Below are 57,671 nucleotides of genomic sequence, written 5' to 3' on the forward strand. Positions count from 1 at the left end.
CGAATGATCGCCACGGCGGTAAGTCGACGGGCCGGGGTACCCGTCGGCGCCACCGACGAGATCAAGCTGGCGGTCACGGAGGCATGTGCCCGAGCAGTGCGGGTCAATCGCCGGCATGCGCCACAGGCGCCGGTGCACGTGGCACTCACCGAGACGCCCGACACGTTCACCGTCACCGTCGCCGACCGTGGCCAGGCCGGGGACGAGGTCGCACCAGGTCCGGACGGCGGGCTGGTCACCGCCTCCACCCTGCTCGACCTCGAACCGGAGTCGACGGCTCCGCCGTGGTGGTCCGAGCCGGCCGACGACGACCCGGCCGCCGACAGCGCCGGCTTCCCACCCGGTCTTGGGCTCGCCCTGATCGAGGGCCTGGTCGACGAGGTGCAGATCAGCCGAGGCGCTGACGGGATAGGCACCGTGGTCGCCATGACCTGGCACACCGGCGCCGTCGTCCCGCCGTCCGTGCCCGCGCTCTGAGCGTCTGAGACCTAGCCTCGCCCGGCGGCTCGGCGGAGGTCTTGCTGCGCAGCCCCCGGCGGCTCCGTACGACGGCCGACTCGGGATGTGGAAGTTCCGCACAGACGTTGGAGCTCCGGACGACGTGGGAGCTCCAGACGACGTGGCAGCTCCAGACGACGTGGCAGCTCCAGACGACGTGGGAGTCCTCGACAGAAGTGGGAGTTCCGGGCAGGGCTGAGCTCCGCTCGCACGACGCTCCAGGCCAACCCGCCCCGCCGATCCGGCAAGCCCACCCCGAATCCATGATCGCTACACCTCGCGGCCGGTCGCCCGACAAGATCCGGCCAAACAGGTCGTCGTGGGGGGCAAATCGGACACGAAAGCCCCCACAGCGACCTATTTGGATCTTCCCGCCGGGAACCACATCACGGAGGGTGAATTTCACCCTCGGGAGTGCGGAAAGTTAGCCGCGGGAGTGCGTACGGGGTATAGGGGTTTATTTCAGCTGATTTACCCATCGGGGCCGGCCCTGCTTTCACCCGACAAGAGGGCCGTATCGATCGACCCGAAGCCGGATCGCCAAAAATGCAGCGCACTTCACACCACCGTAGATAGACTCCCCGCATCTCGCGGCCGGTTGAGCAAACCGGCGGAGATCCTGACGTGCTCCCCGACCGACCCGCCGGAATTTCCAGAAATTGGAACAAAGCCGGCGGATCTCCGACCCGGGCATCGCCGGATGCGATGTCAGGCCGCCGACGTCCTTGTACCGCCGGGACCATCCGTACTGGCACCGACGGGCTTTCCGAGGCCGGTGGGGGGCGCACCGAGCAGACCCGGGAGGAGCCATGTCCCCGATCCACGACCTGACGGCCGAGGGCACCGGAATCGACTTCAGCGGCGAGTCGATCGGTCTGGTCGCCGGTGTGGCGGCCATCGCAGTCTGCGCGTTGTTCGTGGCCGGTTTCCTGGCCCGCGAGGTGCTGGCCGCGGATCCCGGCACCGCGCGGATGATCGAGGTCAGCCGTGCGGTCCAAGAGGGTGCTGCCGCCTATCTGAGGCGCCAGTTCCGGACCATCGCCGGATTTGTCGTCGTCATCCCGTTCGTTCTGCTCGCGCTTCCGGCGGATGACACCGGTGCCCGTATCGGCCGTTCAGTGTTCTTTGTGCTCGGCGCGTTGTTCTCCGGCCTGGTGGGGTTCGTCGGAATGTCGCTGGCCACCCGGTCTAACACCCGCACGGCCGCGGCGGCGATGACCCACGGCGAACGGGCCGCCGTACGCATCGCGTTCCGGACCGGCGGAGTGGTCGGCATGTTCACGGTGGGACTCGGGCTACTCGGGGCGGCCGTGGTCGTGCTCGTCTTCCGGGACACCGCACCCGAGGTCCTGGAGGGCTTTGGGTTCGGCGCCGCACTGCTGGCGATGTTCATGCGGGTCGGCGGCGGAATCTTCACCAAGGCGGCCGATGTCGGCGCCGATCTGGTCGGCAAGGTCGAGCAGGGAATTCCCGAGGACGACCCGCGCAATGCCGCGACCATCGCGGACAACGTCGGCGACAACGTGGGCGACTGCGCGGGCATGGCAGCGGACCTGTTCGAGTCGTACGCGGTGACCCTGGTCGCGGCGTTGATCCTCGGGGTGAGCGCCTTCGGCGAGCGGGGTCTGGTGTTCCCGTTGCTGATTCCCGCGGTCGGCGTCGTCACCGCGGTCATCGGCATCTTCGCGGTCTCACCGCGAGCGCGCGACCGCAGCGGCATGGCCGCGATCAACCGGGGATTCTTCGTCTCTGCCGTCGTCTCGGCGATCGGTGCCGTCGCCGTGTCCGTGGCCTACCTGCCGGGCAGTTTCGCCGAGCTGCCCGCGATGGCGGGCAACACCCAGTCGGGTGATCCGCGAGTGATCGCCGCCAGCGCCGTGCTTATCGGCATCGTCCTCGCCGCCGCCATCCAGGTGCTGACCGGGTACTTCACGGAGACGAGCCGGCGGCCGGTACGCGACATCGCCCGCGCATCCACCACCGGCCCGGCCACGACCGTCCTCGCGGGCATCGGCGTGGGACTCGAGTCCGCCGTCTACTCAGCGCTGCTCATCGGCGCGGCCGTGTTCGGCGCCTATCTGCTGGGGTCGGGCAGCGTCTCGATCGCGCTGTTCGCGGTGGCTCTGGCCGGCACCGGACTGCTCACCACAGTTGGCGTGATCGTCTCGATGGACACGTTCGGCCCGGTCAGCGACAACGCCCAGGGCATCGCGGAGATGTCCGGAGACCTCGACGAGGCGGGCGCGGCGATCCTCACCTCGCTGGACGCGGTCGGTAACACCACGAAGGCCATCACCAAGGGCATCGCGATCGCGACGGCGGTGCTGGCCGCGACCGCCCTGTTCGGCTCGTTCACCGACACGGTGACCTCGGCCCTGGCCGACGCGGGTGCCCGGGCCGAGGACGGCCGCGGGCTCGTCGGCGGGCTGAACATCGCCTATCCCGACGCGCTGGTAGGACTGATCGTCGGCGCCGGGGTGGTCTTCCTGTTCTCCGGGCTCGCGATCAACGCGGTCGGACGGGCCGCCGGACGGGTGGTCCTGGAGGTGCGCAACCAGTTCCGGACCCGACCCGGGATCATGACCGGTACCGAACGCCCGGACTACGGCGCTGTGGTCGACATCTGCACCCGCGACTCGCTACGGGAACTGATCACGCCCGGCACCCTGGCGGTGCTCGCGCCGATCGCGGTCGGATTCGGGCTCGGATACCCCCCGCTGGGGGCGTTCCTCGGCGGGGCGATCGCCAGCGGTGTCCTGATGGCGGTGTTCCTGGCCAACTCCGGCGGGGCCTGGGACAACGCGAAAAAGCTTGTCGAGGACGGTGCTTACGGCGGAAAAGGTTCGGAGGTGCATGCGGCAACTGTGATCGGAGACACAGTTGGTGATCCCTTTAAGGACACCGCGGGCCCAGCGATCAATCCACTGCTCAAGGTCATGAACCTGGTCAGCCTGCTGGTCGCCCCCACGGTGGTGAAGTACTCGGTGGGCACGGAACGTAACACTGTGCTACGGGTGACGGTGGCGCTCGCGGCGGTCGCCGTGATCGCCGCAGCGATCATCATGTCCCGGCGACGCGGCGGGACGATTACGGACGACCCCCCGGTCCCGCAGCCCACGCCACGTAACCCGGAGACGATCAGCGCCTGACCACGGGCTCGGCCCATCCCGTCCCGTGACCTGCGGCTACCCTCGGACCGGGACGGGTCGCCTCCGGGCATCCCCCGGCACGCGCCACGCCGCCGGATCCCCGAGGTCGACCTCTCCATTCGACTACCAAACGTAATCGAGATGCCCCGCCTCCCCGTCGGCCCGCATCGACGTGTTACACCGTCGTGCAGCCCCTGACGGGCCGTCGAGGCATGAGCGTGAATGCGATGGGTAGGCGTCGGGCCACGGGACCCATACCTGGACAGGAAGCGCCGCGGACCGCGACGGCGGCGTACGGTGCTGCGTGGCACCGCTCCCACTCCGGCGGAGTCCCGCTCGACCAGCATCCGCCGGACGCCGGTCCGCGGCCCATGCCCGACCCAGCACCACACGTCGTCCGAGCAACATCCGCAATATCCGGGACCTACAGTCCACTGGGGCCCATGTTCCGCCCAGCGGTCACCGAACCAAGCCCGGCCGCACCTGAGCACGTCCGCACCGAGCACGCCTGTACCGAGCCCGTCCGCACCGAACGCACGCCGCATGCCCACACCGGTCACGAGTCCGCCTGACGAGAACGAGCACCGGCACGCCGCATACGCAACGCCGCACCGAGGAGAGAAGTGCCACCGCGCACGAACACGACGACACGGACGTCCCGGACGACCGCCCGGTCCTCCGCACCCGTCCCCGAGCCCAGCGAGCCCGCGGGAGACAACCGACCCGCGACCGGGACGAGCGGCGCCGGCGGCGCGGGTGCCGGCGCGCCCGCATCCGGCACCGGCACCCGGCTGGTGATCGTGGAGTCGCCGGCGAAGGCGAAGACCATCGCCGGGTACCTCGGGCCGGGCTGGCTGGTGGAATCGAGCATCGGGCACATCCGTGACCTGCCGCGCAGCGCCGCCGATGTCCCGGCCGCGCACCGAGGCAAGCCCTGGGCCCGCCTCGGCGTGGACGTCGACAACGACTTCGAGCCGTTGTACGTGGTGACCCCGGACAAGAAGGTCCAGGTCAGCAGGCTCAAGGCGCTGGTCAAGGACGCAAGCGAGCTCTACCTCGCGACAGACGAGGACCGCGAGGGCGAGGCGATCGCCTGGCACCTGCTACAGACCCTCAAGCCAACCGTGCCGGTCAAGCGGATGGTGTTCCACGAGATCACCCCGCAGGCGATCCGCCGCGCGGTGGAGAACCCACGCGAGATCAACGAGAACCTGGTCAACGCGCAGGAGACCCGGCGCATCCTGGACCGGCTCTACGGCTACGAGGTCTCCCCCGTGCTGTGGAAGAAGGTCATGCCGAAGCTCTCGGCCGGCCGGGTGCAGAGCGTTGCCACTCGCGTGCTGGTGGAGCGTGAGCGCGCCCGGATGCGCTTCCGCTCCGCGGAGTACTGGAACATCGAAGGTGTCTTTGGCGCCACCGTCGCCCGGGGCTCGGCGGACAACGGGTCAGGCGCCGGCGCGGGTGGTTCCGGCGCGGTGGAGCGCACACCGCTGCCGGCGACCCTGGTCGCGCTGGATGGCGCCCGCATCGCGACCGGCCGCGATTTCGCGCCCACCGGCGAGCTGACCACGGCCGGCGTCACCCGGCTGGACGAACCAGGTGCCCAGGCACTCGCGCAGCGGCTCGCGGATGCCGCGTTCGCGGTGCGCTCGGTGGAGACCAAGCCATACCGTCGCTCGCCGTACCCCCCGTTCATGACCTCCACGCTGCAACAGGAGGCCGGACGCAAGTTGCGTTACTCCAGCCAGCGCACCATGCAGATCGCGCAGCGGCTGTACGAGAACGGCTACATCACCTACATGCGCACCGACTCGACGAACCTGTCCGAGACGGCACTGACCGCGGCCCGCGCCCAGGCCGAGACGCTCTACGGCCCCGAGTACGTCCCGTCGCGACCGCGGACCTACACCAAGAAGGTCAAGAACGCCCAGGAGGCGCACGAGGCGATCCGGCCCGCCGGCGACCAGTTCCGTACCCCGGGCGATGTCCGCGGCGAGCTGGACGGCGACTCCTACCGTCTCTACGAGCTGATCTGGCAGCGCACGGTGGCCAGCCAAATGGCCGATGCCCGGGGCACATCCGCCACGATCCGGCTCGGCGCGACCTCCTCGGCCGGCGAGAACGCGGAGTTCTCCGCCTCCGGCAAGGTCATCACGTTCCCCGGCTTCCTGCGTGCCTACGTCGAGGGCGCTGACGACCCCGAGGCCGAGCTCGAGGACCGCGAGCGGCGTCTGCCCGACGTCCGCGAGGGCGACCCGCTCACCATCCGTTCGCTCACCCCCCGCGGGCACGCCACCAGCCCGCCGGCCCGGTTCACCGAAGCCAGCCTGGTCAAGACGCTCGAGGAGCTCGGCATCGGCCGACCGTCCACCTACGCCTCGATCATCGGCACGATCCAGGACCGCGGCTACGTGTGGAAGAAGGGGTCGGCGCTCGTCCCGAGCTTCATCGCCTTCGCCGTAGTGGGCCTGCTTGAGGATCACTTCGGCCGGCTCGTCGACTACCGGTTCACCGCGACGATGGAGGACGATCTCGACGAGATCGCCGCCGGCACCGCCGGGTCCACCGACTGGCTCACCCGGTTCTACTTCGGCACCGGCAGCGGCCCCGATCCGGTCACCGATGCCGGTCTGAAGACGCTGGTCAGCGAGCGGCTCGGTGAGATCGACGCCCGCGAGGTGAACTCGATCCCGCTCGGCGTCGCCGACGACGACATGCCTGTGGTCGTCCGCGTCGGCCGGTACGGGCCGTACGTCCAGCACGGCGACGGCCGCGCGAGCGTCCCCGACGATCTGGCGCCCGACGAGCTCACCGTCGCGCATGCTCTCGAGCTGCTGGCCGCGCCCAGCGGCGACCGGGCGCTCGGAACCGACCCGGCCACCGGTGCCACCATCACGGCGAAGGCCGGACGGTTCGGCCCCTACGTCACCACCGACACCGACCCGCCCCGCACCTCCAGCCTGCTGAGCACCATGTCGCTGGAGACGCTGACCCTTGACGACGCCATCCGGCTGCTCTCGCTGCCGCGCAGTCTCGGCACCGCCGACGACGGCGAGGAGATCACCGCCCAGAACGGGCGGTACGGGCCATACGTCAAGAAGGGCACGGAGAGCCGCTCGCTCGAGTCCGAGGAGCAGTTGTTCACCGTCACGCTGCCGGAGGCGCTGGCGCTGCTCGCACAGCCCAAGGCCCGCGGACGGCGCCAGGCCGCGGCGGCCCCGCCGCTGCGCGAGCTGGGCAACGACCCGGCCAGCGGCAAGCCGATGGTCGTCCGCGAGGGCCGCTTCGGTCCGTACGTGACCGACGGGGAGACCAACGCGAGTCTGCGCAAGGGCGACGCAGTCGAGTCGATCACCGACGAGCGGGCGGCCGAGCTGCTCGCCGACCGGCGAGCCCGCGGCCCCGCCACCGGTCGGCGCAGTACCCGTACCACGGCGAAGACCAGTACCACCAAGACCGGCACGGCGAAGACCAGCACAGTGAAGGCCGCGAGTGCAAAGGCCGGCACGGCGAAAACCGGTACCGCGAAGGCAGGCACGTCCAAGGCTGCCGGCACGAAGTCGACCGCCGCGAAATCCGGCACCTCGAAGTCGGCCGCGGCCAAGGGGGACACTGCCAAGGGGGACACTGCCGACGGTACCGACGCCGAGCCGGCGAAGGGCGAGTCGGCGAAGGGCGAGGGTACGGAGCCGCGCACGGCGAGGACGGCAAGCGCACGGACCACTGCGGCGAAGACCGGAACCGCGAAGGCCGGGGCCAGGACCAGTACCGCTAAGTCAGCTGCGGCGAAGACGGGAACGTCGCGGTCCCGCGGTACCAAGACCGCCGGTGTGGGGGACGACGCGGCCGCACCCCCGGAGTCCGCGGTCAGCGGTGGTGCGGCCGGTGGTGGAGGAGGAGGCGGTGCGGCCGGCGGCGGTGGCTCCGGCACGCCGGATGCGTCCGCCGGTGACGCCCGTCAGGTCGGCTGATGGTCCCGCCGATCGGCCGGTTCCAGGAGTCGTGGGAATCGGCCGAGCCGGCGGGGCCTGAGTCCGCGGAGCCCGGACGGTCGGACCCGGTGGACGACACCACCGCGGTGACCCCAACCCCGAGCGCACCCGGCGCACCGGGCCCCGACCCGGCTCCCGCGGACACCGCACCGCAGCCCAGCGGCGCCGCCGGGCCGATCGCGGGCCGGCGCGGACGATTCCGGCTACGGACGGCGCGGTTGCCCAACCGGCATCCCGTCACCACGGTGCCAAACCCGCCCCCGCGGGAGGGGGATGGCGGTGACATCCTCGCCGTGTTGCGCATCCCGGCGTTTCGCCGGATGTGGATCCAGCTCAGCCTGTCCAGCCTCGGCGACTGGATGGGTCTGCTCGCCACGACCGCACTCGTCACCCAACTGCAGGACAGCTTCTCCGGGCAGGCATACGCGATCGGCTCACTGCTGATCGTCCGGCTGATGCCGGCGGTGATCCTTGGGCCGCTCGCCGGCGCGCTCGCTGACCGGTTGGACCGTCGGCTGACCATGGTCGTCACCGACGTGATCCGCTTCGCCCTGTTCGCCTCGATCCCCGTTGTCGGCACCCTGGAATGGCTGCTCGTCGCATCCTTCCTGGTGGAGGCCGTGACGCTGGTCTGGGCGCCGGCGAAGGACGCGAGTGTTCCGCATCTGGTTCCGCGGGAGCGGCTCGCCGCCGCGAACACGCTCAGCCTGATCATGACGTACGGAACGGCTCCGCTGGCCGCCGCGATCTTCACACTGCTAGCGACGATCTCGCGGGCGCTTGGCCCCAGCGTGTCCTTCTTCCGCGACTCGTCCGTGGACCTCGCGCTGTACTTCAACGCGGCGACCTTCCTCGGTTCGGCAATCGTGATCTGGGGCCTGCGCGGGATCGGCCGCGCGGAGCGCCCGGAAACCGGCTCCGGCCCCGGGTTCCTCGCCTCGATCACGGAGGGCTGGCGCTACGTCGGCCACGACCGGCTGGTCCGCGGCCTGGTCATCGGCATCCTCGGCGGATTCGCCGGCGCCGGCTGTGTGATCGCGCTCGGCCGCCTTTACGTGGAGATCCTCGGCGGCGGCGACTCGGCGTACGGCGTGCTGTTCGGCGCGGTGTTCGTCGGGCTTGCCGCCGGGATGGGGGCTGGCCCGAAGCTGCTCGGCGACTACAGCCGGACCAGGCTGTTCGGCGTCTGTGTGACCGCTGCCGGCGTCACCCTCGTCGTGGTCGCGATCATCCCGAACCTGGTCATCGCCTGCATCCTGGTCGTCGCCGTGGGCGCGTTCGCCGGCGTTGCCTGGGTCACCGGGCTCACCTTGCTGCAGGCGGAGGTCTCCGACGAGCTGCGCGGGCGGACCTTCGCCCTGGTGCAGTCACTGGTGCGCATCGACCTGCTGCTGGTGCTCGCCGCCGCGCCCGGCCTGGTGGGGCTGATCGGGTCGCATGGGGTCCACCTCTGGGGCGACATCACCATCCGTGCGGACGGTGTGACCGTCGTCGTGCTGTGCGGGGGCCTGCTCGCGGTCGCCGCCGGCCTGTTCGCCTACCGGCAGATGGACGAGCGGGCCGGTGTCGCCGTTTGGCCGGAGCTGTGGAACGCGCTGCGCGGACGCCGGCACACGACCGTCCGTCCCCGCCACAGCGGGCTGTTCATCGCGGTGGAAGGCATCGAGGGTGCCGGGAGGACCACCCAGATCGGGCTGCTACGTTCCTGGTTGGCCGAGCACGGCCGCGAGGTCGTCGCGACCACCGGCACCAGCGGCATCGGCGGCACCGACACCGGCGCCGGCCTGCGTGTGCTGCTGTTCGACCCGGCCCGGCGCCTGCACACCCGCACCGAGGCGCTGCTCGCCGCCGCGGATCGCGCCGAACAGGTGGCCAGGGTCATCGAACCGGCGCTGGCCCGCGGCGCCGTGGTTCTCGCCGACCAGTACGTCGACGCGTCGATCGCGTTCGCCGACGATGCTCGCGGCGTCCAGGCCGACGAGTTGGTCCGGCTCGCCGAGTGGGCGACCCAGGCACTCGTCCCCGATCTGACGGTCCTGCTGGACCTGCCGGCCGATGTCGCCCGCACCCGAGATCCCGCCTCCGCCACACCGGTCGCCCTCTCCCCGGCTGGTGCTCGCCCCCTCGTCCCCCATCAGGATGTTCACGGTCAGGACGGTTCCGCCCCGGCCGACTCCGGTGCGGACGCACCGGGCCCGCACGACGCATCGCAGACCATGGATGCGGATGTTCTGGCCTATCACGGCCGGGTACGCGACAACCTGCGCGGGCGGGCTCGGCAGGCTTCCTCTCGGTACCTGGTCGTCGACGCGAGACGGCCGGCAGAGGACATCCACGCCGAGATCCGGGCCGCGGTGTCGCGCCGGCTCGCCCTGCGGACCGTGTCCGTTTCGGTCTGAGTTCGCCCCGCGCCCAGGTCCGTCCCCCGGACCGGCTCGCTTCTCGGCCAGCATCTTCTGGGCCGGCCTGTTCTGGGCCGGTTTGTTCTGGGCCGGTCCGAATCCGCGGGCCCGGCGCGGGCGGTCGGGGGCCGCGGGAACAGACGGAGCGGTCAGGGGGTTCAAACCGGTGCGGACAGCGGGGGGATGATGGTCCGGTGAGCGTCTGGGACGCCCTCGTGGGCCAGGAATCGGTTGTCGCGACCCTGCGCGCCGCCGTGAACGCCGCGACCGTCGCGCCGCGCTCGGCGTCTTCTACCGATGACGGCGCCGGTCAGGCGAGCGCGGTGCCGGACCCCACTAGTCCGGGGCCTGGCACCGTGTCTCCTTCAGGCGCACCGTCCCCTTCAGGCGCACCGTCCCAGCCGGGGGCATCGGTGCGTCCGGGCGGGCGGCAGCGGTCGGGGATGACGCACTCGTGGTTGTTCACCGGTCCGCCGGGGGTCGGGCGGGAGGACGCGGCGCGGGCGTTCGCCGCGAGCCTGACCTGCGAACGGCTTCCGCCCGGCTGCGGTGAGTGCTCCGGTTGCCACACAGTGCTTACCGACACTGCCACCGATCTGCGCACCGTCACCCCGGAGGGACTGTCGCTCGGGGTGAAGGACATCCGGGCCCTGGTCCGGGACGCCGCCAGCGCACCGACCGCCGGGCGGTGGCGCATCCTGCTGCTCACCGATGCTGACCGCCTTACCGAGGCCGCGGCGAACGCGCTGCTCAAGGCGCTGGAGGAGCCGGCCGAACGGGCGGTGTTCCTGCTGTGCGCGCCGTCGGTCGAGGACGTCCTGCCCACCATCCGATCCCGCTGTCGAACGGTCGCGCTGCGACTGCCCACGGCCACGGACGTGCGCGCCATGCTGATCCGCGAAGGGGTCGACGAACGGACCGCGGACATCGCCGCCCGGGCGTCGCAGGGCCATCTCGGGCTGGCCAGGCGGCTCGCCGGCGACGAGATTGCCCGCGCCCATCGCGACGCCGTGCTGCGCATCCCCACCCGGTTGGGCCGCGTCGGAGCCTGTCTGGCCGCGGCCGCGGACCTGGTCGACGCCGCGAACGCCGATGCGGAGGCGGCCAACACCGAGCGGGACGTGGGCGAGACAGAGGCGCTCAAGACCGCGCTGGGGGTCGGCGCGACGGCGGTCGGCGGGAAGTCGCGGTCGGCGAAGGCGCCGAAGGCCGGTGCCAAGAGCCGCACGATGGTCGTGCGTGGCGCCGCGGGGGCGCTCAAGGAACTCGAACGCAATCAGAAGAGCCGTGGCCGCCGTACCGTGCTCGACACCCTCGACCGAGCCCTTGTCGACCTTGCCGGGCTGTACCGCGATGTGCTCGCCGAACAGCTCGGGGCGCCGGTCGACCCGATCCATCCCGACTACGCCGTCGAGGCGTCGAGCCTCGCCGCCACCGCCACCCCCGAGCAGACCCTGCGCCGACTCGAGGTGGTCCTCGCCACCCGCACGGCCCTCGCCGACAATCCCGGGCTGGTTCCGCTGCTCGCCGTCGAGTCCCTCGCCCTCGCCCTGCGCGACGCCTAGGCCGCCATCCGGTTGACGTCTACCGGTGCGAACCGGCAGCCGGCGGAAAGTTCGGGGCATATTCTGATCCGGCGGCCCGTCCCCGCGAACCATCCGCGAGGAGGTGACGGCGGATGCCGATGATGTGCGCGGTGGCTTTCTCCCCGCGTGGCAGGCTCTACTATGCCGATCCGGGCGAGCTCACCCCCAGCGTGGGCGACGAGGTGCTGGTGCCGACCGACGACGGTCCCGAGGTTGCCACCTGTGTCTGGGCGGCTCAGTGGGTGTCGGAGGATGTCGGTGAGCTACCGGTGCTCGTGGGGTTGGCCAGCGCGGATGACCTGCGCCGCGCGGAGCTGTCCCGTAAGCGTCGGGCGCGGGCCCGGGTGGCCGCTCGTCGCCTCGCCCGCGACCACGACCTGCGCATGAAGATCGTCGGTGTCGATCACGTGCCGGAGACCGGTGCTTACACGATCTACTTCACCGCGGAGGGCCGCGTCGACTTCCGCGAGCTCGTCCGCGACCTGAACCGGACGCTCATGGCCCGGGTGCGGCTGCGTCAGCTCTCCGCCCGCGACAGCGCCCGCATCCAGGGCGGGATCGGCTCGTGCGGGCGTGATCTGTGTTGCGCGACATTCCTCACCGACTTCGAGCCGGTGAGCCTGCGGATGGCCCGCGACCAGAATCTGGCGCTGAACCCGATGCGCATCACCGGCGCGTGCGGCCGGCTGATGTGCTGCCTTCGCTACGAGCATCCACTGTACGAGGAGTTCACCCGGGCCGCGCCCGCGCCCGGCGCCCACGCCTGCACTCCGGCCGGCGAGGGCCGGGTCCTGCGTCACGACGTGCCCCGTCAGCAGGTGGTGGTCGCGCTGGATGAAGGCGGCCAGGTCGCCTGCGACCGGGCGGCGGTCTGCCCGTCCCGGCAGGCCCATGACGCCGCCTATCCTCCGTCGGCGACGCCGGGGCCCGACCCGGCGGAGCAGCCCCGCCAGCCGCGGTAGGCCGGGATAACCGGATCACGGGTCGAAGCGGTAGCCCATTCCACGCAGGGTGGTGACGAGCCGGCGCTGCGGTGGCCGTCCCTCGACCTTGGTGCGAACCCGTCGGACATGCTCGGTCACGGTCGCCGGATCCTGGAACCTGGTTCCCCAGACCTGTTCCAGTAGCTCCTCGCGGCTGAACACCCGCCGCGGATGGCGGGCAAGGAACGCCAACAGCTCGTACTCTCGCGCCGTCAGGTCGATGCGCTCGCCGGCGACCGCGACCTCACGTGCCCGCAGGTCGATCGACACGTCGCCGTAGACGAGCGGGTCATTGCCGTCGCCCGCCCGCTGAGGCGGTGGCTCGGCCGGGCGGCGGCGCAGCCGGGCCCGGACCCGGGCGACCAACTCCCGCAGCGAGTACGGCTTCACCACGTAGTCGTCTGCGCCAAGCTCCAGGCCGACCACCCGGTCGACTTCCTCGGCCCGTCCGGTGAGCATGATCACCGGGACCTCGCTGGTCTGGCGCAGCCGGCTGAGCACCGCGAACCCGTCCATCCGCGGCATCGCGACGTCCAGCACGACCAGGTCGATCTCCGTGGTCTGGAACAGACGGAGCGCGGCCTCGCCGTCCGCCGCCTCCAACACGCGATAGCCGAACCTCTCCAGGCTGCGCGCAAGCGCGACCCGCGATGCCTCATCATCCTCGGCGACGAGGAGGGAAGCTCCTCGCGTGGTCGCTGCAGGCGCAGCGTCTCCGGCCCCGGTCATGAAGCGAAACCCTACGCATCCTCTCCAGAACCACTGCGACCGGGGTGGCAATTTGCACCGTTCGCCGACGTGCAAGCACAGGTTTATAACGAATGGCAGATCACACCAGTACGGATGGTCACACATGCACCGCCATTGGCTGCCACCAGTGACACACGGACGAGCAAGCACTGCCCACCGCTCGCTCATCCCGCCAGCCGCACCCCCACCTTGGTGGGGCCCATCCCCTCGATCCCGTCCGGATCGCCGCGCGACCCGCGCCTTCGCCGGGCGGCGCCGGAGCGTCAGCCGCCACCGTCGGCGCCGGTTCCGCGCGCCTTCTGGCATACTCGACCACGGTCAGCGCGATCCTGGCCGATCGCCGGAGTAGCTCAGTGGCAGAGCAATCGCCTCGTAAGCGATAGGTCGCGGGTTCAATCCCCGCCTCCGGCTCCCTCCCCGTCGCAGCAGCGGTTTTCCGCGGCGGTGACTGGCCGCGCCGACAGCGCTCTGGGCTGGGTCCGGTCAGCAGTCCGCACAGGGCGCCCATGCGCCACCGGCGCGATGGACGCCCCCTCAGGTGGCTGGCCACCGGCCAGTGTGAGGAGGCGTCGCCGCGCCGCTATGGGTCCGGCGAGGTCCGCGTCAGGCGGACTTCGGCTCGGCCCCGTGGCCGTGCGTTCCGACTGCTTCGGACTCGCGCAGTCGGGTGATCGAGAGAAGGATCTCCTTCTCGGCCTCCGCGCGGTCCACCCAGGAGGCGCCCTCCACCGACTTGCCGGGCTCCAGGTCCTTGTAGACCTCGAAGAAGTGCTGGATCTCCAGCCGGTCAAACTCCGGCAGGTCGCGCAGGTCGCGCAGGTGCTCCTGGCGGATGTCCCCGACCGGGACGCACAGCACCTTGTCGTCCGGACCCTTCTCGTCGGTCATCTCGAACATGCCGATCGTCCGGCACCGCACCAGGCAGCCTGGGAAGGTCGGCTCCTCCAGCAGAACGAGCGCGTCCAACGGGTCGCCGTCCCGCCCGAGCGTCCCCTCGATGAAGCCGTAGTCCGAGGGGTAGTGGGTGGAGGTGAACAGCATCCGGTCCAGCCGGATGCGCCCGGTGTGGTGATCCATCTCGTACTTGTTGCGCTGCCCCTTGGGGATCTCGATGGTCACATCGAACTCGAGGTCCACTCCGCTCCCTGTCTCCTTCATGATCGGGCCCGCCCGGACCGTTCCGGACGGCTGCCGCACGTGCACTGCTCCTGTGTCCAAACTGCCTTGCGTCCTGCGCCCGGACTGCCTTGCGCAGGTCCGCGGTGGCCTGCCGGACGCCGGTCGGGCATCGCGGACGATGACCGCAGCCCACCCAGTGTCCCGGAAGCCACCTCCAACCCGAGCCGTGCGGTAGGCATCGCCACAGTCGGGGCGCAGGTTCACCGGTTCACCGGCCTGATCCCGGCGCGGCGCACAGCCACCAGCGGTGGACGGGCGGGGCACGCGAACCGCGCAGGGCGCGCCCGGCACCCGTGGACGGCCGGTCCGCGGGGCGGGCCGCTACCTCACCCCATCCGGTCTCACCTCATCCGGCGACCTCGCGCCATACGGTGACACAGCGACCTGGCATCCGCCACCTGGGGCGCCACGGAGCACTCCGGGCACACCCGGGCGAGCCGGCGCCCCACTCGGGAATGCCCCACCAGGGAATGCTGTGGCACACCCGGATGGGGCGACAGGACGCTCGAGCGAGGCGGCAGCGCGCCCGCACAGGCAGTGGGGTCGGCGTGGCCGGCGGCGGGTGCGTACTGTCCGACTGTGACGTCAGCCGCGTCCGCCGCCCGCCTCGGGGGGCTCACCGCAATCGCCGGAGCCCTGCTCGCCGGTTCACTGGGCGCCGGCCCCACCACCGGCTCCACCGCGCCGCCGGGCGCGGCGCCCGCCCGGCCCGGCGTCGCCGCTCTCGCGGGCCTCGACCCGGCCGCGCCCACCGCGAGTCCCCCGACGGTCGCCGCCCGTCTCGGCCCAGCGCTGAACGACCCGATCCTCGGCGGGCCGGCGGCGTACGTCGTCGACGCGCTCAGTGGTCAGGTGCTCGTCGACATCCGGGGTCATGTGCCGACCATGCCGGCGTCGACGCTCAAGACGGCGGTGGCCACCGCGGCACTCGCCACCTTCCCCGACACGCGGCTGCGGACGTCGGTGCTCCACAGCCCTCCGCCCGGTGGGGGTCCGACCACACCCGGTGGCACACTGTGGCTCGTGGGCGGCGGTGACCCGACGCTCACCGCGGCGCCGACCGTGAACACCGACGTCTACCCCGCTCCGGCTCGGCTTGCGGACCTCGTCGCCAAGGTCAAAGCAGCGGGCATCACCGCCGTCGCCCGCGTGGTCGGTGACGCGTCGCTGTTCACCGGCCCGGACCGGGCACCCGGTTGGCGCGACAACTACGTCACCGACGGGGACGTCTCGCCGGTGACGGCGCTCACCCTGGACGCGGGCCGCGCGGCGCCCGGCGCGACCGGGCCACGCAATCCCACGCCAGCGCTCGCGGCAACGTCGGCCTTTGCCAGCGCCTTGGCCGGCGCCGGTATCCAGGTGGGCTCGGTCGGCCTGGGCACCGCCGCCCCCTCGGCCCGCCGGATCGCCGCGGTGGACAGCCCGCCGGTGCGGGTGCTGGTCGAAAAGATGCTCTCCGAGTCCGACAACGACCTGGCCGAGAGCCTCGGCCGGCTCCTCGCCCGCCACCGGGGCCTGCCGGCGTCGTTCACCGGAGCCACCCGGGCTGTCTCCGACACGCTGGCGGAGATCGGCACGCCCACGGCCGGCATCGTCCTGTCAGATGTCAGCGGCCTGTCGACCAATGATCGGATTCCGCCCGCTGCCCTCGTCTCGCTGCTGCGCACCGCCGCGGTGACCTCCGACCGTCCTGAGCTGCGCTCGCTGCTGACCGGCCTGCCCGTCGCCGGGTTCTCCGGCACCCTCGCCGACCGGTACGACACCCCGGACACCGCCGCCGGCGCGGGCGAGGTGCGGGCCAAGACCGGCACCCTGCGCAACGTGACCAGCATCGCCGGTCAGGTCGTCGACACCGACGGCCGGATGTTGCTGTTCGCCTTCCTGTCCCCGGCGGAGGAGGCCACCTCGACCAAGGCCGCCCTGGACCGGCTCACCTCGGCGCTGGCGGGCTGTGGCTGCCGGCCAGACTCGTCGACGGCGGCCGCCATCGACGGCGGTGAACCAGCACGGTAGGAGCCAACCAGCTCGCCCAGCCTCGCCCGACGCGGGGGCAGACCACGGGCAGGCCCGGTACGCTCGGATTCGTGGACGCCGAGCTGGTCGACTGGGAACTCGCCGTAACGACGGCGAAGAAGCTGGTCCGCCCCGGCCCGCCGACCACCCGGGAGCAGGCCACCGAGGTCGTCGCCGAGCTGCGGCGCCTGGCCGTCGAGGCCGAGCGCCATGTGGAGGATTACACCCATCTGACGCCGGTGGGTGCGCCCACTCCGATCAACGTGGTCGACCGGCCCGAATGGGTCCGTTCCAACGTCGCGGGCCTGCGGGTGCTCACCACACCGCTGATCACCAAGCTCTCCGAGCAGCAGCGCGGTCGGTTCTCCGCCGCCGTCGGCCGCCGCGTCACCGGTATTCAGCTCGGCACGGCGCTGGCCTATCTTGCCGGCAAGGTGCTCGGCCAGTTCGAGGTCTTCCTTCCACCCGAGGAGTTCCTGACCGGGGCGGCGGACGGGCCCGACGGCTCCGGGCAGGCAACCGGTCGGCTGAGCCTGGTCGCACCGAACATCGCCCACGCCGAGGCAACGATGGGCGTCATCCCGCGGGACTTCCGCATGTGGGTCTGCCTGCACGAACAGACCCATCGCAGCCAGTTCACCGCGGTCCCCTGGCTCCGTGGCCATCTGGAGTCCGAGATCGGGGCGTTCATCGAGGCCACCGACCTCGATCCGGACGTCCTCGCCGACCGGTTGCGCTCGGCGGTGACGGCCGTGCGCGGTGCCGTGTTCGACCGCGGGGCGCAGAGCCCGAGCGTGGTCGAGGCGCTGCAGACGCCGGCGCAGCGTGCCGTGCTCGACCGGCTCCAGGCGCTGATGACCCTGCTCGAAGGGCACGCCGACCAGGTGATGGATGCGGTGGGCCCTCGGGTCGTGCCGACCGTCGCCGACATCCGTTCGAAGTTCGAAGGCCGGCGCGACGGCGGCTCCCCGATCGATCGGTTCGTCCGCCGGCTCCTCGGTCTTGATCTCAAGCTTCAGCAGTACCGCCAGGGCGGTGCCTTCGTCCGCGCCGTTGTCTCCGAGGCTGGGGTGGGTGGGTTCAACACGGTCTGGGAGTCACCGGCGACCCTGCCGACCCGCCCCGAACTCACCGACCCGACGGCGTGGATGCAGCGCGTCCTGGGCAGCCGACCGTCGATCTCGGCGTGACCTGCGTGGTGCGGGAGGTCCAGGTGATCCGCACGAAGTCCGCTGGCCGTGCCGGCCGAGTCCAGCCGTGGTGCCCGTGACCTCAGCGTTCTCCGGCGGCGACCAGCACGGGCCGGTTCCCTGCGGGGCGGGCGCCGCTGCGCGGGTACCAGCCACAGCGGAGATACCAGGCAGGGTGAGCCGGTCGCCCGACCCGGCGCTCGCCGCGGTCCGGCTCGCCGTGCGCACCGCGATCGCCGATCTCGAGCCCGGCGCGCTGGTGCTGACCGCCTGTTCCGGCGGTCCCGACTCACTCGCGTTGGCGGCCGCGCTCGCCTTCGTGGCACCCCGGCGAGCCCTACGCGGCGGTCTGCTCGTCGTCGACCATGGTTGGGACGCCGCATCGTCCGCCCGGGCCGAACAGGTCGCCGCGCGCGGGCGCGGTCTGGGCCTGCGTCCGGTCGAGGTGCTGGTCGCGCACACCGGGCGCTCCGAGGGCCTCGCCCGTGACGCCCGGCGCGCCGCGCTGTTCGCCGCCGCCGAGCGACTCGGCGCCCAGGCCATCCTGCTCGGGCACACGTTGGACGACCAGGCTGAGACGGTCCTGCTGCGCCTGGCTCGCGGCGCGGGCGCCCGTTCCCTCGGTGGCATGCGGCCCCGGGACGGGCTGCTGCGCCGTCCGTTGCTCGGCCTGCGCCGAGCCGACACTCATGCTGCCTGTCACGCTCTGGGCCTTGTGCCATGGGACGACCCAAGCAACACCGAGCGGGCCTTCGCCCGGGCCCGAGTACGCCACAGCGTGCTGCCCCTGCTGGAGGCCGAGCTCGGACCCGGTATCGCCGAGTCACTAGCCCGCGGCGCCGAACTGCTGCGCGCCGACGCCGATGCGCTGGACGCCACCGCGGCGGCGCGCTACGCCGCCGTCGCCCGCCACGGCCTCGAGACGGCCACCACCCCAGCCGCTGGGCCGGCCAGCGAGCCAGGCACCGGGCACACCACCGGGTCACAGCGCGGCGAGGTTCGGTTCGAGGTCGCGGCGCTGGCCGACCTTCCCGCGGCGATCCGCGGCCGGGTGCTGCGGCGGGCCGCCCTGGCCGTCGGGGCGTCGGCGTCCGCACTGCGGGCCGAGCACATCTGGGCGGTGGAGGAGCTTGTCACCCGTTGGCGTGGGCAGAAGCCAGTGCCGCTGCCCACGGGTGTCCTCGCCCGACGCTGGACCGATCGGATCACACTGACCGGCCCCGCGGTTCCGCCCGGGCCGCCCGACCGTCCGGGCAGCCATCTCACCGGCGTCATCCCGTCGGCGGACCCGTTCGGGTCGGCGGCGGACCCGGAGCCGGCGTTCCCGGAGGAGGACGATGCTGTGAGTCAGACCGTGATGACGACGCCCGACAGCACGACGCCCGACAGCACGACGCCCGGCGCCCCCGGCCAGGGGCTCGGCACCCGGCCGGGGGATGCCCGCCCACCGGAGCATCCGGACATCGACGAGGTCCTCGTCACCTCCGAGGAGATCGCCGCGAAGATCGCAGAACTCGCGGCCCGCGTCGACGCCGACTACGCCGGCCGGGAGATCCTTCTCGTCGGGGTGCTCAAGGGCGCGGTCATGGTGATGGCCGATCTTTCCCGGGCCTTGCGCGTCCCGCTGACCATGGAGTTCATGGCGGTGTCGTCGTACGGCTCGTCGACCTCGTCCTCCGGCGTGGTGCGCATCCTCAAAGACCTTGACCGCACGATCGAGGGCCGCGACGTGCTCGTCGTGGAGGACATCATCGACTCGGGGCTGACTCTGTCCTGGCTCCTGAAGAACCTGCGCTCACGTGGTCCCGCCTCGCTGGAGGTGCTGGCGCTGTTCCGCAAGCCCGAAGCGATCACCGTCGACGTGGATGTGCGGTACGTCGGCTTCGACATCCCCAGCGCGTTCGTCGTCGGCTACGGCCTCGACTACTCGGAGTACTACCGCACGCTGCCGTTCGTGGGAACGCTGACGCCCGCGGCCATCGAGCGCGGCGCCCCAACCTGACCTGACCGCCGCAGTTGCCCCCGGCAGGGCCGGCTCGGACGAAAGGGGCCACCTGGGATGCCGGGGCCGCCCCGTCGCTGGTGCGATGGCGGCCGGAAACCCCCGCGAGGTCACCCAGAACGACACGGCGGTCACTCGGAACAGCGCCGCCCGCCGATCCGTTGGTCGGATGTGCGCGCGGTGAGACACGCGCACCGGCGGTACCCTCGGCACAAGGGAATCCCGATCGAGGGCAGTACACACGTCAGGAGGGCGGAGCGCTCGTGTCCGGTGCTCCAGACAGATGACTCCAAGAAGAATCTTCCGCGGCTGGGTGCCACTGCTGCTCCTGGTCCTGTTCGTGATCATCCTCACGACAGGTGTCCTCTCGGGTCCCAGTGAGTACGGCAAGCGCGATCTGAACTTCGTCCAACAGCAGATAGATGACGGCAAGGTCACGCAGGCCAAGCTCCAGGACTCCAAACAGCTCATCCAGATCACGACGAAGGATGGCAAGTACGAGTCGTCCTACGTCAACGACCAGGGCGTCAACCTCGCCAACGAGCTGCGCAACAAGCGGGTCAAGTACGAGGTCTCGGTCGACCGCGGGAACATCCTCGTCTCCCTCCTGCTCAATCTGCTGCCCGTCCTGCTAGTCGTGCTGCTGCTGTTCTTCTTCATGAACCAGATGCAGGGTGGCGGCAATCGGGTCATGAACTTCGGCAAGTCCAAGGCCAAACTCGTGAGCAAGGACACACCGAAGACGACCTTCACCGATGTAGCCGGGGCGGACGAGGCCATCGAGGAACTCCAGGAGATCAAGGAGTTTCTGGAGAACCCGGCCAAGTTCCAGGCGATCGGCGCGAAGATCCCGAAGGGCGTCCTTCTGTACGGGCCGCCGGGTACCGGCAAGACGCTGCTGGCTCGGGCCGTCGCCGGCGAGGCCGGTGTGCCGTTCTACTCGATCTCCGGCTCCGACTTCGTGGAGATGTTCGTCGGCGTTGGCGCGAGCCGGGTCCGCGACCTGTTCGAACAGGCCAAGGCCAACGCGCCCGCGATCATCTTCGTCGACGAGATCGACGCGGTGGGCCGCCACCGCGGCGCGGGCCTCGGGGGCGGGCACGACGAGCGCGAGCAGACGCTCAACCAGCTGCTCGTCGAGATGGACGGCTTCGACGTCAAGGGCGGGGTCATCCTCATCGCCGCGACGAACCGGCCGGACATTCTCGACCCGGCGCTGCTGCGGCCCGGCCGTTTCGACCGGCAGATCGTCGTCGACCGGCCCGACCTGCTCGGACGCGCGGCGATCCTGCGGGTGCACGCCAAGGGCAAGCCGATCGGCCCGGACGCCGACATGATGGTCATCGCTCGGCGCACTCCTGGGTTCACCGGCGCGGACCTGGCGAACGTGCTGAACGAGGCTGCGCTGCTCGCTGCCCGGTCGAACCTGAAGTTCATCTCCTCGGCGCTGCTGGAGGAGTCGATCGACCGGGTCCTGGCCGGGCCCGAGCGCAAGACCCGGGCGATGAGCGACAAGGAGAAGAAGCGCATCGCCTATCACGAGGGCGGGCACGCTCTCGTCGCGCACGCGCTGCCGAACTCCGACCCGGTGCACAAGGTCACGATCCTGCCCCGCGGTCGCGCGCTCGGCTACACCATGCAGCTGCCGCTGGAGGACAAGTACCTCTCGACCCGCTCGGAGATGCTGGACCGGCTCGCCGTCCTCCTCGGCGGGCGAACCGCCGAGGAGCTGGTGTTCCACGACCCGACCACCGGGGCCAGCGACGACATCGAGAAGGCCACCCAGATATCCCGTTCCATGATCACCCAGTATGGGATGAGTGACAAGCTCGGCGCCATCAAGTTCGGCACTGAGAGCAGCGAGGTCTTCCTCGGCAAGGACGTCGGTCACCAGCGCGACTACTCCGAGGAGGTCGCCAGCGAGATCGACGTCGAGGTGCGCCGGCTCATCGAGGCCGCGCACGACGAGGCCTGGGAGGTCCTGGTCACCTACCGCGACGTGCTGGACAACCTCGTCCTGCGGCTGATGGACACCGAGACTCTGAGCAAGGATCAGGTCGAGGAGGTCTTCGCCACGGTGCAGAAGCGCCCGGTGCGTGGCACCTACACCGGCGTCGGTCGGCGAATCCCGTCGGACCGGCCGCCCGTGCAGACGCCGACGGAGCTCGGGCTCGTCCCCACCGGTGTGGCCGATCTCGTCAAGGACTCGGGCCACGGCAACGGAGCCGCCGGGCACGGTGCCGGCAACGGCGCCGCCGGCGGCCCCGGGGTCGAGCCGGGTGGCGCTCCGCACGGCGTGCCCGGCGGTTTCGGCCCCGGAGGGCCTGGCGGGCACAGCGGCCCCGGTGGCATAGGTCAGGGCGCGTCTGCCCCCGGCGGTCCCGGTTACGGCGGGAATGGCGGGAATGGCGGGCCGGGCGTTCACGGTTATCCCCAGGGCCCGGTCGCCCCTGCGCCGGGAGGCGGCGAGGGGGCGCCGGACGGGCCACCGCGGATCGCGAACCCCTGGGCTCCGCCGAGCTGGCCGAACGATGACGAGAGGAGACGCCGTTGACCTCCGACTCCCCTAACGGGTTCGCCTCGGTCGACGAGGGGGTGCGCGAGGTGGGCACCGTGGGGACGGAGGGCGTCCGCCTCCCCGACGTCGATCTCGCGGCGGGCAGCACCACCCCTCAGAACGGCACGGCTCCTCAGAGCAGTACAGACGATGCGGCGGCGGCTGGCGTGGCGGTGCGGGATCGGGGCCGTCCCCGGCAGATCCGCCCCTTCGACCACGACCGGGTGGCCCGCGCTGTGCGTGAGCTGCTCATCGGTATCGGCGAGGACCCTGACCGGGAGGGCCTGCGCAAGACACCGGATCGGGTCGCCCGGGCCTACCGGGAGGCGGTGGAAGGCCTCGGCCGCGAACCGACCGAGGTGCTCACCACCGTGTTCGACGAGGGGCACGACGAGATGGTGCTTGTGCGCGATATCGACTTCTCGTCGCTGTGCGAGCATCACCTGGTTGTGTTCTCCGGCAAGGCGCACGTCGCCTACATCCCCAACAACCGAGGGCAGATCACCGGCCTGTCGAAGCTGGCCCGCCTGGTGGACCTCTACGCCCGCCGCCCGCAGGTCCAGGAGCGGCTCACCTCACAGGTCGCCGATGCGCTGGTCGACGTCCTGGAACCGCGCGGGGTGATGGTGGTCGTTGAGGCGGAGCACCTGTGCATGTCGATGCGCGGGGTGCGCAAGCCAGGCGCGACGACGGTGACCTCCGCCGTGCGCGGTCAGTTCCTCAGCACCGCCACCCGCAGCGAGGGAATGTCCCTGATCCTGCGCGGCGGCCGGCACTAACGGCGCGGCCGGGCCGTGGTTGGCGGCCCGGCCGGTCAGCCGGTCAGAGCCGGCAGGCCTGGATTCCCGAGACGAGGATGCCGCGGGCGCCGAGATCCCACAGGTCGTCCATCGTCCGGTTTACGTCGGCCCGCAGCACCATCGCCCGCACAGCAACCCACTCCTCCCGCGCCAGCGGCGAGATCGTCGGCGACTCGTAGCCAGGCGTGATCTCGCAGGCCTTCTCCAGCACGGCGGTCGGCACGTCGTAGTCCATCATCACGTATCTGCGGGCGACCAGGACTCCCTGCACGCGACGCAGTAGCCGCTCGTGGGCCGCGGACAACGACGCGCCCCGCTTGGCAATAATGATCGCCTCCGAGCGGAGCACCGCCTCGCCGATCAGCTCAAGCCCGGCGGCGCGCAGAGTGCGGCCGGTCTCCACCACGTCGGCGACCGCGTCCGCGACGCCGAGCCGAACAGCGGTTTCCACCGCGCCATCCAGCGTGACGACGGCCGCCGGAGTGATCCCCCGACCGGCGAGATCGGCCCGGACCAACGCCGGGAACGACGTGGCGATCCGGCGACCCTGCAGGTGGGTCACATCCGGATACGCACCCTCGGGAGCCGCGTAGCGGAACGTGGCATGTGCGTAACCGAGCGGCAGTAGCTCCTCCGCGGCCGCGTTGCTGTCGAGCAGCAGATCACGACCGGTGATACCGAGGTCGAGCCGCCCGGACCCGACGTACACCGCGATGTCGCGGGGACGCAGGAAGAAGAACTCGATGTCATTCTCGGCGTCGAGGACCACGAGCTCCGCGGCCTCCCGCCTGGCCTCGTAGCCGGCATCCGCGAGGAGCTGGCTGGAGGCTGCGGACAGCGACCCCTTGTTGGGCACCGCGATACGAAGCATGGTCACTACTCAGCGTCGGGACGAACGCACCGGGGCATGTTCACAGGTGGGAGTATACGTCGTCGAGAGAAAGACCCAGGGAAATCATCATCAGCTGGCTCCAGTAGAGCAGCTGGGAGATCTCCTGCGCGGCCCGCTCCCGGCCTTCGTGCTCGGCCGCCATCCAGGCCTCCGCAGCCTCTTCGACGAGTTTCTTGCCAAGATGGTGAACGCCCCGGTCAAGTGCCGCGACCGTGCCCGAGCCGGGCTCACGCCGCCGCCATTTGTCGGCAACCTCGGCAAACAGTTCGTCAAATGTTTTTATCGCAGCTACGTGTGCTGTTCCGGACGTCGTCTCGGCGACGGAGACGGTGCCGCCGGGCACCGCGCCCGCGGCGTTCGGCCGCGGCCCGGCGGCGCCGCCCTCGGGCACCGCCGCCACGCCGCCTTCTTCCGACACTGCGGCCACGCCGCCTCCAGGCACCGCGGCAGGCGCGGACGGCGATGAGCCGGGCCGATCGGCAGGAACCATGTCCGGCATGCTACCCAGCCGCCGCGTCCCGGATGTGCAGGCTGTCGGACCGGCATTGCTCCTGGGGCGAATGCTGGTTCACTGGATGACTGTGTCCCCGCCCGCCCTCGTCGCCACGGATCTCGACGGGACGCTGATCCGCAGTGACGGCTCCGTCTCTGCCCGTACCCGGGCCGCCCTGCTGCGCGTACGGCGCTGCGGCGGCACCGTGGTGTTCGTGACCGGACGCCCCAGCCGGGTGATGGCGGGCGTCGCCGCGCAGGCGGCGGTCGGGGGCCTCGCGATCTGTGCCAACGGCGCCCTGGTGTTCGACCTGGACACCGGCGTCGCGGTCAGCCAGCGTCATCTGTCGGCGGTGACGGCCCTGCGGCTCGCACACGGCATCCGGGCCGCGGTGCCGGACACGTCGTTCGCGGTCGAGAGTGGCGCGCGGTTCGGCCGGGAGCCGGCCTTCGAGACCATGTGGCCGGACCCGGGGGAACTGGTTCGTGCCTACCCCGAGCTGCTCGCGGCCCTGCCGGCGACGAAGCTGCTGGTGCGCAGGGCGGGCGGGCTGCCGTTCACCGAGGTGTACGAGGCGATCATGGCCCTGGCCGGGACGGAGGCGGTGGTCACCACCTCCTGCGCGGACCTGCTCGAGATCGCCGGGCCCGGGGTGTCGAAGGCGGTCGCGCTCGCGGAACTCGCCGCCCGACGGGGGTTGTCCGCGCAGGATGTGATCGCCTTTGGCGACATGCCCAACGACCTGCCGATGTTCGCCTGGGCCGGGCACGCGGTGGCGGTCGCCAACGCGCATCCAGATGTGTTGGCCGCCGCTGACGAGATCACCGCGTCCAACGACGACGACGGCGTGGCCCTCATCCTGGAGCGGCTGTTCCCCGCGGCCGGGTCCCCATAGTAGGCAGGAATCTGCCGCGGATCGGGCGCGCTGATCGCCGCATCCTCGTCGAGGACCTTCTGGTATATCCGAATCTGGTCCGGGCGGCTGTAGCCGGTGGCCTCCAGTGTCTCCACGACGACGAGGCGCTCGTCCAGGATGGTGAATCCCTGGAGAAGCGGATATTCCAGCCGGGCACCGCTCGGGGCGATCCGGACGGTCACGTTCTCGAGCTCGGCTACGGCCGAAATCCTTTTGATCTGGGCAATCCTGTACTCGGGCGGAGCGAAACAGTTACCCGGCACCGGCTCCAGCAGAATGAACTCGCACCGTCGGTCTGAATCGTAGGGCGGCTGCTGCCGCGGGATCCGAGATCCGCCCCGGGCCGTGCGCCCCCGTCACGCCCGGCGACGCGGGCCCCGACCGCCCACTGTGCTGACGCCCGGCTGCCGACGGCACGCCGACGGGTGGCGGCACGCCGCCCGTCGGGACGGGCCAGGATAGGCACATGGCGATACCCGTCCGTCCCGATCCGCGTTCGTCCGCGGGGCCACCGGCGCACGCGATCGACGCCGAGTTTCTCGCGCTGCCGCACGCCGCCCTCACCGACGCGGCCCTGCAGACCGCCCGCGACCTTGGCGTCGCCCATGCCGATATCCGCGTCGAACGGCTGCGGGAATCGGCCCTGTCCTTCCGGGACGCGTCCCTGGAGAGCCGGCACGAGGGCGCCACCGTCGGGCTCGCCGTGCGGGTGGTCCACGAGGGCGCGTGGGGCTTCGCCGCCGGCGTCGATCTCACGGTCGACGAGGCGGTACGGCTGGCCCGCGAGGCCGTCGACATGGCGAAGGTCGCCGCTCCGCTGAACTCGGAGCCCGTGGAGCTCGCCGGTGAGCCGGCGCATCCGGAGGCGACGTGGGTCTCGGCGTACACGTCGGACCCGTTCGCCGTCGATCCGCGCGAGCGGGTGGAGCGGGTTGGTGGGCTGTGCCGCACACTGCTCGCGGCGCCCGACGTGGACCACGTCGAGGGCCGGTTCGAGGGCGTGCTGGAGAACAAGTACTACGCCGACCTCGCCGGCACGTCGACCACCCAGCAGCGGGTGCGGGTGCTCTGCCAGATCGAGGCGACCCGGGTCGATCCGGGCGGCGGCTTCGAGTCGATGCGCACGATCGCCCCGCCGGTCGGACGGGGCTGGGAGTGGCTGGTCGCGGGGCCGGCGGCCGGCTGCTGGGACTGGGACGGCGAGATCGAGGTCATCCCGGGGCTGCTCGCCGAGAAGGCGAAGGCGTCCTCGGTGGAACCGGGCCGCTACGACCTGGTGATCGACCCATCGAACCTGTGGCTGACGATCCACGAATCCGTCGGCCACGCCACCGAACTCGACCGGGCGCTCGGCTACGAGGCGGCCTACGCCGGCACCTCGTTCGCGACACTCGACCAGCTCGGCACCCTGCGTTACGGCTCGCCGGCCATGACGGTCACCGGTGACCGCACCACCCCACACGGCCTGGCCACCATCGGCTATGACGACGACGGCGTGGCGACCCGACGCTTCGACATCGTCCGGGACGGCACGCTGGTCGGCTACCAGCTCGACCGGGCGATGGCGGCCCGCAACGCGGCCGTGCTGGGTGCGGCGGCCTCCAACGGCTGTGCCTTCGCGGACTCCGCCGGCCACGTACCGATCCAGCGGATGGCGAACGTGTCACTGCTGGCGGCGCCCGGCGGCCCGTCGACCGAGGAGCTGATCAGCCGGGTCAACCGCGGCATCTACATCGTCGGCGACAAGAGCTGGTCGATCGACATGCAGCGGTACAACTTCCAGTTCACCGGCCAGCGGTTCTACGAGATCCGCTCCGGGCGGATCGTCGGCCAGCTGCGCGACGTGGCCTACCAGGCGACGACCACGGACTTCTGGGGTTCGCTCGAGGCCGTCGGCGGCCCGCAGACCTACCTGCTCGGCGGCGCGTTCAACTGCGGCAAGGGTCAGCCCGGCCAGGTCGCGGCGGTCAGCCACGGCTGCCCGTCGGCCCTGTTTCGCGGAGTCAACGTCCTCAACACCCGGCGGGAGGCCGGCCGATGAGCCAGTCGACGGCGAGCCAGGCAACAGCAGGCCAGACGGCACCAGGCCGAGTGACGGCCGCGAACCGGGCGACGCCGGCCCACGAGATCGTCGAGCGCGCCCTCACGCTGTCCCGGGGCGACGCGTGCGTGGTGATCGCCACCGAGTCCAGCACGGTCAATCTGCGCTGGGCGAACAACACGCTGACCACGAACGGATCCAGCCGCGACCGGTCGGTCACGGTGATCAGCGTCGTCGGACGCTCGTTCGGGGTCCGCTCGGCCTCGACGATCGACCGATTCGGCACCGGCGCCGGCGCCGACACCGGCTCGCCGGACGCGGCGCATCCCACCGACCTCGACGGGCTGGTCGAGCTGGTGCGGGCCGCCGAGGAGGCCGCCCGCGAGGCCGCGGACGCCACGGACTACGGCGACCTGCTCTCCCCGACCACCGCCGGCACGGGCACGGCCACGGGCGACTTCACCGAGCCTGCCGCCCGCACCAGCACGGCGGTGTTCGCCTCGTTCGCCCGCGAGCTGGCCGAGGCGTTCGGCCGTACCCGCGCGGTCGGACAGCGGCTGTTCGGCTTCGCCGAGCATCGGACGACGACCACCTGGCTCGGCACCTCCACCGGCCTGCGCCTGCGGCACAGCGAGCCGGTCGGCAGCGTCGAGTGGAACGCGAAGAGTTCCGCCCCCGGCGGCTCGGTGTGGCACGGCCAGTCGACCCGCGACTTCACCGACGTGGACGTCGCCGCCACCCACACCCTGCTCACCTCGCGCCTCGCCTGGTGTGAGCGCCCGGTGGAGCTGCCGGCCGGCCGGTACGAGACGCTGCTGCCGCCCTCGGCCGTCGGTGACATGATGGTCGGCCTGTACTGGGCGGCGGCCGGACGGGACGCGGCCGAGGGCCGGACGGTGTTCAGCCGGGCGGGTGGCGGGACGCGGCTCGGGGAGGCGATCGGGCCGCCCGGGTTGCGCCTGTCCAGCGATCCGGCCGACCCGGAGCTCGCCACCACCCCGTTCGTGACCGCCACCTCGTCGTCGGCGGTCTCGAGCGTGTTCGACAACGGTCTGGCGCTCGGCGCCACCGACTGGATCCACGACGGCGCGCTCGCCGCGCTGGTGCAGACCCGCGCGTCCGCCCGCCAGACCGAGAGCCCGGTGACTCCGCTCGTCGGGAACCTGATTCTCGACGGCGGGGGAACTGCCTCGCTCGACGAGATGATCGCCTCGACCCGCCGGGGCCTGTTGCTGACCAGCCTGTGGTACATCCGAGAGGTTGATCCGGAGGTGCTGCTGCTGACCGGCCTCACCCGCGACGGCGTCTACCTGGTCGAGGACGGCGAGGTCACCGGGGCGGTGAACAACTTCCGGTTCAACGAGTCCCCGGTGGACCTGCTGGGCCGCTCCGCCGAGATCGGCGCGTCCGTTCGGACCCTGCCCCGGGAGTGGGCGGACTGGTTCACCCTGACCCGGATGCCGCCGGTTCGCATCCCGGACTTCAACATGAGCTCGGTGAGCCCCGCCAACTGACCCCGCCGGGCCGGGCCGGCGGGGTCAGTTGGCGGGTGGGTGACGTCACAGGTAGGCGCCGCGGCCGAACGTCTCACCACCCGGCTGCTGTCCGGGTGGCTCCGGCGACCCGGACCCGCTGGGCAGGGCCCGCCGCCGCAGCGCCGCGAGCTGGGCCCGGTCGGCCATCTGCTGGACGACGAGCATGCCCTGGAAGAGTCCCTCCAGCCAGCCGACGAGCTGCGCCTGGGCGATGCGCAGCTCGGCGTCCGAGGGGACGGTGCTGTCGTCGAAGGGCTGCAGAAGCCGTTCAAGCTCGGCCCGCGGCTCCGGGGCCAGCGCGCCGGCGAGCTCGCGGATCGAGCTGCGCTGGATGTCGCGCAGCCGGATCCGGCTGGCATCGTCGAGCGGCGCGGCGCGCACCTCCTCGAGCAGCTGCTTGACCATGGTCCCGATCCGCATCACCTTGTCGGGCTGTACCACGAGCTCGGCGGCGGGGCTCCCGCTCTCCCCCGCCTCGTCCGCCTCGCCGGTCGGGGCCAGTTTCCCGCCGGGATGGCCGGACACCGACGGCACAGCCTCGTGCAGTGATCCATCGGGCCCGACGACGACGACGCGGGGTTCCGGTTGATCCGTCATGGCCCCTATCCTGCCCCGTCCGCGCCCGCCTACGGCAGTGGTCCGCGTGGTGGGGCCAGGCGGACGTCCCGGTTGGCCGCACGGGATGACCTTGCCGACGCGCCCGCGGTCGGCGAGGTCGTCGCCATCAGGTCGCAACTGTGAGGATGACCTTGCCGACATGCCCCAGGTCGGCAACGTGCCGGTGCGCCTGCGCCACCTCGGTGATCGGCAGAATCCGGTCGATGACCGGCCGGATGGCGCCGCTCCCGACCGCCGGCCAGACCTCGGCCCGGACCCCGGCGATGATCGCCGCCTTTTCGGTGTCCGGTCGCGCCCGCAGCGACGCGGCGTGCACCGCGGCCCGTTTACCCAGCAGCACGGACAGGTTCAGCTCACCCTTCACGCCGCCCTGCATGCCGATGACGACAAGCCGCCCGCCGGTGGCCAGCAGCTCCACGTTGCGCGCCAGGTACACCGCGCCCATGTTGTCGAGGATCACATCCGCGCCATGCCCGTCGGTGGCCGCACGGATGATCTCGACGAAGTCCTCGTCCCGGTAGGACACGGCGACGTGCGCGCCGAGTTCCCGGACCCGGGCGAGCTTGGCCGGTGACCCGGCGGTGGTGGCGACGAGGGATTCCGGGCGCAGCGCCCGCACGGCCTGGATGGCGAACGTGCCGATGCCGGACGCGCCGCCGTGCACGCAGAATGTCTCGCCGTCGCGCAGCCCGGCGATGCCGAAAACGGTCGAGTACACGGTCGCGGCGACCTCGGGCAGTCCCGCAGCCTCGACAAGACCAACCCCCGCGGGCACCGGTAGCACCTGCCCGGCCGGCACGACCACCCGGGTGGCGTACCCGCCGCCACTGAGCAGCGCGCAGACCTCGGCACCGGCCTCGAGCCCGGCGACCCCCGGACCGAGCGCCGCGATCCGGCCCGAGCATTCAAGTCCGAGGATCTCGGAGGCCCCTGGCGGCGGCGAGTAGAAACCCTGCCGCTGCAGGAGATCAGCCCGGTTGACCGCGGTGGCGGCGACCTCGATGGCGACCTCCCCCGGCCCCGGCGGCGGCGGGTCCGCCACCGTGGCGACGGACATGACCTCAGGACCGCCGAAGGCGGACATCGTCACCGCGAGCATAGGCCCAGGCTACGGCGCTACCAGCGATCCCAGTGCAGAACGGTCTCGAGCGGCTCACGCGCGGCGGGACGGAAGTCGGTGCCAAGGGTGTAGGCGACCGGCAGCAGGACCCCCTGGCTGACGCCCGGCGGGATGCCGAGCAGCTGGGCGACCTCGTCGGCGTACGAGAGGTGCAGTGTCGTCCAGGCGCTGCCGAGGCCGCGGGCGCGCAGAGCCAGCATGAAGCTCCACGCGGCCGGCAGCAGCGATCCCCAGAACCCGGCCTGCCCGTCCGCGGGGACCTTCGCCACGTCGCCGACCAGGCAGCCGAGGACGAGGACAGGCACCCGGTGCATGTTCTCGGCGAGATAGCGCGCGGAGCCGTGCACCCGCGTCTGCACCGCCTGCCGCTCGGGGCTGTACTCGGCGTTGTTCGCGGTCGCGCCGCCCGTCTCGAAGTACGCCGAGGCCACGCGCAGGTAGTACTCGGCGATCCGCGCGCGCACCTCCGGGTCGGTGATGACGATCCAGTGCCAGCCCTGGGCATTGGATCCGGACGGTGCCTGTAGGGCGATCCGCAGGCACTCCCTGATGATCTCCGGTTCCACCGGACGGTCGAGGTCGAGCCGCCTGCGCACGCTGCGCGTGGTGGTCAGCAGCTCGTCCGGGGTGAGCTCAGGCGCCATGGCCGCATTGCCTCTTTCAACTCGGAGCTTCCTTCGGCCCGGGTCCGGTGGCCCGGGCCGAAGGACCCGGGCCGCGGCTCAGACGGGTTCGGGCTCCGGCTCCGCCGGGACGTCCGGTGCCGGCTCGGTGTAGGGCGAGGGCTCGTGGGGAGCGGGAGGCAGGTCGGGGGTGTCGGGCAGCAGCGGCCCGGGGTCGTCCGGGATCGGCATGTCCGGGTCGAGCGGCGGCGGCGGGGAATCCGGCCGGTGTGGACGCACACCGGCCGCCGCCGATCGGCGCGGGGTCAGCGGGCAGGTCGACAGGGACGGGCTGGACATAGCACCCGCCCTACCCGGTGGGCACGGCCGCGGAAACATCGTCCCAGCATCGCACGGCCGCCGGCGCGGACCGTCACCGCCCGGCGCCGCGCAGCGGTGTCCCATGCTCCCACCCCCAGCACAACCAATGACAAACTTTGATACCACCAACCAGGCCACCCCCGGCCAATGACAACCATGCATGCACAACGGACGGGAATGTTTCCGTCAGACTTCCGCCGGGTGCCGGCGCCCGCACCCCCATCCGGCGGTACCCATGCAGCCCCGTCAGACGCCCGACCTGCGGCTACGCATCCGGCCTCCCGGAGGACGGCACGACACATCCCGGTTGCATCTTCGGCGAGGATTCTCGGCCGTATCACCGTATTAACCAGGAAGCCGACGAACCACCCCGGAGTACCACACCCATGAGCGGGTCCGACCGCTAGCGTCATACCCGCATCACCCTCTATGCATGTCCTTCTGCAACCAGCAACGGACGACCACAGCATCGGCTGTCTGACCGGCTTGGGGATGCGCCGGCCAGGATGGGCCTCGGGGAGCATGCCAGTGGAAGCGGTCGCGACCGACGACGAGCACGAGCATCCCCAGGGGCAGGCGGAGTTCCGTGCCTTCTTCGAGAGCCACCACCGCGAGCTGAGCCGGTTCGCCTACCTGCTGACCGGCGATCACGACGCGGCGGACGACATCACCGCCGACGCCCTCACCGCCGCATGGACCCGCTGGGACCGGGTGCGCGCGGCCGAGCTTCCACTGGCCTACGTGCGGCGCATCGTCGCGAATCTGGCAGCGGACCGGGTCCGCCGAGTCGTGCGCGAACGACGGGGATTGCTCGCACTTGGCGGTCGGGCCGAGGGTTCCACCCCCGAGCCCGACGTACCGGCAGTCGTGGACCTGCGCAGCGCACTGATGTCGTTACCGCCCGGCAAGCGGGCGTGCGTGGTATTGCGGTACGCCTTCGACCTGTCGGAGGCAGAGACCGCACGCACGTTGGGGATCTCGGTCGGAACGGTGAAGAGTCAGACCGCGCGCGGGGCCGCTGACCTCGAACGACTGCTTGTGGGCAGCCCGGCGGAACCCACCACGTCAACCTCCCGACACGCGCCTACCCCAGGCGTGGCCTCGCCAGACGCGGCCGCCCGCAGGACCGCCCCCCAAGGCGGCGCGGCCGGTCGAAGCACCGATGACGGCGCGGCGCCGCGTGATGCCGGCGGCGGCCCGGTCCCGCCGCACGCGGACGGCGCCCGGACGGGTTCGCTGCGGCCCGGCCGCCGACGACGGCCCGGTTCGTCCGGCGCCCACGCCGGCCCCGGCCCGTCGGCCTTCGCCGGGGTGCCGGCCGGTGCGGCCCCGCCGTCCGCCACCGAGCCGACCCTGCGTGCCATCCCACTGCGCGGACCGGACCAGGACCGCCGTCTCGACCACGAATGCCAGGTCAACACCGGTCAGCCGCCTCGCCCTGGACCGACCGCTCACCTCGATTCGTCAGCCCACCCCAACTCGTCAGCCCACACCGCCTGCGCGATCTGCCTCGACCCGTCACTGCGCCAGGGACCGGCAACCCACCTTGGTCCGTCGACCCGCGTTGCTCCGTCGACGCACCCGGTCGAACCCGCGCCTCACCCCCAGCCGCAGTCCCCTCCGGCCGCGCACGGTCCTGACGCCCGCGGCGGTGGGCGGGCTTGGTCGAACTCTCGAGGTTGGCCCGCGTGGCGGATCGGCGAGGCGTAGATGGCCATGAACGGTGACCGCGGCGACCGGCATGGGTCCGGCCGCCCGCCGCGCGACGATCTACGCGACCTGCTGAGCGCCGAGATGAACCGGCACCAGCCAGATTCGGAACGGATCCGCCAGCGGATCTCGGCCTCGTTGGGCGCAGGCTTTCCCCTCGGGCTGGGCGGCCCCGACTCGTCCCTTCCTGGCAGCACCCGGTCCGGTGGCTCACGGACCGGTGCTGCGCGGGCTGGTTCGGCATTACCGCATCCGGCATTACCGCATTCGACGCTGCCGGTCAGGAGGTTGTCCGGCCGGGGTCGGCCTGCCGCGGGCGGGGCTGTCGTGGGCGAGGCCGCCCCGGAGTTCACGCCGTACGTCGACCTGGATCAGGCCACTTCGGCTACTGGAAGTACGCCCGCCGGAAGTACAGCCACCGGGACGCCGCCCGCGTCGTGCCCGGTCGGTGCGGAGGGACTGGCTCAGTCTGCGGCTTCACCCAGGCTGGGGGGTCTGGACGGGCCGATCAACCTCGGCGATCCGGATGACCCGGTCTGGGGAGACGACGGTCGCGGCGCGGGGGACGATCACGCTGGCAATGCTTCACCGGCCGGACGGCAGGCCGGGGACTCGTCGGTCGCCCCGCTCGGGCCGGCCGATTCGCTGCCGCTGCCCGCTGCGGCGTCCCCACGACCACGCCGCACCAGTGATCATGGTGGGCGTCGACGCCCGCCGGCCCGGCCCGGCCCCCGCCGGCCGGGCAGCCGGCGTGGCCGGGTACTCGTCGGCGCGGCCGTCGTCGGGGTGAGCGCGGTGATGGCCGTGCTGCTCGCCCTGGTGATCGGTGTCCCGGGCTCGGAATCGCCGAACCCGCCGGTCACGACAGTGAGCTCCTCACCGCACCCGATCGGAACGCCGTGGGTGACGACCGCGAGCCCCACGAGCGTTCCCGGCCAGTCCCCGTCCGCGCTGCGGCCGAGTGGCGCCCCGCCGCCGCCGGCCGGCGCCGCGCCGCGCGACGGAACGGGCGATCCGGCGCAGTACGGTGCGAGCGGCCGGCCCGGGCCGACCGAGGCCGTGGCGGCACCGGTGACGAGGGGTCGCTACACCAGCCAGACCGCGCCCTTCCCGGCCGGCTCCCAGGTGCAACTGCCGATCGATGCCGCCGACTGGGTGCTCTTCGGTGATGGCCTGAACGGTGTTCGCACCCGGGCCGCGCTGCCCGTGCCGCGCATCATCGCGTTCGCATCCGGAGATGCCACGATGGCGTCGTCCTCCGGGTTCAACTGGTTCGGCGGATTCCCGAACCTGTTCGGCAGCAAGGACAACCAGCGCCTGTCGGTGCGGGGGACGGCCATCCTGAGCACACTCGTGGTGCTGCCGCGCAAGCTGCAGATCTACCTCGGCGCGTCCACCGGCACGGTGCGGATCTCCATCTCCTCGCTTGCGGACACCCGGACCTTCACCGTCGATCTCCCCTCCCGGCAGGTCGACGGCTCGTCGGATGCCATGATCACGCTGACGCTGCCGGGCGCCATTGGCTCGACCGTGGTCACGGTTTCCAGCGTGGACGGCCAACCCTGGACGCTGGCGGCCGCAGTACTGCGGTGATTCGGTCACTCACCGTGATTTCGATAGATCATGAAAAATCTCAAAAAAACATGCCTGAAGGCGACAACCCTGCGACCCTCACCAGCCGACTAGAGAGTGAACATCCCAACCGGTCCCCGCGCCAGGTGGCCCGGCTGGCGTTCCGGCCCGATTCGTCCGACTAACCCCCCCCAGCCGGGCAAGCGGGCCGTCATGCGGTATCTGGGCTGGCCGGTCAGGCCAAGGCCGGCCAGCCCCCGCCGCCCCGGCGGCACATCGACGACCTTCAGGGGTGAACGGCACCCAGGGGTGGGTGTGCGTCACCACGACGGCGACGCCAGATCGAAGCCGAGGGGTAGCGTCGTCTCTGTGCGCCGGCTGTTGTTTGCACCCTCGTGGATCGCGCGTCATCTCCTCGCGCTGACCCTGGTCGCCGTGTTCATCCGGATGGGCATCTGGCAGTTCACCAAGGGCGAGTCTCCCCAGGGCACCATGCAGAACCTCTTCTACGGCATCGAGTGGCCGATCTTCGCCATCTTCGTCCTCTACTGGTGGTTCCGGATGATCAAGGAGGCGCTCTCGCCTCCCGACGACAGCGGGCCCCAGTGGGGTGTGGGCGGGCGGATCGCCCCCGAGACGCCGCACTGGCAGGCCGCCGGCAGCCCCCGGATGCTCACCGCGGGCGGCCAGTCAGGCGCGGCGGCGGCGCTGGTGGACGACGAGGACGAAGAGGTCATCGCCTACAACCACTATCTCGCCGCGCTGTACGAGCGCGATGCGCGCCAGGACACCCTGCGGGCGGTCGCGGCGCGCACGTCCCCGAAGCAGCTGGACACCTCGGCGGCTGCCTCCACCCCAGCACCACCGGTCAGCACCCCTGCGCAGATCAGCGCCCCGTCGCAGGTCGACACCTCACCGCAGATCAACGGAGCCCGCCGATGACGGCCATCCCCTCGTCCTCTCCCTCGGCCGCAGGGCGCTGCGCCCCGGCCGCGGTCCGTGGCGCCCTGCTTCGCTACCGGGCCATCGCCTACGTGGTAGGCGTGGGACTGATCATTCTGGTCTGTATCGGCATGCCGCTGAAGTACGCCGCGGGCAGCACGGCCGTCGTGGCCATCGTGGGGCCGGTGCATGGCGTGCTCTACATCGTCTACCTGGCCGCCACCTACGATCTGGCCACCCGGTGCCGGATCCCGCTCGTACGTGCCGTGCTGGTCATGCTCGCCGGAACGATTCCGTTCCTGTCGTTCGTCGCCGAGCGCAAGGTCACCGGGATGGTCCGCCGACAGTACCTCGCCGACGCGGCGAAGCCGGCCACGCCCGGCCGCCCTGGCCCGGGCTCCGGCGCGGCGGGCGGCGTGGGCGTGGGTGCGGGCGGGGCGGCCGAAGCCACCACTCGCTGATCCACCACCTCAGCGCTGGTCGGCCCACAGCCACCTGCCGGCCCACAGCACCTGCCGGGCCACAGCACCTCTCGGGCCACAGCACCTCCGGGCCTACAGCACCTACCGGCCCACAGCCAGCGGGCTCGGGCCGGGGGTGGGCGGGCGCACGGCCGTCAGACCGGGCCGGCGCACCGGCACCGCGACGGTGAGGACCTCCCCGCGACCGAGCCAGCGCGGCCGGCCCGCGCTGGCGCTGGGCCGCACCGCCGCCCGGACCTGATCCAACTCGGTACCGAAGGCGAACACCCGACCATCCGTCCAGATGATCATCTCGGTGCGAGCTCCCGCCGGACGGGTGAGGGCCAGACGTGACCGGGACGGTTCCCACGCGACCGTCACCGTCCGCGTGCCCGCGGCGATCAGCGCCGGCCGGCGGCCTCGCTGGGCGGCCGGCTCACGCGGCCCCGACCGGTGCGGGCCCGATGCGCGCGGCGCACGATCGGTGATCAGCACCAGCCCCGCGTCGTCCACGGCGCCCGGCGGTGTGGGGTCGGCATCCGGGTCGGCAGCGGTGACCGCGCCAAAGACGCCGTCGAGATGAACTCCACGCGCGGCCGGCAGCCCCCGGGCCGAGCAGGCCAGCATCGCGGTCAGTACCGCCCGCCGCACGTTCACGCCGTCCAGCCGGACCAGCCCGCAGACTGTCATCGATCCCTCCGTCCGCTGTGCCCGGCCGTGGCACCGGCACGCCCCGGCCCGCACTCGGCCGAACGCGCCGGGGATCGACGGTCACGGGTCCTCCCGCGCCGGAACGTAACAGCTTCACCACCGGATCGACCATCCGTGCCTCGACGCGACCGTCCGCCGGCCGCACGGTTGGCGATGCGGACCGCGACCGTCACCGACCGCGGTCGTCGATAGTCAGGACGATCTCGCGCAGAACGGCGTCAGGCCGCGACGGCGACGGGCAGGTCCCGGGGCATCGGCCCGCGCGAAGAACCGCCTTCCCCCGCGCGTTCGGTCCGACGGGACACGCCACGCGGGGCGGCTGTCAGCCGACGGCCACCTGGGCGGATGTGTCCGCCGACCGGACCCGCCGGGCCGCGATGACCGGGTGCGCCGGGCAGTCGACAAGATGATCATCAAAGCCGACCACAGTCGGCCAGGACTGATGGCATGAACCGCAGTGGGTGGTGGCCGCGTCTGTCCACCGCGCGTCACAACCGGCACAGCTCGCCGTGACCGGTCCACGCGGACCGACCTCGGGCTGCCGGCGGCGCGGCACCTGGATCGGCAACGCCGGCTGCCGACTGGCCGCATTCGCATCAGAGTGAAGGGTCACGGAAATCGCGCGAGGGCGCCGGGTCGAGGCAACGGCGGCCGGGATCGCGCGCGGGGATGACGACCGGCGGGGAGGCACCCGGTCATCCTGTCGCAGACCAGCACAAGCGTCACGCAACCGGGTGTCGAGTCTTCGGGGTGTTTATCCAGCAAGGAGATGTCGGGGGGCACCATCCCCGGGCCAATCCCCCCACTCCGGGCATCTTGCGCAACCTTTCCAGTTGACGTCGCGGGGCACCCACGGCAGGCGTCGCAGGACACAACACACACAATTCCGGAACATGATGACACCCAGAACCGAACGCGAGAACGACCAGCGCCGGTCTGACTGGCTACGGTCGCCTCTATGACGAACACCGTCGGCGACGACCGGCCGGGCGCCGCACCGCGTGGGGGCACCTCTGCGGGGGTGGGCGCACTGCTGCGGCGATGGCGTCAACAGCGCCGGCTTAGTCAGCTTGAACTAGCACTTCGGGCGGACAGCTCGGCGCGTCACATCAGCTTCGTCGAGACAGGCAAGGCACTGCCCAGCAAGGCGATGGTGCTGCGACTGGCCGATCACCTGGAGGTGCCGGTGCGTGAGCGCAATACGCTCTTGCTCGCCGCGGGCTACGCTCCGGTGTTTCCGGAAACACCCCTGCATGATCCGGCGATGGCCGCCGTACGTGGGGGCCTGGTCGACCTGCTCGCCGCGTGCGAGCCCCACCCGGCGCTCGTCCTGCACGGGCCGTTCGACATCGCGATGACCAATCGCGCCGCCCGTGATCTGCTCGCCGGCGTGACCGAGGAACTGCTGCGCCCGCCCGTGAACTTGATGCGCCTGGCCCTGCATCCCCGGGGGCTCGCACCGCGGATCGTGAACCTGGCGCAGTGGCGCGAACATCTGCTGGGGACGATGCGTCGAGCCATGATCTCACCGGCTCCGTCCCCGTTGCACGCCCTGTATGACGAGGTGTCCGCCTATCCGCTCCCCGACCAGTCACCAGAGCTGCCCGAGGATCCTCACTCGCGCGACGGCGCAGGGCCGGCCCGGCCGGCCGACGCAGGCGTTCCCCTGGCCCTGCCCCTGCGCATCCGCGTCGCCGACCAGGTGCTCACGTTCGTCTCGGCGATGACGACGTTCAACAACCCGACGGACGTGACCGTCTCGGAGCTGGCGATCGAGCTCTTCCTGCCCGCGGATGCGGCCACCGCGGGAGCCCTCGCCGACGCCGCCGCCCGCCGGGACAACGCAGGCTGACCGCTCGGCCCTCGCCGACTGCGCCACGGCGAACAGTCCGCCGAGCAACCCGCCGGCGTCGACGGGAGGCTCGCCGACGATGCTCGGCACAGCACGATCGTTAGGCACGCCGTGGGCAGGGAGAGGCCGGGAACGGTCAGGGCCAGTCAGGGCCAGCGGGGGTGATACCCCGCCAAGAGGCCCGCACTGGCAGCCTCTTGACCTGCGGCTTCGGGGCACGCGGCCTCGGTGGAGCGGAGGGCGTGGGATTCGAACCCACGATGAGGATCACTCCCCATAACGGTTTTCAAGACCGTCGCCATCGGCCACTAGGCGAGCCCTCCTGACCTGCGGTTTCAGCCCGGTTGACCCCGATCGTCCGTAGGGCCGTTCCGTGCCTGTTCCGCGTGACCGTCCGCGCCGTCGCCGGCCGTGTGGTCATGGTCGAGTATCGCAGCTTCGGCGCCGGGTGTGCCGAGGGCCTGTTCGATCGAGCCGCCCGCCGCGGGACGTCGTCATCCGTCCGGCCGCGGACGTTGGTGGTCAGCTCGATCGTGAGGGTTGTGAGCGTTCAACTTCTGGACGATCATCGACAGGCAGGCCGGACGTCTCGTCGAAGGCGACACGACTGTCTGTGGCCAGCCAGCAAAACTCAACCCGTATCCAGACGGAGCCGCGGAGAACGGAACCGCTATGCCTGCTCACGCGGCTCAGGAGTAACGGTTGACCCGACCGACACCGAACGCATCGTGCCGCGCCGGCGGTACAGCCACGTCCCCAAAGCAGTCAACAGTGCAACCGTGCCGCTCCCGGCACCCCACCAAAAGAATCCCCAGACGATCGATGCCCAGAGGGTGAACGCCAACGCATAGGCGGCCTGCACGACAGCGACTGCCACGGTGCCCGCAGACTCGCCGTGCCGGCGGCGCACAAACGTCACCAGCGGCCCTTGCCCGAGCATGTTCGTGGACTGGAGCACGAGCAGAAAGATCCAATCAGCCTGCCCAACCTGGCTGTCCACCACCGAATCATCGCACAATGCCGATCAACCCGCAGCAGGCGCGGCAACCCCTACAGATGACCTGACTCCGCCAGCAGACGGCGGCAGCGACGGACATCCGCCACGGAAACGGCGGTGTTGCCGGAACCCCTTCGGCGGTGTTGGCGCGACGCGGTAGGGGCATCTTCTCCAGGTGAGCAGATACGCGCCCACCAGCACCGATGACCACGCGGACAGCCCGCGCGCCCATCCGGATGATGCCGGGCTCGACGGTTTGGCGACCGAACCGACGGCGGGCAGGCGGACGCCGGATGGACAGGCGCCGGATGGACAGGCGCCGGATGGACAGGCGCGCGGGTACCCGCCCTCAGGCTGCGGCTCGCACCACCGCACCCGGGAGGCCCTGGACGACGACACGGCCGAAGCGGTCGGTCGGCTCAGCGAGGCGCTGGAGTGGGTCGAACGGGCCCGGGGTGCGCTGTACGAGTTCCATCAGCTTTCCGGGCACGCCGACCTGGTCCTCGGCGACGCCGTCGACCAGCTGACGAACTCCGGCCATCGCCGGAGCGCGGACCTGCTCCGCGAACGGCTGCTCGGCCGAAACGTCCTGGACGGCCGCTGGACGTTCCAGATCGTCGAGGAGTACGACGATCTCTACTACCGGCCGTTCGTCGAGGTCGACGAGGAGGTCCGGCGCCGGCTGACCGGCGGCCAACGGCACGTCCACGAGGCGCGGATGAAGGCCCGCGAGCGAACCCGCGCCGGCCGCGACCCGTGGGGCCCAGGCCCCTGACCAGAAGCGTCGTGATCCAATCCTGCCGAAGGTTAGTGAAGCATTTTGGCCCTCAATCCGCACCAAACCTTCGGCACCGCTGCGTAGCCAGTCCGATGCAACTCCGTGTCAGCGAAACGGGCATACGATCCTCAAGATCGCCACTTGTGGTGACGATCTTTGCCGCACCGGGGTGGCCCGGCCTATGCGTCGCGTCGCTTGGCGAAGATGATGCCGATCACGAACAGGCCGACGCAGACCGCGGCGAAGTAGACCAGCGAACCCCAGGGACCCAGCGGCATCCCATCGATCACCGGCGGGCCGTCCGAGTGGTGTGGGTGCCCGGCGACGACGAAATTGTCACCGACGGTGAACGGAAGCCAGTGCTGGATGTGGTCGCCGATCCGCGGGATCGCCGGCAGCAGGTTCTCGAGCAGGAACAGATAGACGAGCTCGATCACGATCGCGCCAGCCGACTGCCGGACGATCAGGCCGACAGCCATCGCGAACACCGAGGCCAACAGGTACACCAGGCCGACACCGAACACATTGCGGTATTCCTGGGCCGAATGGAGCGCCAGCGGGGCGTCCGGCTGGATCAGCCGGGCGATGCCCCAGGAGCCGACGGCGGTGATCTCGCCTACGATCCCGGCCAGCCCCGCTACGACGATGCCCTTGGCCACCAGTGCCGGTGTGCGCCGGGGTTCGGCGAGGAACGTCGTGCGGATCGTGCTGAACCGGTATTCCGTGGTGACGGCGAGGGTCGACATCACCATCATCACGACGAGCCCGAAGTTGTAGGCGAACTGCGTGACGTCCGGGGTGAAGTCGGGCAGGTCCTTCGTCTTGGTAGTGGCGGCGAAGATAGAGGTCAGCCCCACCGTCAGCGCCGTCGCGAGGATCATGCACCACCACGGTGAGCGGGTGGAGAACAGCTTGATCCGTTCCACGGTGAGCAGCGTCATCGCGCGTTGCCTCCCTGCGTCCCCGCGCCCCCGACGGACGCACCCCCGGCGGCCGCGCTGCCAACCGGCGGCGGCACCGTCACTCCCGCGCCGCCCGGCCCCGCCGGACCGACAGGACCGACAGGACCGACAGGACCGTCCGGACCGCCAGGACCACCCGGACCGGCGGGACTTCCAGCGTGGTACTCCACGTCCTGCCCGGTGAGTTGGATGAAGGCCTGTTCCAGCGAACCGCGCTGCGCCGTCAGCTCGTGCAGCACCAGGCCGAGCTGTCCGGCCAGCTCGCCGACCTGCTCGGTGGTGGCGTTCGGGACCAGCAGCGCGGCCGGTCCCTCGGCACCGGCCGGCACGTCCCGGACAGTGAGGCCCTGGCCGGCGAGCGCGCCGTGCAGCCGCTCGATCTCGGGCCCGCGCACCCGCACCGCGGATTCGGACGCGTTGTCGATGAACTCCCGCGTACTGGTCTGCGCGATCAGCCGCCCGCGGCCGATGACGACGAGGTCCTGCGCGGTGAGCGCCATCTCGGACAGCAGGTGGCTGGAGACGAACACCGTGCGACCCTCGTCCGCCAACCGATGCATGAACTGCCGGATCCATAGGATCCCCTCGGGATCCAGCCCGTTGACCGGCTCGTCGAACAGCAGAACGCCGGGGTCGCCAAGCAGCGCCGTCGCGATGCCCAGGCGCTGCGACATGCCGAGGGAGAACCCGCCAGCGCGCTTTCCGGCCACCGAGGTCAGCCCGACGGTCGCCAGCACCTCGTCGACCCGCTTGACGGGAATGCGGTTGGCGGCGGCGATCCAGCGCAGATGCGAGCGGGCGGACCGGTTGGGATGCACCCACTTCGCGTCCAGCAGGGCGCCCACCTGACGCATCGGATGGCGCAGGTCGGCGTACCGCTTGCCGTTGATACGCACGGTGCCCGCAGTCGGGTTGTCCAGCCCGAGGATCATCCGCATGGTCGTGGATTTCCCGGCGCCGTTCGGCCCGAGGAATCCGGTCACCTTGCCTGGCGCCACCGCGAAGGACAGGTCGTTGACGGCGACCGTACGTCCGTACCGTTTGGTGAGGCCTCGTGCCTCGATCATTCGTCTCCTTCGACGGGTATCTGTCCGCACGCGGCAGCCAGCGCCACACACCGCTCACCGCCGCAGGGCGCCTACCCGTGGGCCACAGGCCCATCGTGGCGGAACCGTCCTCGATCCGACCAGGCCTGCGGCCCTGCGGGCCGTGTCGGCATGGCGACAGGGCCCGGCGACACGACCCGACGGTACAGCCCGCCGCCCAGCGGCCCGGACCGCCTCACAGAACGCGACGGCCGGTGAGAATCTCCTCGGCGAGTTCCGACACCCGTCGGCGTTCATCCCGCGCCGTCCGCCGCAGACGCTCGAATGCCGTCACCGGGTCGGTGCGCATTGTCGCCATCAGATAACCCACCGCACGTTCGATCGGGACCCGGTAATCCAGCGCGTACTGCAGCTGCCGGGCCAGCCGATCGTTGCGGTCGGCGACGAGACCGGCCAGCAACAGGTTTTCCAGCACCCCGCCGAAGTGCACGATCGCGTCCCGCTCGCTGTCGGTCCAGGCTCGGGCCTGGTCGTCGGCGACGTTGAGCGTGCCGATCGGCCCGCCGGCAAGCCGGACCGGAACACCGAGGACCGCTCGCACGCCGCCCGCGGTCAGCGCTGGCCCCACCCGGGGCCACCTGTCGTCCCGCGCGACGTCGTTCGACGCGACGATCTCGTCCACGATGAACGACTCGACGCATGGCCCCTCGCCGAACTCCTCCTGGAGCCGTTCGAGCAGTGCTCCCGTGCTGTCGGAGGCGGCGATGCTGCGCAGGGCGCGATCGGCATCGACGAGCAGCACCCCCGCGCCGGCGAGATCGAAGATCTCAGTCACCGCCCGGACGACCTCACTCACCAGCTTGGCGAGTTCGACCTGGCTGGGCGCCAGGTGGTGCAGCCGGGCAAGACTGGCGTCCAGCCGCACCTTGTCGATCTCCACGATCGCGCTCCCGCCTCTACGGCCCGCCGTACGCCGGACATCCGCACGGGCCATCCCGCTGCCGTCCGGCGGCCCGGGACAGGTCGGGTGGCCGCCGGCGGCTCCGTCGCGCTCGACTCATCCTGCCGGACCTCCGCGCGGGCTAGCTGCCGACTCGGCGGCTAGGCACCGGCGTTGTCCAGCGACGAGGCACCGCCGCGCCGCGTCGCGGGCCCGCCCGACTCGGCGGTGGCGGCGTGGCCGTGCGGGTCAGCCGTGCCAGCGGGGCGGATCGCGTCGTCTGCGTCGTCCGGCTCGAGCCGGGACGAACGACGACGGCGCACTCCGACGTCGACCTGGCGGCGCACGGTGCCGTCGAAGGCGGCCGAGCGTTCGGCTTCGATCGACGAATTGATCATCTTGAGGAGATGCTCACGCTCGCCGGCGCTCATCCCGGCCATCAGGCTCGCGACCAGCTCGGACCCGCCGTCGACGGTGACCGCCGCGGCCTCGGCACCCGCCGGTGCTGCCAGGGACGGTGCTGCTGGGGACGGGGTCGCCTCCTGCGCGGCACTGGCCGCGGGAATTGCGGTAGCGCCATGGGGCTCGCCACCCGGTTCGTGTCCCATTGACCGGGGAATCCCGGTTCCGTCTGCGGGCATGCGTCACTCTCCGTGACTCGGCCGCAGACACAGGGCAGGCGAATTGATCGGTTGCTGGACAGAGTATCGCACCAGCTCGCGGACCGGCAGAGGCCGTCAGCCGTTGATCACCTCCGCCAGCCGGGCCCACTGCGCCCGAGGCAGCTCCCGCGGGGTATCCGTGATCACCTGGATGGCGACATGGTCCGCCCCCGCGGCGTGGTGCTCGGCGATCCGGGCCCGGATCGCCGCGTCGTCACCCCAGGCGACGAGCGCGTCGACGAGCCGGTCCGAGCCTCCGTCGGCGAGATCCGCGTCCGTGAAGCCGAGCCGGCGCAGGTTGTTCGCGTAGTTCGGCAGCCCGAGGCTGTGCCGCAGGCTCTGCCGGGCGATCGCGCGGGCCTGCCCGGCATCGGTGGCGAACACGATCCGCTGCTCGGGGGCGAGCAGCCGGTCCGGGCCGAGAATCTGCCGGGCCCTGCGGGTATGTTCGGGAGTGACGAGATATGGCACCGCGCCCGCGGTCCGATCCGCGGCGACGCCGAGCATCCTGGGCCCGAGCGCCGCGAGCACCTGGTCCTCCCGCGGGACGCCGAGCTCATCGAGGGTGTCGAGATAGTCGAGCAGCACCTCGACCGGTTTCTCCCAGGGACGACCGGTCGCCCGCTCCACCGGGTCCCGATGGCCGACCCCGAACCCGAGCAGCAGCCGGTCCGGGTGCGCCTTGGCCAGCATCGCGTAATGGTCCGCGGCGACGTCCGCCTTCTCCGTCCAGATGTTCAGGATGCTCGTGCCGACCACGAGCCCTTCAGTGCCATCCAGGATGGCCGCGGGGAGCTCCAGGTCCCCGCCCGCCGCACCGATCCATACCGTCGGGATGCCCATCGCCGCCACCTCGACGGCGATCTCCGTCCGTGTCCGGACGTCCGTCGGCCATTGCCGCTGAGCTGCCCAGAGCCCGATTCTGCCGACCTCAAGTACCACGACGAGCCCCTTCCGCACAGGGAACTGCGACTGTCCGCATCAACAGCCCATCACGATTGCTACCCCGAGCACACGCCGGCTATGTCGGCCTGTTTCCCCGGGCTGAAGGACCCGGGTGTCTCGTCCGTCCGAATCGGGTGCCCACCGGCCTCCCGGCTCCTGGGCCCTGCCCCTCAGGCCCCTGGACCTCGGCTGGACTCCCAGTCCGTGGATACCGCGCCGTTACCGGGCGGACGCCGTGGTGACCGGATGCTCGGGGACCGCGGTGGTCTGCGAGGCGGCAGCCTGCGGCCGCAGCTCGTCCAGGGCAAGCTGACGCGCCGGTGGGCCGTCCAGGACGAGCCGGGAGGTCATCGTCAGATCCGCGGCGACACACAGCAGCTCGCCGCTGTCCATCAGGCGCCAGCGCGGATCCTCGTCCATCCGCTCGCTTTCCACCACCACTGCCGGGAGATCGAGCAGATCCAGGGAGCGAACCCGGATCTCGCTGAACGGGCTAGCGTGGTCGAGATGGCGCGCGTTGCGCCCGCCCGGGCCGCGGCGCAGCACGTACAGGCTGTTGGTGTCCGGGTAGCGCAGCGCCCACAGGTCCCGGCCCGCGAGCAGGACCATGTTGATCGAGTACATCGGCAGGTTGCCCGCGATCCAGCGGGCGGCGGACGCGATGCCCTCCCCGACATCCCCGTCGTGCCGGTCGATCTCCCGGGTGATCAGGGCCAGGTACAGCTCGGAGTCGGTGTCGCCCCGCACGTCGGACCCGGCCGGGCCGAGCTCGGCAGCCAGCCGATCCAGCCCCTCGATCACCCCGTTGTGCGCGAAGATCCGGCCGTCGCGAACGAAGGGATGCGTGTTCTCATCGCTGGCGCGCCCGGTCGAGGCGTGCCGCACGTGCGCGACAAAGGTCGTCGACGTGATCTCCTGCGGCTCCCGGGCGAGCACTGTGTCCGCCCGGCCGCGGATCGCCTGCTTCACGACCAGGGGCGACCCGTCCGGATCGAAGGCGCCGGCGCCGGCGCCGTCCGGCGGACGACGGGCGGCCGCGCGCGGGCTGTCCACCGCGTCCAACAACCAGAACGTCGCGCTGATGGGCGTCGGCCCGCTGCTCATCGCGAACAGGTGGCACATCGGCGTCTCCTCCCCTCACCTCGACATCTCACGACCTCGACGCCACACGCTGGGCCCTGACGACCCCCGGCCTCGAAAGCTCTTGTTCCCCTCCGCGTGACGGCCATGCCCGAGAGCGAACGACATTCCCGACACCCGGCATTCCCGTCACCGGGAGCCCAGGTCGGCCGTCGGGCCGGCCTGGGCTCCGCGCGTAACGCCAACAGGCGGGTCCACTCAGCCATAGTTTCGTTTCGTTTCATCACTCGCTGCGCAACAGAAGAACATGGAGTGGCCAGCCCATCCGGTTCGGCCGCCGGACGGTGGCCGCGCAGCCAACAGCCACCCGCCGCCCCCTCTGCCCCAGCTCCGGTTCCCTCCTCCCGCTGAGGTACCACCATCAGGCCGCCACCCTCCCCGACCCGCGAGGCAACCGACCATCGCATCCGCCGGGCACTCGGGCCACTGCCGCTGTGCTGCGGGTTTGGGGCCCAGACGGCTACCAGACCCCCCGCCGCACCCGCAGCCACCACCTCGCCGGCCGGGCGCGTCAGGACACCCGAAGGATCCAGGAACGCCCAAGTTCGTGCAGGTGGCCGTCATCGGGTGTATACATTGACGTAATTGTCGTGTTCGCATTTATGAGACAACCAAGCCACCCGGCATTGCTACCAAGCAAGAATGACGCTCTTAAGCGGGATGAATCGTACATACAGCCCCGACGATCAGGGCATACGTCCATGATCAACCCAATCGGGGTACGCACCGGCAGGTCGGCAACCATGGTCAACACTGGGCATAGGCTGCCGCAACCTGCCCAAGGCGGTTAAATCGCCGGCTACGTTCACCCAGGATTCGCTGCTCCGTCCACGCGGCCGGAGTACCGTAGCCCCGACATTGCCCCCACGTGACCTGCACGTGTCGGCGCCGGGTGGTGGGACGGAGACACATGGCGGATTCCATCCGTTCGCGGCGCACCCTGTGCATCGCGTTCCTGTGTGAACAGTTTCCACCGGTGGTCTGGGACGGGGCAGGTAGTTACACGGCGACGCTCGCGACCGCATTGGCAAAGCTCGGGCACGAGGTTCATGTCGTCTGTGCCCAGGGGCATCGCGTTGTCGACACCGTGCAGGACGGCGTGCACGTCCACCGTCGTCCGTTGTTGCGCGTGCCGATCAGCCGCGGGCTCGGGCCGGTCGGTACCTGGCTGCGTGGGCCCCTGTACCCGCGTGACTCGATCAGCCTGCGCGCCAGCCTGCCCCTGTCCTACACAGTGTGGCTGCGCCAGCTCGGGCTGCGTCCCGACGTCATCGAAACCCAGGACGGGGAGACCCGCGGTCTGCTGCAGGCGATGGCCCACAGCCGGCCGCTCGCCATCCACCTGCATTGCCCGACGATGCTGACGGTGCGGCTCGCCGGCGCGCCGATCGGCCCGAAGGGGCGCCTCGCCGACCGGCTGGACCGCGTGTCCGCCGACAAGGCCGACGTGGTCACTTCCCCCTCCCAGCTGCTCGTCGACACACTGCGGGACCGCGGCTGGTTGGACGGACGGGAGGTCGAGGTGATCCCGAACCCGTTCGATGCCATGCCGTGGCTTGGCATCCCCGACGTACGTGACACCCGTCCGGTCGTCGCCACGGTCGGCCGGCTGGAGGCCTACAAGGGCGTCGACGTGCTGCTGGACGCGTCCGCCCAGTTACTGGCCGCCGGAGTGGAACATCGGCTGGTGCTCGCCGGGCGGCCGGCCGGCGAGATCGGCGGCGTGCCCGCCGGCACCTGGCTCGAACGCCGGGCCCGCCTGCTCGGCCTGGACGTCGAGTTCACCGGGCACCTCGGTGCCGACCAGGTGCGGGAGATCTATCGACGGGCCCGGGTCGTCGCCGTGCCGAGCCGGTTCGAAAGCTTCTCGATCGCGGCTGCCGAGGCGATGGCCGCCGGCCGTCCGGTGGTGACGACCAAGCGCACGGGTATCGCGCCGTTCGTCGAGCGCTGGGGTGGTGGCGCCGCCGTTCCCGTGGGCGATGCCAGGGCGCTCGCCGACGCACTCGCGCCGTACCTGCTCCATCCCGCCCATGCCGCCGCCGTCGGTACCCAGGGGCGCGTCGGCGTCGCCGAGATCGACCCCATGTCGATCGCCCGCCGCAAGGAGGAGGCATACCGGTACGCGATCGCCCGGTTCGCCGCTCGCCCGCCCACGTCGCGCAGCCGCCGATCCGCCGGCGCCGCAATGGCTCTGGCCGCCGGTTCCACCCAACCGGCCGTGTTCCCGGCCGAGCCCGAGCCGCTCCGGGCGCCGGCTCCCATCCAGCCGCCGGAGCTCGCACGTCAGAATCCATCCCGGGGCGTCCACGGGCCGGTCTGAGGGCGCACAGCCCGGCGGTGATCAGCCCGGCGGGGTGTCCCGCCAGGGTCGGGGGAAGTCCAGGTGGTGCAGCGCGCCGGCCTCGACGTACACCTCGTGCCGGCTACGCAGCGTCGCGAGCAGCGGACCGGTCACCGGAACGTCGCCCGGATCGCCGGTGCCCACCTGGGTGGCGTGCTCGGCAAGCGCCCGGCGTTGGCGTTCCCGCAGGCCGCGCGCATCGACGAGCAGCGGGCGGCCCTCGCGCAGCCGGCGAACGGGTTCGAACAGCAGTCGGTTGGCCGACCGGTCTCGCGTGCCGTATCCCCGCGTCCACGGCCAGTGCGTCCAGAACCACACTGTGTATTCGAGGAGCTGCCCGGTGAACTCTGCCGCGGCCGCGGCCTGGGTCGCCGCATCGTGGGTCGCGTCATGATCAGGATGGCCCTCGCAGGAGGCCGGCACCAGGATCTGCGCCGGACGGCGAGCCCGGATGATCTCAGCCAGCCGGCTGGCGATGGCGTCCAGCGAGCCACCGAGCTCCGAGTCGGGGAAGCCGAGGAACAGCACGTCGGTCTCGGTCACACCGAGCACCGCGCAGGCCCGGCGGGTCTCGGCCTCCCGCACCTCGACAAGCTCGTCGGGCGGCAGTGTCACCGGCTCCGCCTTGGATCCGTCACTGACGATGACGATCGTCACCGGCGTCCCGACCGCCCGCTTGCGTATCACCGCGACCGCGCAGCCCAACGTCTCGTCATCCGGATGCGGCGCCACGACCAGGCACGACGACCGGGCCATGCTGGTGGTGACGTCGGTCCCGCGCCGCGTCCACACCCACCGCAACGCCGACCGGGCGAGCATCATCGCCTCCGCCCGCGCGGCCCGCGGGTCGCGCGGCATCGACTGCCAGGTCATCCTCGCCACCGCCTCCCCCTCTGCTGTTCCCCGCGCACGGTGCACTCATCCGACGAACGCCACCATCCGACGAGGATGTGCCGACGATAGCGCCACTCGTCGCCGGCCCCGACGCAGGCAGCGTCGGACCTGACACCAGGCGTCAGCGCGACCCACGGGGCACGCCGGCGCGCACGGCTGCCGCGCCCAGGCCGGCCCCGCGCGCGGCAGCACTCCGCGGTGCGGCACCACGCGGTCCCGCGCCACGCGCAGCCGCGGTTCGCGCGACGGGGGACGGTCCGGGAGCTCGGGCAGCAGGGATGCGCGGGACGGGGGCGGGCGAGAGAAGGGCGGGTGGGACGAGGAACTGTGGGACGGGGATGCCCGGGATGAGGCAAGCCGACCGGGCCGCCAGGAGTTCCCGCAACTCGGCGTGGTTGGGCAGGGCCTCGTAGCCCCCGGCGCGGCCGATCGTGAGGGCCGCCGCCCGCTGCGCCGCGTGCACCGCGGCCCGCGGCGAGTCGCCGGCCACCAGCCGCGCGGTGAACACCGCGGTGAACGCGTCACTCGCCGCGGTCGTGTCGACGACCTGGGCCGTCGGCGCCGGGTGGGACGAGCTCCGCTCGCCGGGGCCCGCCTCCATCGTGTGCAGCACACATCCCTGTGCGCCGAGCGTGACGCAGACGGTGGGCACCCCGAGATTCTCGGCGAGCGCGTCGGCGAGCTGTCCCGCGGGACCGTTCGCGCCGGGATGGCCGACCAGCAGCGCACGTGCCTCGGCCTCGTTCGGCACCAGTACGTCCACCAGGTCCCAGGGCATGGCGCGGACCAGCTCGGGCCGACTCGCCGCAGGCGCGGGATGGACGACGACCCATCGCCCCAGCCTGGCCGCCGCGGCGACCAGGTCGGCGGCCGCGTGCGGGAACTCGAACGTCACCACCGTCGCGTCGATGTCACCACCGCCGTCACCACCACCACCGCGATCACCACCCAGGGCCCCGCCACCGCCGCCGCCGCTCAGGGCGCGGGCCGCCTCATCGAGGTCGGCCGCCGTCGCCGCCAGCTCGTCCGGGACCCGCCAGACGACGGCTTTCTCCCCATCGGCTCGGCTGTGGACGACGCACACGGGTGTCGAGGCTCCGCTACGAACCGGCATCGCCGACACGTCCACCCCGTCGGCCGCCAGGACCGACCGGATGGCCGCGCCGACCGAATCTCGGCCCACCGATCCCACGGCGGCAACCCGTCCACCGAGCCGCGCCAGCGTGACCGCCTGGTTGAGCGCCTTGCCCCCCGGGACCGTCCGCATCGCGTCGGCCCGCAGATCGGCACCCCAGGACGGCAGCCCCGAGGCGCTGATCAGGCAGTCCAGCACAAACGCCCCGGCGACCAGGAACCTCGCCGGCCCCGTTTCCCAGCCGCCGACACCGTTGTCGGCACAGGGATCACACTCGTCGCGCTCGCGCTCGCACTCGCCGGCGTCGTCCACGCCGACCTCTCGGGCGCCCGTGGTCCTCACACATCCCCCGTGCGGCTCGTGATCTGCGGGCTTCGTCACCCGCCACTGTCTCGGGCAAGCAGGCCGATCCGTGGCGAGAACCGCACGAACCGACGCTCCGTGGCCACCGTAGTTGAACCCGAAATCCTCTCTTTTAATGCCCCAACACGAATACCGAACAGTCACCGCAGGATAGCCGAGTACCAGACACTCAGTACGTTCCGTTGCTTGAAAATTTCACCGCGTCGATCTCGTCCGTAGGCAGACGTTGCCGGATCGCCCTGCGAGACCGGACGGATCGATCTCACCGACCATCCCGACCGGGCGCCACCCCGCGATCAGACGGCGACGGCCGGAAAGGCGGGCCGCGTGGCACCCGTCCGGATTTCCCCCGCCGGGCAACCAGCTAGCCCGTGATCACAACAAGAATCGACTGGCCGCCCTCGAACCGCCCACTCCTGATCATGTCCACAACCGCGAAAAGCATCTTCGCGACGTAGACGCGCTCCACCGCGAACCCATGCCGCCGCTCCAGGCCAGCCGCGAAGGCCATGAGTTCGGCTGGCATTCTGGCGAACCCTCCGAAGTGATAGTCGAGTTCAACCGTCCAGTTTCCGGTAACTTCGCCAAAGGCCTCACCCTGTAGCCGCCGGACCTCGTCACGCAGATATGCGGCGCCTTTGAGCACGGCGATTCCCACCGCCCGCGTTCTGCCGCCGGGACGCTGGTCAAGCCCATAGCTGAGCCCGGCGAGTGTCCCGCCAGTGCCACACGGGCAGATCACCGTGTCGTACTCCGCGTCCAGTTCCGCCGCGATTTCGGCGCAGCCGCGCACCCCGAGCGCGTCCGAGCCGCCCTCGGGAATCAGATAGAATCTTCCAAACCGCGCCGAGAGCTGGTCCAAGAATTCCTGAGCTGTTTTCCGGCGGTATTCGCCACGGTCGACGTAGTGCAGCTTCATCCCGTCTTCACTCGCGGCCGCGAGCGAGGGGCTGAGCGGCAGGTGTTCCTCACCCCGGATCATTCCGACCGTGCCGATCCCAAGGATTCTCCCGGCCGCGGCCACCGCCCGAACATGATTGGAATAGGCCCCGCCGAACGTATCGATCCGCTCGTGACCCTGAACAGATCTCCCGCTCGCGCCCGGGTTCACCGAGCCAATCTCACTTTCCGTGATGGCCCTCGGGGGTGGTGGCGAGGGTGATGAGGAAAGATGTCGCCTTTCCCGGGTTTTTCGTCCGATTTGTTCGTTTGTGACCCTGTAGAAGCGACATGGAGAGTTGCGAAGGCCGAGCCGTCGTCACGCATGGCGGCGAGGAGGGCGGTGGCGGGTCGGCGGTGGGGAGAGGGCTCGCTGGTCGTGACGGCCGGAGCTGATGGTGATGGCAGGGACACCGTGCACGGACGGCAATCGGAGGCTGGAAGGCGGCCACGCGGCCCGCCGGGCGGTCTACGTGCCACCGAGGACGTCAGACGTGGCCCCGAGCCGACACTGGCCCGAGCCCGATCGGGAATCGGGCAGGAACGGAACCAGCTGGAGATCGGGCGGGAACCGACCCGGGATCGAGCGGGAACCGACCCGGGATCGGGCGGGAACCGGCGGGTCTGCCGTGAAGGATCATCATGGTCTGCGGGAGAAAGTGAGCGGACCGGAGAAGACGCATGCCGCAGGTGTAGCCGCGTTCGGCGTCAGAAGCTTGCATCAGTGGAGCGGGCGACGGGAATCGAACCCGCGTTGCAAGCTTGGGAAGCTCGTGTTCTGCCTCTGAACTACGCCCGCGTAGTGCATCCGCATCGTACCGGATGGCCGGCCCGTCGCGACAGGCCGGCCCTGGCAGGTCGTCCAGCGGGTCAGCCGTCGACGGCGCCTCCCAGGCGCGCCGGGGTGGTGGTCGTTGCGGGCTGGGAGCCGCTGCCGCTGGGGCGCAGCGAGCGCAGTGGCTCGCGACCCGCCGGCTGTTTCGGGCGGTCGAGGACCGGAGCCGGCGGGACCTCCAGGCTCTCCGGCTCGCCTGGCTGTACACGTACCGTCTTGCCGTGGTGTAGCAACGTCATCGCCGGACCGGAGGACACGGTGTACGTCGCCGTCGCGTCGGACACCTCGACCCGCAGGTGACGGCCCCGGACGCACAGGCCAAAGGCGAGCCGGGTGATGCCCTCGGGCAGCCGTGGGGAGAACTCGATGACCTCTCCGGTGTCGCGCAGCCCGCCGAATCCCTCCACCAGCGCGATCCAGCTGCCGGCAAGGGAGGCGATGTGCAGGCCGTCGCGGGTGTTGTGCTCGATGTCGTGCAGGTCCATCAGGGCGGCCTCGCGCAGGTAGTCGTGCGCGAGGGAGAGATGGCCGCATTCGGCCGCGAGCACCGCCTGGCAGCAGGCGGACAGCGACGAGTCCCGAACCGTCAGCCCCTCGTAGTAGGCGAAATTGCGAATCTTCTCGTCGTGGGTGAACGCGTCGCCGCAGCGCTGCATCGCGAGCACCAGGTCCGCCTGCTTGACGACCTGCTTGCGGTAGAGGTCGAAGTAGGGGAAGTGCAGCAACAGCGGATACTGCTCCGCGGCGGTGTGCTCGAAGTCCCACACCTCGTGCTCGGTGAAGCCCTCGGACTGCGGGTGGACGCCGAGATGCGGGTCGTACGGGATGAACATGTCCTCGGCGGCGTCCCGCCAGGAGGCCGTGACCTCGGCGTTCACCCCGAGCTCGGCGGCCTTGTCCGGGTGGCGGCGGGCGGCCTGGGCGGCGGCCAGCAGATTCCGCTGCGCCATCAGGTTGGTGTAGACGTTGTTGTCGGCGATCGCCGAGTACTCGTCCGGGCCGGTCACCCCGTCGATGCGGAAACGTCCGTCCAGGTCGTGGTGACCGAGGGACCGCCACAGCCGGGCTGTCTCGACGAGCAGCTCCAGGCCCGCCTCGCGTTCGAACCGCTCGTCCTCGGTGACGTTGACGTAGCGGGCCACGGCGTCGGCGATGTCGGCGTTGACGTGGAAGGCCGCCGTGCCCGCGGGCCAGTACCCCGAGCACTCCTCGCCGTGGATGGTCCGCCAGGGGAACACGGCGCCCTGCAGGTTGAACAGCTTGGCCCGCTCCCGGGCCAGCGGCAGCGTCGCGTGCCGCCAGCGCAGCGCGTCCCGGGCGGCGTCCGGTGCGGTGTAGGTGAGCACCGGCAGGACGTAGGACTCGGAGTCCCAGAAGGCATGCCCGTCATAGCCGGGCCCGGTCAGCCCCTTGGCCGGGATCGCCCGCCGCTCGGCCCGCGCCCCCGCCTGCAGGACGTGGAACAGCGCGAACCGGACCGCCTGCTGCACCTCCGGGTCGCCGTCGACCTCGACGTCGGCCCGCTCCCAGAAGGCGTCCAGGTACTCCTTCTGCTCCTGGACCAGCCCGGACCAGCCGGTCTGGCGGGCCGCGACCAGCGCGGCGGCTGCCTGGTCACGCAGCGCCGCCAGCGAGCGCTGCTCGGACCAGCCGTAGGCGAGCCACTTGACCATCCGCAGCTTCTGACCCGGCTGAAGGACGACCGTCGCGGTGACCCGGCCGCCATCCGGCTCGCATTCGGTGTAGATCCCGAGCGATTCCGGACCGTCGAAGTGATGGTCCATCGCCGCTGCCACCCGGATCTCGCTGTTGCGGGTGATGTGCAGCGTCTCGACCTTCGTACCGTCCGCGCGGTGTAGCTCGGAGACCAGCGGCGACTCGAGGGCCGCGGCGGCCCGCGGATCCCCCTTGAACACCGGGAGCTGCTCGTTGGCGACCAGCTCCGACTGGACCACCACCCGCGCCGGGTCGTCGACCGCCTCGACCTCGTAGTAGAAGGCGGCGATCGACCGCTGCGAGAACGAGACCAGCCGCTCCGAACGCACCCGAATGATCTGGCCGGTTGGCGAGGCCCATTCCACCTCGCGGCGCAGGACACCCTCACGGAAATCGATCACCCGCTGATGCGAGCGCAGTTCCCCGTACCGCACGTCGAACGGCTCGTCGTCCACGAGGAGACGGATCAGCTTGCCGTTGGTGACGTTGATGACCGTCTGCCCGGATTCCGGATATCCATATCCGGCTTCCGCATACGGCAATGGCCGCAGCTCGTGCACCGAGTTCAGGTAGCTGCCAGGCAGGCCGTGCGGGTCGCCCTCATCAAGATTCCCGCGCAGGCCGATATGTCCGTTCGACAGGGCGAACAGGGATTCGGATCGGCCCGGATCATCGGCGTCGAGGCCGGACTCCCGCAGCGCCCACGGCTCGATCAGGTAGCTCGCCTTGTCGATCATGCCCGGCCACGTGCAGGGGCTGCCGAGGAAGGGGCACTGGACCCACCGGACAGATGAGTCGGGTCGGACGGGTCGGACGGGTGGGTGGCGCCGGGACCCGGCGCAAGCAGTTCGGCGAGGTCCCGCACGACGATGTCGGCACCGTGCTTGCGCAGCGCCTCGGCGTGTCCCGCACCGACCCGGTCGACACCCACCACGTACCCGAACCCACCGGCCCGCCCGGCCTGGACCCCTGCCAGGGCGTCCTCGAAAACCACCGCCTGCCCGGGCGGCACGTTCAGGATCCGGGCGCCGGCGAGGAACGTGTCCGGCGCGGGCTTGCCGGGCAGATGCTCACGGGACGCGACCACCCCGTCCACCACCTGGTCGACCAGGGCGTCGAGCCCCGTGACCCGCAGCACCTCGACGCAGTTCGCGCTCGAGGAGACGACGGCGCGCGGCACACTCCGGGCGACGAGCTCCTTGAGGTAGCGCACCGAGCCGGGGTAGACCTCGACTCCGTCGGCCTGGATCCGCCGCTGGACCAGAATGTTCTTCCGCGTCGCCAGCGCGTGCACCGTCAGCGCGGACGGTGGATCATCGGATGTCCCGTCGGGAATCCCGATATGACGCGAGGCGAGAAACGCCCTGACCCCGTCGACGCGGGGCCGGCCGTCGACGTGGTCGGCGTAGTCGTGGTCGATGTCGAAGGGAACGAACGGCTCGCCGCTGCGGCGAGCCCAGTTCTCCAGGAACTCGTCGAACATCTCCTTCCACGCTGCCGCGTGGACGGTGGCCGTGTTCGTCAGTACACCATCGAGATCGAACAGGCATGCTGTGACGCGATCGGGTAGCCCGAGCATGGTTCTCCCGCCTGTCTCCGTTGTGGCCATATCTTCTTGGCCGTCCCCTGTGGCCGTCTCTCGCCCTTCGGCCGGAGCGCTCGCCGACCCGGTCTTCGCTGACACGGTCTTCGCTGACACGCCCATCTCCTACCCGTGTCACGCTACGCACCAACTACCCGGGCACCCACCCAGACATGCGGGGCACACGGGCGGACATCGGATGTCGGGCGCCGAACATCGAGGTGCCCAGACGCCCGGATCGACCGGCGTGACATGCTCTACGGTGTGCTGCTGTCCGACCGCGACATCCGGGCTGAGATCACCGCCGGCCGGGTCCGCCTTGATCCCCACGAGCCCGGCCTGATCCAGCCGTCCAGCGTGGACCTGCGCCTGGACCGCTGGTTCCGGGTCTTCGCGAACCACCGGTACAGCCACATCGACCCCTCCATCGAGCAGGACGAGCTCACCGAACTGCTCGCCCCGGACGGCGACGAGCCGTTCGTCCTGCACCCAGGTGAGTTCGTGCTGGGCTCGACACTGGAGATCATCACACTGCCCGACGACCTCGCCGGACGGTTGGAGGGCAAGTCGAGCCTGGGGCGTCTCGGGCTGCTGACCCATTCAACCGCCGGCTTCATCGACCCCGGGTTCTCCGGCCATGTCACGCTGGAGCTCTCGAACGTCGCCACACTGCCGATCAAGCTCTGGCCCGGAATGAAGATCGGCCAGCTCTGCCTGTTCCGGTTGTCCTCCCCTGCCGAGCACTCGTATGGCTCGCCCGTCTACGGCTCGCGCTACCAGGACCAGCGTGGCCCCACCCCGTCCCGCGCCCACCGCGACTTCACCCGTTGGGCCGTCCGCGACACGTCCTGACGTCCTCTTGCGATCCGGCTGGCTACCTGTCCGCCACCTGCGTCTGCCCGCTGGGAACGGGGCCGGGCCCGGCGCCTGAGCGGCGGCCGGGCCCGGAGGTCACGGTGAGAACGGGGTCGTACGGGTCAGGCGACTGGCTCCGCGGGGGCTGGTGCTGCCGGGGCTGCCGGGGCGAGTGAGCGGGCCAGCAGTTGGGAGACGTCGAGCACCTCGACGCTTTCCTTCGCCTCACCGGCGAGCTTCTTCTCGGTGACGGCGTCGGTCAGCATGACGATGCAGAACGGGCAGGCGGTCGAGACGACGTCGGGGTCGAGGCCGAGCGCCTCCTCCATCCGGTCGACGTTGACCCGCTTGCCGATCTTCTCCTCCATCCACATCCGCGCGCCGCCGGCGCCGCAGCAGAAGCCGCGGTCCTTGCAGCGGTGCATCTCCTGGCCGCGGATACCTGGGATGGCCTCGAGGATCTCCCGCGGCGGCGTGTACACCTTGTTGTGCCGGCCGAGGAAGCACGGGTCGTGGTAGGTGACTGAGGACTCCACCGGGGTCACCGGCACCAGCTTGCGCTCCTCGACCAGTTTGCCGAGCAGCTGGGTG

Annotated in this window: 45 protein-coding genes, 3 tRNA genes and 1 pseudogene (2 of these 49 cut by a window edge); 23 read left to right on the top strand and 26 right to left on the bottom strand. The window is 71.0% G+C overall.

Going from position 1 to position 57,671, the window contains the following annotated elements:
* The 6 genes from MXD95_RS22005 to MXD95_RS22030 form a co-directional block, all read left to right on the top strand.
* Positions 1-477 carry the 3' portion of an ATP-binding protein gene (locus MXD95_RS22005; RefSeq protein WP_250642587.1) on the top strand. Its footprint begins 54 nt before the window's first position, so only the last 477 of its 531 coding nucleotides appear in the window; its start codon lies off the left edge, out of view; the stop codon is at positions 475-477.
* Between the two features lie 830 nt (positions 478-1,307).
* On the top strand, positions 1,308-3,647 hold the full coding sequence (locus tag MXD95_RS22010; protein WP_250642588.1) for a sodium-translocating pyrophosphatase: 2,340 nt from the start codon (positions 1,308-1,310) through the stop codon (positions 3,645-3,647).
* Positions 3,648-4,270: 623 nt separating this feature from the next.
* Positions 4,271-7,618, top strand: a complete 3,348-nt coding sequence (gene topA, locus MXD95_RS22015; protein WP_250642589.1) for a type I DNA topoisomerase — start codon at positions 4,271-4,273, stop codon at positions 7,616-7,618.
* Positions 7,618-10,038 carry a dTMP kinase gene (gene tmk / locus MXD95_RS22020; RefSeq protein WP_374122105.1) on the top strand — a complete coding sequence of 807 codons (2,421 nt, stop codon included), beginning with the start codon at positions 7,618-7,620 and terminating at the stop codon, positions 10,036-10,038. Before topA ends, tmk begins: the two co-directional genes overlap by 1 nt.
* A 197-nt stretch (positions 10,039-10,235) precedes the next feature.
* Complete coding sequence (locus tag MXD95_RS22025) at positions 10,236-11,606, top strand: DNA polymerase III subunit delta' (protein WP_250642590.1); 1,371 nt, start codon at positions 10,236-10,238, stop codon at positions 11,604-11,606.
* Between the two features lie 122 nt (positions 11,607-11,728).
* A complete protein-coding gene (locus MXD95_RS22030; protein WP_374122108.1) occupies positions 11,729-12,589 on the top strand; it encodes a PSP1 domain-containing protein in 861 nt (286 codons plus the stop codon).
* Positions 12,590-12,604: 15 nt separating this feature from the next.
* On the opposite strand, the gene MXD95_RS22035 is transcribed toward MXD95_RS22030, so the two are convergent.
* Positions 12,605-13,339: a response regulator transcription factor gene (locus MXD95_RS22035; protein ID WP_163548077.1), complete on the bottom strand. Its 735-nt coding sequence runs from the start codon at positions 13,337-13,339 to the stop codon at positions 12,605-12,607.
* Positions 13,340-13,699: 360 nt separating this feature from the next.
* On the opposite strand from MXD95_RS22035, the gene MXD95_RS22040 reads away from it, so the two are divergent.
* Positions 13,700-13,771: transfer RNA gene (locus tag MXD95_RS22040), tRNA-Thr, on the top strand.
* A 192-nt stretch (positions 13,772-13,963) separates the two neighbouring features.
* On the opposite strand, the gene MXD95_RS22045 is transcribed toward MXD95_RS22040, so the two are convergent.
* Positions 13,964-14,497: an inorganic diphosphatase gene (locus MXD95_RS22045; protein WP_308301551.1), complete on the bottom strand. Its 534-nt coding sequence runs from the start codon at positions 14,495-14,497 to the stop codon at positions 13,964-13,966.
* Between the two features lie 621 nt (positions 14,498-15,118).
* Here MXD95_RS22045 and dacB point away from each other — a divergent pair.
* From dacB to folE, 5 genes are all read left to right on the top strand, one after another.
* On the top strand, positions 15,119-16,552 hold the full coding sequence (gene dacB / locus MXD95_RS22050) for a D-alanyl-D-alanine carboxypeptidase/D-alanyl-D-alanine endopeptidase (protein WP_250642592.1): 1,434 nt from the start codon (positions 15,119-15,121) through the stop codon (positions 16,550-16,552).
* Positions 16,553-16,623: 71 nt separating this feature from the next.
* Positions 16,624-17,742 (top strand): Rv3626c family coenzyme F420 biosynthesis-associated protein, encoded by a 1,119-nt coding sequence (locus MXD95_RS22055; protein WP_250642593.1) that lies wholly within the window; start codon positions 16,624-16,626, stop codon positions 17,740-17,742.
* A 175-nt stretch (positions 17,743-17,917) separates the two neighbouring features.
* On the top strand, positions 17,918-19,744 hold the full coding sequence (gene hpt, locus MXD95_RS22060) for a hypoxanthine phosphoribosyltransferase (protein ID WP_250642594.1): 1,827 nt from the start codon (positions 17,918-17,920) through the stop codon (positions 19,742-19,744).
* Between the two features lie 283 nt (positions 19,745-20,027).
* Positions 20,028-22,298, top strand: coding sequence for an ATP-dependent zinc metalloprotease FtsH (gene ftsH, locus MXD95_RS22065; RefSeq protein WP_250642595.1), 2,271 nt, complete (start codon positions 20,028-20,030; stop codon positions 22,296-22,298).
* On the top strand, positions 22,295-23,080 hold the full coding sequence (gene folE, locus MXD95_RS22070; protein ID WP_251078816.1) for a GTP cyclohydrolase I FolE: 786 nt from the start codon (positions 22,295-22,297) through the stop codon (positions 23,078-23,080). The genes ftsH and folE overlap by 4 nt, the downstream gene beginning before the upstream one ends.
* A 43-nt stretch (positions 23,081-23,123) precedes the next feature.
* Here the strand turns inward: folE and hisG are convergent, their stop codons facing one another.
* Entirely contained in the window at positions 23,124-23,972 is an 849-nt protein-coding gene (gene hisG, locus MXD95_RS22075) for an ATP phosphoribosyltransferase (protein WP_250642596.1), read from the bottom strand.
* 40 nt (positions 23,973-24,012) lie between these two features.
* Positions 24,013-24,420 carry a phosphoribosyl-ATP diphosphatase gene (locus MXD95_RS22080; protein ID WP_250642597.1) on the bottom strand — a complete coding sequence of 136 codons (408 nt, stop codon included), beginning with the start codon at positions 24,418-24,420 and terminating at the stop codon, positions 24,013-24,015.
* 148 nt (positions 24,421-24,568) lie between these two features.
* Here MXD95_RS22080 and MXD95_RS22085 point away from each other — a divergent pair, with 148 nt between their 5' ends.
* Entirely contained in the window at positions 24,569-25,381 is an 813-nt protein-coding gene (locus tag MXD95_RS22085; RefSeq protein ID WP_250642598.1) for an HAD family hydrolase, read from the top strand.
* A 44-nt stretch (positions 25,382-25,425) separates the two neighbouring features.
* Here the strand turns inward: MXD95_RS22085 and MXD95_RS22090 are convergent.
* Positions 25,426-25,728 (bottom strand): annotated as a pseudogene (locus tag MXD95_RS22090) (Scr1 family TA system antitoxin-like transcriptional regulator); the annotation flags it as partial.
* A 140-nt stretch (positions 25,729-25,868) separates the two neighbouring features.
* On the opposite strand from MXD95_RS22090, the gene MXD95_RS22095 reads away from it, so the two are divergent.
* Entirely contained in the window at positions 25,869-27,443 is a 1,575-nt protein-coding gene (locus tag MXD95_RS22095; protein ID WP_250642599.1) for a TldD/PmbA family protein, read from the top strand.
* Positions 27,440-28,957 (top strand): metallopeptidase TldD-related protein, encoded by a 1,518-nt coding sequence (locus tag MXD95_RS22100; RefSeq protein ID WP_250642600.1) that lies wholly within the window; start codon positions 27,440-27,442, stop codon positions 28,955-28,957. Before MXD95_RS22095 ends, MXD95_RS22100 begins: the two co-directional genes overlap by 4 nt.
* Before the next feature lie 45 nt (positions 28,958-29,002).
* On the opposite strand, the gene MXD95_RS22105 is transcribed toward MXD95_RS22100, so the two are convergent.
* The 4 genes from MXD95_RS22105 to MXD95_RS22120 form a co-directional block, all read right to left on the bottom strand.
* Positions 29,003-29,575 (bottom strand): bacterial proteasome activator family protein, encoded by a 573-nt coding sequence (locus MXD95_RS22105; protein WP_250642601.1) that lies wholly within the window; start codon positions 29,573-29,575, stop codon positions 29,003-29,005.
* A gap of 127 nt (positions 29,576-29,702) precedes the next feature.
* A complete protein-coding gene (locus MXD95_RS22110) occupies positions 29,703-30,695 on the bottom strand; it encodes an NAD(P)H-quinone oxidoreductase (protein ID WP_250642602.1) in 993 nt (330 codons plus the stop codon).
* A 17-nt stretch (positions 30,696-30,712) separates the two neighbouring features.
* Positions 30,713-31,360, bottom strand: a complete 648-nt coding sequence (locus MXD95_RS22115) for a nitroreductase family protein (protein WP_250642603.1) — start codon at positions 31,358-31,360, stop codon at positions 30,713-30,715.
* Positions 31,361-31,438: 78 nt separating this feature from the next.
* Positions 31,439-31,678 carry a hypothetical protein gene (locus MXD95_RS22120; RefSeq protein WP_250642604.1) on the bottom strand — a complete coding sequence of 80 codons (240 nt, stop codon included), beginning with the start codon at positions 31,676-31,678 and terminating at the stop codon, positions 31,439-31,441.
* Between the two features lie 543 nt (positions 31,679-32,221).
* Between MXD95_RS22120 and MXD95_RS22125 the strand changes: the two genes are divergently transcribed.
* The 4 genes from MXD95_RS22125 to MXD95_RS22140 all read left to right on the top strand — a co-directional run bounded on the left by MXD95_RS22125 (position 32,222) and on the right by MXD95_RS22140 (position 36,384).
* A complete protein-coding gene (locus tag MXD95_RS22125; protein ID WP_250642605.1) occupies positions 32,222-33,409 on the top strand; it encodes a SigE family RNA polymerase sigma factor in 1,188 nt (395 codons plus the stop codon).
* 327 nt (positions 33,410-33,736) lie between these two features.
* Positions 33,737-35,002 (top strand): hypothetical protein, encoded by a 1,266-nt coding sequence (locus MXD95_RS22130; protein WP_250642606.1) that lies wholly within the window; start codon positions 33,737-33,739, stop codon positions 35,000-35,002.
* A gap of 348 nt (positions 35,003-35,350) precedes the next feature.
* A complete protein-coding gene (locus MXD95_RS22135; RefSeq protein WP_250642607.1) occupies positions 35,351-35,923 on the top strand; it encodes a hypothetical protein in 573 nt (190 codons plus the stop codon).
* A complete protein-coding gene (locus MXD95_RS22140) occupies positions 35,920-36,384 on the top strand; it encodes a DUF3817 domain-containing protein (protein ID WP_250642608.1) in 465 nt (154 codons plus the stop codon). Before MXD95_RS22135 ends, MXD95_RS22140 begins: the two co-directional genes overlap by 4 nt.
* A 102-nt stretch (positions 36,385-36,486) precedes the next feature.
* Here MXD95_RS22140 and MXD95_RS22145 read toward each other — a convergent pair whose 3' ends face one another.
* The gene (locus MXD95_RS22145; RefSeq protein WP_250642609.1) at positions 36,487-37,074 is read right to left on the bottom strand and encodes a hypothetical protein; all 588 of its coding nucleotides are present in this window, start codon (positions 37,072-37,074) and stop codon (positions 36,487-36,489) included.
* 343 nt (positions 37,075-37,417) lie between these two features.
* Positions 37,418-37,786: an FDXHR family putative zinc-binding protein gene (locus MXD95_RS29735; RefSeq protein WP_518456029.1), complete on the bottom strand. Its 369-nt coding sequence runs from the start codon at positions 37,784-37,786 to the stop codon at positions 37,418-37,420.
* Positions 37,787-38,053: 267 nt separating this feature from the next.
* Here MXD95_RS29735 and MXD95_RS22150 point away from each other — a divergent pair, with 267 nt between their 5' ends.
* Positions 38,054-38,947 carry an MmyB family transcriptional regulator gene (locus tag MXD95_RS22150; RefSeq protein WP_250642610.1) on the top strand — a complete coding sequence of 298 codons (894 nt, stop codon included), beginning with the start codon at positions 38,054-38,056 and terminating at the stop codon, positions 38,945-38,947.
* Positions 38,948-39,181: 234 nt separating this feature from the next.
* On the opposite strand, the gene MXD95_RS22155 is transcribed toward MXD95_RS22150, so the two are convergent.
* Positions 39,182-39,270: transfer RNA gene (locus tag MXD95_RS22155), tRNA-Ser, on the bottom strand.
* Between the two features lie 347 nt (positions 39,271-39,617).
* On the bottom strand, positions 39,618-39,947 hold the full coding sequence (locus MXD95_RS22160) for a hypothetical protein (protein WP_250642611.1): 330 nt from the start codon (positions 39,945-39,947) through the stop codon (positions 39,618-39,620).
* Between the two features lie 172 nt (positions 39,948-40,119).
* Here MXD95_RS22160 and MXD95_RS22165 point away from each other — a divergent pair, with 172 nt between their 5' ends.
* Positions 40,120-40,719 carry a hypothetical protein gene (locus MXD95_RS22165; protein WP_250642612.1) on the top strand — a complete coding sequence of 200 codons (600 nt, stop codon included), beginning with the start codon at positions 40,120-40,122 and terminating at the stop codon, positions 40,717-40,719.
* 182 nt (positions 40,720-40,901) lie between these two features.
* Here the strand turns inward: MXD95_RS22165 and MXD95_RS22170 are convergent, their stop codons facing one another.
* The 6 genes from MXD95_RS22170 to MXD95_RS22195 form a co-directional block, all read right to left on the bottom strand.
* Positions 40,902-41,663: a hypothetical protein gene (locus tag MXD95_RS22170; protein WP_250642613.1), complete on the bottom strand. Its 762-nt coding sequence runs from the start codon at positions 41,661-41,663 to the stop codon at positions 40,902-40,904.
* Entirely contained in the window at positions 41,660-42,751 is a 1,092-nt protein-coding gene (locus MXD95_RS22175) for an ABC transporter ATP-binding protein (protein ID WP_250642614.1), read from the bottom strand. Before MXD95_RS22175 ends, MXD95_RS22170 begins: the two co-directional genes overlap by 4 nt.
* Positions 42,752-42,965: 214 nt before the next feature.
* Positions 42,966-43,670 carry a GAF and ANTAR domain-containing protein gene (locus MXD95_RS22180; protein WP_250642615.1) on the bottom strand — a complete coding sequence of 235 codons (705 nt, stop codon included), beginning with the start codon at positions 43,668-43,670 and terminating at the stop codon, positions 42,966-42,968.
* A 161-nt stretch (positions 43,671-43,831) separates the two neighbouring features.
* Positions 43,832-44,278 carry a hypothetical protein gene (locus MXD95_RS22185; protein WP_250642616.1) on the bottom strand — a complete coding sequence of 149 codons (447 nt, stop codon included), beginning with the start codon at positions 44,276-44,278 and terminating at the stop codon, positions 43,832-43,834.
* A 129-nt stretch (positions 44,279-44,407) separates the two neighbouring features.
* Positions 44,408-45,274, bottom strand: a complete 867-nt coding sequence (locus MXD95_RS22190) for an LLM class F420-dependent oxidoreductase (protein WP_250642617.1) — start codon at positions 45,272-45,274, stop codon at positions 44,408-44,410.
* A gap of 222 nt (positions 45,275-45,496) precedes the next feature.
* Positions 45,497-46,399, bottom strand: coding sequence for a class II glutamine amidotransferase (locus MXD95_RS22195; protein ID WP_250642618.1), 903 nt, complete (start codon positions 46,397-46,399; stop codon positions 45,497-45,499).
* Between the two features lie 928 nt (positions 46,400-47,327).
* Between MXD95_RS22195 and MXD95_RS22200 the strand changes: the two genes are divergently transcribed.
* Positions 47,328-48,740, top strand: a complete 1,413-nt coding sequence (locus MXD95_RS22200; RefSeq protein WP_250642619.1) for a glycosyltransferase family 4 protein — start codon at positions 47,328-47,330, stop codon at positions 48,738-48,740.
* Between the two features lie 21 nt (positions 48,741-48,761).
* Here the strand turns inward: MXD95_RS22200 and MXD95_RS22205 are convergent, their stop codons facing one another.
* The 6 genes from MXD95_RS22205 to MXD95_RS22230 all read right to left on the bottom strand — a co-directional run bounded on the left by MXD95_RS22205 (position 48,762) and on the right by MXD95_RS22230 (position 56,222).
* A complete protein-coding gene (locus MXD95_RS22205) occupies positions 48,762-49,634 on the bottom strand; it encodes a PIG-L deacetylase family protein (RefSeq protein WP_250642644.1) in 873 nt (290 codons plus the stop codon).
* A 142-nt stretch (positions 49,635-49,776) separates the two neighbouring features.
* Complete coding sequence (locus MXD95_RS22210) at positions 49,777-51,132, bottom strand: carbohydrate kinase family protein (RefSeq protein ID WP_250642620.1); 1,356 nt, start codon at positions 51,130-51,132, stop codon at positions 49,777-49,779.
* Positions 51,133-51,517: 385 nt separating this feature from the next.
* Entirely contained in the window at positions 51,518-52,264 is a 747-nt protein-coding gene (locus MXD95_RS22215; protein WP_250642621.1) for a 1-aminocyclopropane-1-carboxylate deaminase/D-cysteine desulfhydrase, read from the bottom strand.
* 553 nt (positions 52,265-52,817) lie between these two features.
* Positions 52,818-52,891 (bottom strand) — tRNA-Gly (locus MXD95_RS22220).
* A gap of 71 nt (positions 52,892-52,962) precedes the next feature.
* A complete protein-coding gene (locus MXD95_RS22225) occupies positions 52,963-55,380 on the bottom strand; it encodes a glycoside hydrolase family 65 protein (RefSeq protein WP_250642622.1) in 2,418 nt (805 codons plus the stop codon).
* On the bottom strand, positions 55,377-56,222 hold the full coding sequence (locus tag MXD95_RS22230) for an HAD family hydrolase (RefSeq protein WP_250642623.1): 846 nt from the start codon (positions 56,220-56,222) through the stop codon (positions 55,377-55,379). The genes MXD95_RS22225 and MXD95_RS22230 overlap by 4 nt, the downstream gene beginning before the upstream one ends.
* Before the next feature lie 267 nt (positions 56,223-56,489).
* Here MXD95_RS22230 and dcd point away from each other — a divergent pair, with 267 nt between their 5' ends.
* Positions 56,490-57,077: a dCTP deaminase gene (dcd, locus tag MXD95_RS22235; RefSeq protein WP_250642645.1), complete on the top strand. Its 588-nt coding sequence runs from the start codon at positions 56,490-56,492 to the stop codon at positions 57,075-57,077.
* A gap of 125 nt (positions 57,078-57,202) precedes the next feature.
* On the opposite strand, the gene MXD95_RS22240 is transcribed toward dcd, so the two are convergent.
* Positions 57,203-57,671 carry the 3' end of a (Fe-S)-binding protein gene (locus tag MXD95_RS22240; protein ID WP_250642624.1) on the bottom strand. 1,748 nt of this gene lie beyond the right edge of the window, so the window shows 469 of its 2,217 coding nt (coding positions 1,749-2,217); its start codon lies beyond the right edge, outside the window; it ends in the stop codon at positions 57,203-57,205.

The sequence above is a fragment of the Frankia sp. AiPa1 genome, assembly GCF_023243075.1.
Classification (GTDB): domain Bacteria; phylum Actinomycetota; class Actinomycetes; order Frankiales; family Frankiaceae; genus Frankia.

Coding starts and splice junctions, on each gene's coding strand:
- hisG (WP_250642596.1), bottom strand. CDS start 23,972: ATGCTTCGTATCGCGGTGCCCAACAAGGGGTCGCTGTCCGCAGCCTCC.
- MXD95_RS22125 (WP_250642605.1), top strand. CDS start 32,222: ATGCCAGTGGAAGCGGTCGCGACCGACGACGAGCACGAGCATCCCCAG.
- MXD95_RS22195 (WP_250642618.1), bottom strand. CDS start 46,399: ATGTGCCACCTGTTCGCGATGAGCAGCGGGCCGACGCCCATCAGCGCG.
- MXD95_RS22185 (WP_250642616.1), bottom strand. CDS start 44,278: ATGGGACACGAACCGGGTGGCGAGCCCCATGGCGCTACCGCAATTCCC.
- MXD95_RS22105 (WP_250642601.1), bottom strand. CDS start 29,575: ATGACGGATCAACCGGAACCCCGCGTCGTCGTCGTCGGGCCCGATGGA.
- MXD95_RS22095 (WP_250642599.1), top strand. CDS start 25,869: ATGGCGATACCCGTCCGTCCCGATCCGCGTTCGTCCGCGGGGCCACCG.
- MXD95_RS22170 (WP_250642613.1), bottom strand. CDS start 41,663: ATGACGCTGCTCACCGTGGAACGGATCAAGCTGTTCTCCACCCGCTCA.
- MXD95_RS22110 (WP_250642602.1), bottom strand. CDS start 30,695: ATGCTCGCGGTGACGATGTCCGCCTTCGGCGGTCCTGAGGTCATGTCC.
- MXD95_RS22120 (WP_250642604.1), bottom strand. CDS start 31,678: ATGTCCAGCCCGTCCCTGTCGACCTGCCCGCTGACCCCGCGCCGATCG.
- MXD95_RS22140 (WP_250642608.1), top strand. CDS start 35,920: ATGACGGCCATCCCCTCGTCCTCTCCCTCGGCCGCAGGGCGCTGCGCC.
- ftsH (WP_250642595.1), top strand. CDS start 20,028: ATGACTCCAAGAAGAATCTTCCGCGGCTGGGTGCCACTGCTGCTCCTG.
- MXD95_RS22085 (WP_250642598.1), top strand. CDS start 24,569: ATGACTGTGTCCCCGCCCGCCCTCGTCGCCACGGATCTCGACGGGACG.
- MXD95_RS22175 (WP_250642614.1), bottom strand. CDS start 42,751: ATGATCGAGGCACGAGGCCTCACCAAACGGTACGGACGTACGGTCGCC.
- MXD95_RS22205 (WP_250642644.1), bottom strand. CDS start 49,634: ATGACCTGGCAGTCGATGCCGCGCGACCCGCGGGCCGCGCGGGCGGAG.
- MXD95_RS22225 (WP_250642622.1), bottom strand. CDS start 55,380: ATGATCGACAAGGCGAGCTACCTGATCGAGCCGTGGGCGCTGCGGGAG.
- MXD95_RS22150 (WP_250642610.1), top strand. CDS start 38,054: ATGACGAACACCGTCGGCGACGACCGGCCGGGCGCCGCACCGCGTGGG.
- MXD95_RS22100 (WP_250642600.1), top strand. CDS start 27,440: ATGAGCCAGTCGACGGCGAGCCAGGCAACAGCAGGCCAGACGGCACCA.
- MXD95_RS22030 (WP_374122108.1), top strand. CDS start 11,729: ATGTGCGCGGTGGCTTTCTCCCCGCGTGGCAGGCTCTACTATGCCGAT.
- MXD95_RS22230 (WP_250642623.1), bottom strand. CDS start 56,222: ATGCTCGGGCTACCCGATCGCGTCACAGCATGCCTGTTCGATCTCGAT.
- MXD95_RS22200 (WP_250642619.1), top strand. CDS start 47,328: ATGGCGGATTCCATCCGTTCGCGGCGCACCCTGTGCATCGCGTTCCTG.
- MXD95_RS22115 (WP_250642603.1), bottom strand. CDS start 31,360: ATGGCGCCTGAGCTCACCCCGGACGAGCTGCTGACCACCACGCGCAGC.
- tmk (WP_374122105.1), top strand. CDS start 7,618: ATGGTCCCGCCGATCGGCCGGTTCCAGGAGTCGTGGGAATCGGCCGAG.
- MXD95_RS22010 (WP_250642588.1), top strand. CDS start 1,308: ATGTCCCCGATCCACGACCTGACGGCCGAGGGCACCGGAATCGACTTC.
- MXD95_RS22145 (WP_250642609.1), bottom strand. CDS start 37,074: ATGACAGTCTGCGGGCTGGTCCGGCTGGACGGCGTGAACGTGCGGCGG.
- MXD95_RS22035 (WP_163548077.1), bottom strand. CDS start 13,339: ATGACCGGGGCCGGAGACGCTGCGCCTGCAGCGACCACGCGAGGAGCT.